The organism is Serratia sp. ME47, assembly GCF_903970925.1.
Taxonomy (GTDB): Bacteria; Pseudomonadota; Gammaproteobacteria; order Enterobacterales; family Enterobacteriaceae; genus Serratia; species Serratia ureilytica.
Map to the genome: position 1 here is coordinate 1 of NZ_CAJCKE010000023.1, position 56,244 is coordinate 56,244.

At 60.6% G+C, this 56,244-nt stretch carries 55 protein-coding genes and 1 pseudogene (1 of these 56 only partly in view); 21 read left to right on the plus strand and 35 right to left on the minus strand.

The window, feature by feature from the left end; all coding sequences use genetic code 11:
* Both moaE and H7A77_RS19370 read left to right on the plus strand, forming a co-directional pair.
* A pseudogene (gene moaE, locus H7A77_RS25650) lies at positions 1–148 on the plus strand (molybdopterin synthase catalytic subunit MoaE); the annotation flags it as partial.
* 130 nt (positions 149–278) lie between these two features.
* Complete coding sequence (locus tag H7A77_RS19370) at positions 279–989, plus strand: Bax inhibitor-1/YccA family protein (RefSeq protein WP_004939761.1); 711 nt, start codon at positions 279–281, stop codon at positions 987–989.
* A gap of 70 nt (positions 990–1,059) precedes the next feature.
* Here H7A77_RS19370 and H7A77_RS19375 read toward each other — a convergent pair whose 3' ends face one another.
* From H7A77_RS19375 to cecR, 5 genes are read right to left on the minus strand one after another with little or no spacing between them, the layout of a single operon-like run.
* Positions 1,060–2,166 carry an ABC transporter permease gene (locus tag H7A77_RS19375; protein ID WP_047025671.1) on the minus strand — a complete coding sequence of 369 codons (1,107 nt, stop codon included), beginning with the start codon at positions 2,164–2,166 and terminating at the stop codon, positions 1,060–1,062.
* 12 nt (positions 2,167–2,178) lie between these two features.
* Positions 2,179–3,333 (minus strand): ABC transporter permease, encoded by a 1,155-nt coding sequence (locus H7A77_RS19380; RefSeq protein WP_047025670.1) that lies wholly within the window; start codon positions 3,331–3,333, stop codon positions 2,179–2,181.
* On the minus strand, positions 3,330–5,066 hold the full coding sequence (locus H7A77_RS19385) for an ATP-binding cassette domain-containing protein (protein ID WP_182074525.1): 1,737 nt from the start codon (positions 5,064–5,066) through the stop codon (positions 3,330–3,332). Before H7A77_RS19385 ends, H7A77_RS19380 begins: the two co-directional genes overlap by 4 nt.
* A gap of 8 nt (positions 5,067–5,074) precedes the next feature.
* Positions 5,075–6,061, minus strand: coding sequence for a secretion protein HlyD (gene hlyD, locus H7A77_RS19390; RefSeq protein WP_164057429.1), 987 nt, complete (start codon positions 6,059–6,061; stop codon positions 5,075–5,077).
* Between the two features lie 18 nt (positions 6,062–6,079).
* A complete protein-coding gene (cecR, locus tag H7A77_RS19395) occupies positions 6,080–6,778 on the minus strand; it encodes a transcriptional regulator CecR (RefSeq protein ID WP_182074526.1) in 699 nt (232 codons plus the stop codon).
* A 297-nt stretch (positions 6,779–7,075) separates the two neighbouring features.
* Here cecR and rhlE point away from each other — a divergent pair, with 297 nt between their 5' ends.
* The 3 genes from rhlE to dusC all read left to right on the plus strand — a co-directional run bounded on the left by rhlE (position 7,076) and on the right by dusC (position 10,546).
* Positions 7,076–8,455 carry an ATP-dependent RNA helicase RhlE gene (rhlE, locus tag H7A77_RS19400; RefSeq protein ID WP_046686602.1) on the plus strand — a complete coding sequence of 460 codons (1,380 nt, stop codon included), beginning with the start codon at positions 7,076–7,078 and terminating at the stop codon, positions 8,453–8,455.
* Positions 8,456–8,568: 113 nt separating this feature from the next.
* Positions 8,569–9,528, plus strand: a complete 960-nt coding sequence (locus H7A77_RS19405; protein ID WP_108680300.1) for a D-2-hydroxyacid dehydrogenase family protein — start codon at positions 8,569–8,571, stop codon at positions 9,526–9,528.
* An 85-nt stretch (positions 9,529–9,613) separates the two neighbouring features.
* Positions 9,614–10,546 carry a tRNA dihydrouridine(16) synthase DusC gene (dusC, locus tag H7A77_RS19410; RefSeq protein WP_182074527.1) on the plus strand — a complete coding sequence of 311 codons (933 nt, stop codon included), beginning with the start codon at positions 9,614–9,616 and terminating at the stop codon, positions 10,544–10,546.
* 41 nt (positions 10,547–10,587) lie between these two features.
* On the opposite strand, the gene H7A77_RS19415 is transcribed toward dusC, so the two are convergent.
* From H7A77_RS19415 to H7A77_RS19455, 9 genes are all read right to left on the minus strand, one after another.
* Positions 10,588–10,854 carry a hypothetical protein gene (locus H7A77_RS19415; RefSeq protein ID WP_033642249.1) on the minus strand — a complete coding sequence of 89 codons (267 nt, stop codon included), beginning with the start codon at positions 10,852–10,854 and terminating at the stop codon, positions 10,588–10,590.
* A 246-nt stretch (positions 10,855–11,100) separates the two neighbouring features.
* Positions 11,101–12,147 carry a ferric ABC transporter ATP-binding protein gene (fbpC, locus tag H7A77_RS19420; protein WP_147880381.1) on the minus strand — a complete coding sequence of 349 codons (1,047 nt, stop codon included), beginning with the start codon at positions 12,145–12,147 and terminating at the stop codon, positions 11,101–11,103.
* An 11-nt stretch (positions 12,148–12,158) separates the two neighbouring features.
* A complete protein-coding gene (locus H7A77_RS19425; protein WP_182074528.1) occupies positions 12,159–14,237 on the minus strand; it encodes an iron ABC transporter permease in 2,079 nt (692 codons plus the stop codon).
* Between the two features lie 67 nt (positions 14,238–14,304).
* Positions 14,305–15,336, minus strand: a complete 1,032-nt coding sequence (locus H7A77_RS19430; RefSeq protein WP_033652370.1) for an ABC transporter substrate-binding protein — start codon at positions 15,334–15,336, stop codon at positions 14,305–14,307.
* Entirely contained in the window at positions 15,333–16,661 is a 1,329-nt protein-coding gene (uhpC, locus tag H7A77_RS19435) for an MFS transporter family glucose-6-phosphate receptor UhpC (RefSeq protein ID WP_255352674.1), read from the minus strand. Before uhpC ends, H7A77_RS19430 begins: the two co-directional genes overlap by 4 nt.
* Positions 16,662–16,721: 60 nt before the next feature.
* Positions 16,722–18,263, minus strand: coding sequence for an MASE1 domain-containing protein (locus tag H7A77_RS19440; protein ID WP_182074529.1), 1,542 nt, complete (start codon positions 18,261–18,263; stop codon positions 16,722–16,724).
* Complete coding sequence (locus H7A77_RS19445) at positions 18,263–18,892, minus strand: response regulator transcription factor (protein WP_033642255.1); 630 nt, start codon at positions 18,890–18,892, stop codon at positions 18,263–18,265. The genes H7A77_RS19440 and H7A77_RS19445 overlap by 1 nt, the downstream gene beginning before the upstream one ends.
* Positions 18,893–19,015: 123 nt before the next feature.
* Positions 19,016–19,780: an arylamine N-acetyltransferase gene (locus tag H7A77_RS19450; protein WP_182074530.1), complete on the minus strand. Its 765-nt coding sequence runs from the start codon at positions 19,778–19,780 to the stop codon at positions 19,016–19,018.
* An 89-nt stretch (positions 19,781–19,869) separates the two neighbouring features.
* Entirely contained in the window at positions 19,870–21,159 is a 1,290-nt protein-coding gene (locus H7A77_RS19455; protein WP_147837728.1) for an oligosaccharide flippase family protein, read from the minus strand.
* Between the two features lie 155 nt (positions 21,160–21,314).
* Here H7A77_RS19455 and H7A77_RS19460 point away from each other — a divergent pair, with 155 nt between their 5' ends.
* The gene (locus H7A77_RS19460; protein WP_089191320.1) at positions 21,315–22,166 is read left to right on the plus strand and encodes an ATP-grasp fold amidoligase family protein; all 852 of its coding nucleotides are present in this window, start codon (positions 21,315–21,317) and stop codon (positions 22,164–22,166) included.
* A gap of 3 nt (positions 22,167–22,169) precedes the next feature.
* Here the strand turns inward: H7A77_RS19460 and H7A77_RS19465 are convergent, their stop codons facing one another.
* Entirely contained in the window at positions 22,170–23,066 is an 897-nt protein-coding gene (locus H7A77_RS19465; protein WP_182074531.1) for a LysR substrate-binding domain-containing protein, read from the minus strand.
* Between the two features lie 117 nt (positions 23,067–23,183).
* Here H7A77_RS19465 and H7A77_RS19470 point away from each other — a divergent pair, with 117 nt between their 5' ends.
* Positions 23,184–23,963, plus strand: a complete 780-nt coding sequence (locus H7A77_RS19470; protein ID WP_046686611.1) for a 2OG-Fe(II) oxygenase — start codon at positions 23,184–23,186, stop codon at positions 23,961–23,963.
* A gap of 38 nt (positions 23,964–24,001) precedes the next feature.
* Here the strand turns inward: H7A77_RS19470 and ansP are convergent, their stop codons facing one another.
* Both ansP and H7A77_RS19480 read right to left on the minus strand, forming a co-directional pair.
* Positions 24,002–25,468, minus strand: coding sequence for an L-asparagine permease (gene ansP, locus H7A77_RS19475; RefSeq protein WP_033642262.1), 1,467 nt, complete (start codon positions 25,466–25,468; stop codon positions 24,002–24,004).
* Between the two features lie 432 nt (positions 25,469–25,900).
* Complete coding sequence (locus H7A77_RS19480) at positions 25,901–26,338, minus strand: PACE efflux transporter (protein ID WP_033652378.1); 438 nt, start codon at positions 26,336–26,338, stop codon at positions 25,901–25,903.
* Between the two features lie 112 nt (positions 26,339–26,450).
* On the opposite strand from H7A77_RS19480, the gene H7A77_RS19485 reads away from it, so the two are divergent.
* Positions 26,451–27,344: a LysR family transcriptional regulator gene (locus tag H7A77_RS19485; RefSeq protein ID WP_033642264.1), complete on the plus strand. Its 894-nt coding sequence runs from the start codon at positions 26,451–26,453 to the stop codon at positions 27,342–27,344.
* 16 nt (positions 27,345–27,360) lie between these two features.
* On the opposite strand, the gene H7A77_RS19490 is transcribed toward H7A77_RS19485, so the two are convergent.
* Complete coding sequence (locus H7A77_RS19490) at positions 27,361–27,924, minus strand: DedA family protein (RefSeq protein WP_164107165.1); 564 nt, start codon at positions 27,922–27,924, stop codon at positions 27,361–27,363.
* A 50-nt stretch (positions 27,925–27,974) separates the two neighbouring features.
* A complete protein-coding gene (locus H7A77_RS19495) occupies positions 27,975–28,652 on the minus strand; it encodes a DJ-1/PfpI family protein (protein ID WP_182074532.1) in 678 nt (225 codons plus the stop codon).
* A 91-nt stretch (positions 28,653–28,743) separates the two neighbouring features.
* Between H7A77_RS19495 and H7A77_RS19500 the strand changes: the two genes are divergently transcribed.
* From H7A77_RS19500 to pbpG, 3 genes are all read left to right on the plus strand, one after another.
* Positions 28,744–29,688 (plus strand): GlxA family transcriptional regulator, encoded by a 945-nt coding sequence (locus H7A77_RS19500; RefSeq protein WP_033642266.1) that lies wholly within the window; start codon positions 28,744–28,746, stop codon positions 29,686–29,688.
* 45 nt (positions 29,689–29,733) lie between these two features.
* Complete coding sequence (locus H7A77_RS19505) at positions 29,734–30,837, plus strand: adenosylhomocysteinase (RefSeq protein WP_182074533.1); 1,104 nt, start codon at positions 29,734–29,736, stop codon at positions 30,835–30,837.
* Positions 30,838–30,988: 151 nt separating this feature from the next.
* On the plus strand, positions 30,989–31,918 hold the full coding sequence (gene pbpG / locus H7A77_RS19510; RefSeq protein ID WP_047572272.1) for a D-alanyl-D-alanine endopeptidase: 930 nt from the start codon (positions 30,989–30,991) through the stop codon (positions 31,916–31,918).
* A 34-nt stretch (positions 31,919–31,952) separates the two neighbouring features.
* Here the strand turns inward: pbpG and H7A77_RS19515 are convergent, their stop codons facing one another.
* Positions 31,953–32,408, minus strand: a complete 456-nt coding sequence (locus H7A77_RS19515) for a GNAT family N-acetyltransferase (RefSeq protein ID WP_182074534.1) — start codon at positions 32,406–32,408, stop codon at positions 31,953–31,955.
* Positions 32,409–32,484: 76 nt separating this feature from the next.
* Here H7A77_RS19515 and H7A77_RS19520 point away from each other — a divergent pair, with 76 nt between their 5' ends.
* The 3 genes from H7A77_RS19520 (at position 32,485) to H7A77_RS19530 (ending at position 34,979) form a co-directional block, all read left to right on the plus strand.
* Positions 32,485–32,889, plus strand: a complete 405-nt coding sequence (locus H7A77_RS19520) for a VOC family protein (protein WP_033652382.1) — start codon at positions 32,485–32,487, stop codon at positions 32,887–32,889.
* A 119-nt stretch (positions 32,890–33,008) separates the two neighbouring features.
* Positions 33,009–33,938 (plus strand): alpha/beta fold hydrolase, encoded by a 930-nt coding sequence (locus H7A77_RS19525; RefSeq protein ID WP_255443890.1) that lies wholly within the window; start codon positions 33,009–33,011, stop codon positions 33,936–33,938.
* Positions 33,939–34,058: 120 nt separating this feature from the next.
* Complete coding sequence (locus H7A77_RS19530) at positions 34,059–34,979, plus strand: DUF808 domain-containing protein (RefSeq protein WP_033642270.1); 921 nt, start codon at positions 34,059–34,061, stop codon at positions 34,977–34,979.
* Between the two features lie 229 nt (positions 34,980–35,208).
* Here H7A77_RS19530 and H7A77_RS19535 read toward each other — a convergent pair whose 3' ends face one another.
* From H7A77_RS19535 to H7A77_RS19565, 7 genes are all read right to left on the minus strand, one after another.
* Complete coding sequence (locus H7A77_RS19535) at positions 35,209–35,751, minus strand: GNAT family N-acetyltransferase (protein WP_182074535.1); 543 nt, start codon at positions 35,749–35,751, stop codon at positions 35,209–35,211.
* Positions 35,752–36,152: 401 nt separating this feature from the next.
* Entirely contained in the window at positions 36,153–36,554 is a 402-nt protein-coding gene (locus H7A77_RS19540) for a hypothetical protein (RefSeq protein ID WP_182074536.1), read from the minus strand.
* A 2-nt stretch (positions 36,555–36,556) separates the two neighbouring features.
* Positions 36,557–37,720, minus strand: coding sequence for a hypothetical protein (locus tag H7A77_RS19545; protein WP_182074537.1), 1,164 nt, complete (start codon positions 37,718–37,720; stop codon positions 36,557–36,559).
* A gap of 485 nt (positions 37,721–38,205) precedes the next feature.
* Positions 38,206–39,018 carry a MetQ/NlpA family lipoprotein gene (locus H7A77_RS19550; protein ID WP_072628126.1) on the minus strand — a complete coding sequence of 271 codons (813 nt, stop codon included), beginning with the start codon at positions 39,016–39,018 and terminating at the stop codon, positions 38,206–38,208.
* 130 nt (positions 39,019–39,148) lie between these two features.
* A complete protein-coding gene (locus H7A77_RS19555) occupies positions 39,149–40,000 on the minus strand; it encodes a DUF1460 domain-containing protein (protein ID WP_033642273.1) in 852 nt (283 codons plus the stop codon).
* 104 nt (positions 40,001–40,104) lie between these two features.
* Positions 40,105–40,647 carry a GNAT family N-acetyltransferase gene (locus tag H7A77_RS19560; RefSeq protein WP_033652386.1) on the minus strand — a complete coding sequence of 181 codons (543 nt, stop codon included), beginning with the start codon at positions 40,645–40,647 and terminating at the stop codon, positions 40,105–40,107.
* On the minus strand, positions 40,647–41,114 hold the full coding sequence (locus H7A77_RS19565) for an acyltransferase (protein WP_069100124.1): 468 nt from the start codon (positions 41,112–41,114) through the stop codon (positions 40,647–40,649). Before H7A77_RS19565 ends, H7A77_RS19560 begins: the two co-directional genes overlap by 1 nt.
* Before the next feature lie 204 nt (positions 41,115–41,318).
* Here H7A77_RS19565 and H7A77_RS19570 point away from each other — a divergent pair, with 204 nt between their 5' ends.
* Complete coding sequence (locus H7A77_RS19570; RefSeq protein ID WP_019453944.1) at positions 41,319–41,909, plus strand: Yip1 family protein; 591 nt, start codon at positions 41,319–41,321, stop codon at positions 41,907–41,909.
* A gap of 62 nt (positions 41,910–41,971) precedes the next feature.
* Here the strand turns inward: H7A77_RS19570 and H7A77_RS19575 are convergent, their stop codons facing one another.
* Positions 41,972–42,823 (minus strand): DMT family transporter, encoded by an 852-nt coding sequence (locus H7A77_RS19575; protein ID WP_072628124.1) that lies wholly within the window; start codon positions 42,821–42,823, stop codon positions 41,972–41,974.
* A gap of 549 nt (positions 42,824–43,372) precedes the next feature.
* Here H7A77_RS19575 and H7A77_RS19580 point away from each other — a divergent pair.
* Genes H7A77_RS19580 through H7A77_RS19590 form a run of 3 tightly spaced genes read left to right on the plus strand, consistent with a single transcriptional unit; the run spans position 43,373 to position 46,129 of the window.
* Entirely contained in the window at positions 43,373–44,152 is a 780-nt protein-coding gene (locus tag H7A77_RS19580; RefSeq protein ID WP_232096733.1) for an ABC transporter ATP-binding protein, read from the plus strand.
* Positions 44,153–44,168: 16 nt separating this feature from the next.
* The gene (locus H7A77_RS19585) at positions 44,169–45,125 is read left to right on the plus strand and encodes an ABC transporter substrate-binding protein (protein WP_182074538.1); all 957 of its coding nucleotides are present in this window, start codon (positions 44,169–44,171) and stop codon (positions 45,123–45,125) included.
* On the plus strand, positions 45,122–46,129 hold the full coding sequence (locus tag H7A77_RS19590; protein WP_147837735.1) for an iron ABC transporter permease: 1,008 nt from the start codon (positions 45,122–45,124) through the stop codon (positions 46,127–46,129). The genes H7A77_RS19585 and H7A77_RS19590 overlap by 4 nt, the downstream gene beginning before the upstream one ends.
* A gap of 13 nt (positions 46,130–46,142) precedes the next feature.
* Here the strand turns inward: H7A77_RS19590 and H7A77_RS19595 are convergent, their stop codons facing one another.
* The 5 genes from H7A77_RS19595 to H7A77_RS19615 form a co-directional block, all read right to left on the minus strand.
* Positions 46,143–47,666 carry a sulfite reductase flavoprotein subunit alpha gene (locus H7A77_RS19595; RefSeq protein ID WP_182074539.1) on the minus strand — a complete coding sequence of 508 codons (1,524 nt, stop codon included), beginning with the start codon at positions 47,664–47,666 and terminating at the stop codon, positions 46,143–46,145.
* Positions 47,667–47,671: 5 nt separating this feature from the next.
* Complete coding sequence (locus tag H7A77_RS19600; RefSeq protein WP_023447580.1) at positions 47,672–48,097, minus strand: PAS domain-containing protein; 426 nt, start codon at positions 48,095–48,097, stop codon at positions 47,672–47,674.
* A gap of 217 nt (positions 48,098–48,314) precedes the next feature.
* Positions 48,315–50,021, minus strand: a complete 1,707-nt coding sequence (gene dld, locus H7A77_RS19605) for a D-lactate dehydrogenase (protein ID WP_033652392.1) — start codon at positions 50,019–50,021, stop codon at positions 48,315–48,317.
* Positions 50,022–50,147: 126 nt separating this feature from the next.
* Positions 50,148–50,942, minus strand: coding sequence for a type I methionyl aminopeptidase (map, locus tag H7A77_RS19610; protein WP_033642282.1), 795 nt, complete (start codon positions 50,940–50,942; stop codon positions 50,148–50,150).
* Entirely contained in the window at positions 50,939–51,142 is a 204-nt protein-coding gene (locus H7A77_RS19615; protein ID WP_006324220.1) for a ParD-like family protein, read from the minus strand. The genes map and H7A77_RS19615 overlap by 4 nt, the downstream gene beginning before the upstream one ends.
* A gap of 168 nt (positions 51,143–51,310) precedes the next feature.
* Between H7A77_RS19615 and ddlA the strand changes: the two genes are divergently transcribed.
* Positions 51,311–52,414: a D-alanine--D-alanine ligase gene (gene ddlA, locus H7A77_RS19620; protein WP_015377061.1), complete on the plus strand. Its 1,104-nt coding sequence runs from the start codon at positions 51,311–51,313 to the stop codon at positions 52,412–52,414.
* A 34-nt stretch (positions 52,415–52,448) separates the two neighbouring features.
* Here the strand turns inward: ddlA and H7A77_RS19625 are convergent, their stop codons facing one another.
* Together H7A77_RS19625 and H7A77_RS19630 are read right to left on the minus strand one after the other, a co-directional pair.
* Positions 52,449–53,228 (minus strand): ABC transporter substrate-binding protein, encoded by a 780-nt coding sequence (locus tag H7A77_RS19625; RefSeq protein WP_147837737.1) that lies wholly within the window; start codon positions 53,226–53,228, stop codon positions 52,449–52,451.
* A gap of 34 nt (positions 53,229–53,262) precedes the next feature.
* Positions 53,263–54,417, minus strand: coding sequence for a methionine aminotransferase (locus tag H7A77_RS19630; protein WP_021503974.1), 1,155 nt, complete (start codon positions 54,415–54,417; stop codon positions 53,263–53,265).
* A gap of 118 nt (positions 54,418–54,535) precedes the next feature.
* Here H7A77_RS19630 and H7A77_RS19635 point away from each other — a divergent pair, with 118 nt between their 5' ends.
* Both H7A77_RS19635 and bglX read left to right on the plus strand, forming a co-directional pair.
* On the plus strand, positions 54,536–55,456 hold the full coding sequence (locus H7A77_RS19635; RefSeq protein ID WP_046686621.1) for a LysR substrate-binding domain-containing protein: 921 nt from the start codon (positions 54,536–54,538) through the stop codon (positions 55,454–55,456).
* Positions 55,457–55,568: 112 nt separating this feature from the next.
* Positions 55,569–56,244: the 5' portion of a beta-glucosidase BglX gene (bglX, locus tag H7A77_RS19640; RefSeq protein ID WP_094142458.1), read on the plus strand. Its footprint extends 1,622 nt past the window's final position; the window shows 676 of its 2,298 coding nt (coding positions 1–676); it begins with the start codon at positions 55,569–55,571; the stop codon falls past the right edge of the window.

Sequence of the window (56,244 nt, forward strand, 5' to 3'; positions counted from 1 at the left end):
GTTCGCCGCCAGCGAGTTCATCATGGACTACCTGAAGACCCGCGCGCCGTTCTGGAAGCGCGAAGCGACCGGCCAGGGCGATCGTTGGGTGGACGCTCGCGACAGCGATCGCGAGGCCGCGCAGCGCTGGCATGACGCGGCTAAATAACGCCTCAACAGCGGAAACAAATCAAGACCTTTGCCGCTTTCGCGCGGCCTATTCTGTGGTACGCTTATAGCAGGCGAAGCCCCGTTTACGGGGCTTCGGAATCTTGTTTACAACGCAAAAGGTAACCGTCATGGACCGATATCCACGCTCTAATGGTTCAATCGTCGAACGTGCCAACAGCGGCATTCAGGCCTACATGGCGCAGGTTTACGGCTGGATGACCTGCGGTCTGCTGCTGACGGCGTTCGTTTCCTGGTATGCGGCCAATACGCCCGCGATCCTCAACTTCATCTTCTCCAGCCAGATCACCTTCTTCGGTCTGATCATCGCCCAGTTGGCGCTGGTGTTCGTGATTTCCGGCATGGTCAACCGCCTGAGCGGCGCGGTGGCCACCTCGCTGTTCATGCTGTACTCGGCGCTGACCGGGCTGACGCTGTCGAGCATCTTCATCGCGTACACCTACAGCTCGATCGCCAGCACTTTCGTAGTCACCGCCGGCATGTTCGGCGCGATGAGCCTGTACGGCTACACCACCAAGCGCGATCTGAGCGGCTTCGGCAGCATGTTGTTCATGGCGCTGATCGGCATCGTGCTGGCTTCGCTGGTGAACATCTGGCTGAAAAGCACCGCGCTGATGTGGGCGATTACCTACATCGGGGTGGTGGTGTTCGTCGGCCTGACCGCGTACGACACGCAGAAACTCAAGGCGATGGGCGAGCAGCTGAACGCCGATGATAAAGACGGCTTCCGCAAGTACGCCATCGTTGGCGCGCTGACGCTGTATCTCGACTTCATCAACCTGTTCCTGATGTTGCTGCGCATTTTCGGCAACCGCCGCTAAATCCGTCGTCTTTCATGCCTTAGGGTATTTGGCGATCAAAAAGCTCTGCATGTGACATGCAGAGCTTTTTTTATGCGATCTTGCGGCGGAACAGCGCGTAGGCGGCGCTGCCGGTGGTGGCGGTGATCACCAGCAGCGGCCACAGGCTGCGCCAGATAATGCTGAAGCTGGCGTCCTTCAGGTAGATCTGCTTGGTGATGTCGGTGAAGTGGCGTATCGGATTCACCCAGGTCAGATCCTGCAGCCACACCGGCATATTCTCCACCGGCGAGACATACCCCGAGAGCAGGATCGCCGGCATCATGAACACGAACACGCCGATAAACGCCTGCTGCTGAGTGGCGCACAGCGACGAGATCAGCAGGCCGAAACCGACCAGCGACAGCCCGTAGATCAACATGGTGGCGTAGAACAGCAGCAGCGATCCGGCGAACGGGATCTGATACAGGAATATGCCGATCAACAGCACGATGCTGGCCTGGAAGCTGGCGACGATCAGCGCCGGCACCGCCTTGCCGATAAAGATCTGCCAGGTGGTGAGCGGCGAGACCAGCAGCTGTTCCAGCGTGCCCTGTTCACGTTCGCGCGCCACCGACAGCGAGGTGACGATCAGCACGCCGATGGTGGTGATCATGGCGATCAGCGACGGCACCACGAACCATTTGTAGTCCAGATTCGGGTTATACCAGTTGCGCACCACCAGTTCGCTGTTGTTGGGTTTCGCGCGCTTGCCGAGCAGCTCGTTCTGATATTCCTGCACGATCTGCTGTACGTAGTTGGCGGCGATCTGCGCGCTGTTGGAGTTGCGCCCGTCGAGCAGCAGCTGCAGCGGCGCGGTGTTGCCGGTGGCGATATCGCGCGAGAACTGCGCCGGGAAGCGGATCAGCAGCAGCGCCCGCTGGTTGTCGATGGTGGTCTTTATCTCCTGCGGATTGCGCAGCAGCAGGACATGGGAGAAGGCTTTGGCCTTGGCGAAGCGTTGGGTCAGCTCTACCGAGGCCTGGCCGCTGTCCTCGCTGTAGACCGCGATGGTGGCGTTGGTGACTTCCAGCGTCGCGGCGAACGGGAACAGCAGCACCTGCAGGATCACTGGCATGATTAAAATGGCGCGGGTTTGCGGATCGCGCAGCAGCGCCTGCATTTCCTTGATGATGAGCGTCAACAGACGATGAAACATCGCTCTTTCTCCTCAATCCAGCCGGCGCTGGGTTTTCCAGGCCGTCAGGCCGATGAACACCACGGCGGAAGCGATCAGGAACAACAGATTGATTAGCAGCACGGTGCCGACGTTGCCCGCCAGGAACAGCGTTTGCAGCGTGCTGACGAAGTAGCGCGCCGGAATGATGTAGGTCACCGCGCGTACGATGGCCGGCATGCTGTCGATCTGGAAGATGAAGCCGGACAGCATGATCGACGGCAGGAAGGCGGCGTTCAGCGCCACCATCGCCGCGTTGAACTGGTTGCGGGTGAGGGTGGAGATCAGCAGGCCCATGCCGAGGGTGCTGGCGAGGAACAGGCTGCTGATCAGCAGCAGGATCGGCAGCGAACCGCGATAGGGCACGCCGAGCACCCAGACCGCCACCGCCATGCACAGCGCCATGGCGATCATGCCGAGGAAGTAATACGGGATCAGCTTGGAGAGCAGCAGCTCGCTGCGCGTCACCTGGGTGGAGAGCAGGGCTTCCATGGTGCCGCGCTCCCATTCGCGGGCGATCACCAGCGAGGTGAGAATGGCGCCGATCACCGTCATGATGATGGTGATGGCGCCGGGAATGATGTAGTGCCGGCTGATGGCCGCCGGATTGAACCAGTAGCGCATCTGCACGTCAATCAGCGGCTTGTCGTTGCTCCCCCGATCGGCGGCGCGCTGCTGCTGCCAAACTTGCCATACGCCCTGGGCATAGCCCTGCACGAAGTTGGCGGTGTTCGGCTCGCTGCCGTCGGTGATCACCTGGATGGGGGCGCTGTCGTGCGGGCGCGCCATGCGCTGGTCGAAATCCACCGGGATCACCACCAGGCCGCGGATTGTGCCGGCCTGCATCTGCTGGATCAGCTGCTGGCGGTTGTCGCTGATGGTCGGTTCGATATAGGGCGAACCGGCGAACGCCTGGGCCAGATCGCGCGCGTCTTCGCTCTGTTGCTCCATCAGAATGCCCAGATGCAGCTTGCTGGAGTCCAGGTTGATGCCGTAGCCGAAGATAAACAGCAGCATCAGCGGGATAACGAAGGCGATCAGGCCGCTGCTGGGATCGCGCAGTATTTGCCGCGTCTCCTTCAGGCACAGCGCGCGCAGTCGGCGCCAGGAGAAGCCGCCGTCGTCGATTGGGGCTCGGTTGTCGCTCACCGCGGTTCCTCCTCGTCGTAGCCCTGCACCAGTTCGATAAACGCCTGTTCCATCGAGGGGTTGGGGTTGTCGTCGCGCGCTACCTGTTGTTTGAGATCGTCCGGCGTGCCGGCGGCGATGATCTTGCCGCGATACACCAGGCCGATGCGGTCGCAGTATTCCGCCTCGTCCATAAAGTGGGTGGTCACCATCACCGTGACGCCCTTGTCGACCATGCCGTTGATGTGCAGCCAGAACTCGCGCCGCGTCAGCGGATCGACGCCGGAGGTCGGTTCGTCGAGGAACAGAATATCCGGTTCATGCATCAGCGCGCAGGCCAGCGCCAGGCGTTGCTTGAAGCCGAGCGGCAGGGCATCCGGCGTCTGATCGAGGATCGGCGCGAAGTTGAAGGCGCGGGACATCTCGTCGATTTTGTCGCGCTGCGCCTTGCCGCTCAGGCCGTAGACCCCGGAGAAGAACTTCAGGTTCTGCGCCACCGTCAGGTTGCCGTACAGCGAGAATTTTTGCGCCATGTAGCCGAGGCGTTGGCGCGCCTTGCCGGAACTGGTCTTCAGATCCATCCCCAGCACCAGCGCCTTGCCGCCGGACGGCACCAGCAGGCCGCACATCATTTTGAAGGTGGTGGACTTGCCGGCGCCGTTCGGGCCGAGCAGGCCGAAGATTTCGCCGCGCCGTACCTGAAAATCGACGTGATCGGTGGCGGCGAAATCGCCGAATTTCTTGGTCAGCTGCACCGCTTCGATCACCGTTTCACCGCTTTCTCCGTCAACGGTCGGCATGATCTCCGCCAGCGCCGAGCGATGGTTGGGGCCGCCGCCGAGCAGATCGATAAACGCATCCTCGAAGCGCGGATCCGCTTCGTCCAGTTCGGCGTCCGGCAGATCCAGCGTCTGCAGCAGCTGCCGATGATCTTCGCCTTCTTTCAGGATCAGGCGCAGGTACTTGCCCTGGATCACGCCGTCGGTGACAGCCGGCAGGCAGATCGCCCGCTGCAGCAACGATCGATGGCTGCCGGGCGGCGCGGCGATCAATACCGTGCGTCCGGCCATGCGCTGGGTCAGATCCTGCGGCGCGCCGCTGAACAGCAGCTCGCCCTCGTTGAGCAGCAGCACTTCGCGACACTGCTCGGCCTCGTCGAGATAAGAGGTGCTCCACAGGATCAACATGCCGTCATTGGCCAGCTCGTGCACCATGCGCCACAGCTCGCGGCGCGAGATCGGATCGACGCCGACGCCCGGTTCGTCCAGCAGCAGCACCTGGGGTTCGCCCACCAGCGTGCAGGCCAGTCCCAGTTTTTGCTTCATGCCGCCGGACAGCTTGCCCGCCAGACGCCCGGTGAAGCGGGTCAGATCGGTGAATTTCAGCAGCCGTTCGAAGGTCTGGCGGCGAAGATCGCCGGTGACGCCGCGCAGATCGGCGTACAGCGTCAGGTTCTCCATCACCGTCAGATCCTCATACAGCCCGAATTTCTGCGGCATGTAGCCGAGGATCGCATGCAGTTGGCGATCCTGGCCGATCGGATCCAGCCCGGCGACCCGCAGTTTGCCGCTGCTTGGCTTCAGCAGCCCGGCCAGCATGCGCAGCAGGGTGGTTTTGCCGGCGCCGTCCGGGCCGACCAGCCCGATGACCGCGCCGCTGTGCAGGGTGGTGGTCAGGCTGGCGACCGCCGGTTTCTCAAGCGACGGGAAGCGCTTTTCCAGCCCTTCCAACTCGATGGTGTGCGCCTGTTCCATGGCCGGCCTCAGGGTTTGGCGAAGCGCAGGGTGACCGGCATGCCCTGACGCAGCGCATCGTCGGCGTCGGTGACGATCACCCGCAGGCGATACACCAGATCGGTGCGCAGATCCGGCGTTTCAACGCTTTTCGGCGTGAATTCCGCGGTCGGCGAGACGAAACCGATCTTGCCGTGGTAAGGCTTGTCGGGGCGGCCGTCGGTGTAGATCTCCAGCTCGGTGCCGGGTACCGCCTGGTTCAGGCTGGTTTCGTTGACGTAGGCGCGCACCCACACCGGCCGGGTCAACGACAGGGTGAACACCGTGCCGCCGGCGCCGAGCATGGTGCCCGGCTCTACCGCACGGGTCAGCACCGTGCCGGCGGAAGGGGAGAGCAGCGTGGCGTCTTGCAGGTTTAATTGCGCCTGCGCCAACGCCGCTTCGCTTTGCGCCACCTCGGCCTTGGCCTGTTCAATTTCTTGCGGGCGGTTGCCGCTGCGATATTGCGACAGTTTGTCTTTCGCCGCTTGCAGGTTGGCCTGCGCCTGGTTGCGGGCGGTGCGCGCATCCTCCAGCGCGTCGGCGGAGGTGGCGTTTTTCGCCCACAGCCCTTGCTGGCGCTTCAGGAAACTGTCGGCGTAGGCGAAAGCGGACTGGCGCTGCGCCATTTCTGACTGCACCTGGGCTATCTCTTCGCTGCGATAGCCGGCCTGCAGCAGCGACAGTTTGGCGCGCGCGCTGCCGACGTTGGCTTCGGCCTGTTGCAGCGCGTTGCGGTAGGGAGCATCGTCCAGTTTGCCGAGCAGCTGGCCCGGCTGAACGGTATCGCCTTCATCCACCGTCAGCGACGCCAGGCGGCCGTCGACGCGAAAGCCGAGGTTGACCGTGCGGATATCGACGTTGCCGTACAGCGTCAGCGGCCGCTCCTGCTGCTGTTGGTAATGCCATACCCCGTAAGCGACGGCCGCGATCAGCAGAATCAACAACACGATCAAGGCACTGCGTTTTTTGTTCATAACACTCCCTGCCTGAATTTACGCGCCGTGACGTTGGCGCAGCCCAATAACTAAAATCTCGATATGCTCGCTCAGCACCGCCGCGATTTGCGCCGCTTCGCCTTCACCAATCTCTTGCCAGCCGGCCTGACGGCGGATGGTCTCCCGCGCTACGCGGAACGACAGCACCTCGCCGATCAGCGCATGGGTATGCAACACGAGGCGGGCGGCGCGTTCGTCGATGCCGGTGGCGGCCGACAGCAGGCGGCACAGCCGTTCGTGCATCGGCGCGATCACCTGGCGGTGGATCAGCGGGTAGGCGTCGGTTGGGGCAAGCTGTTCGCGCGACATGATTTTGCTCAGATTCAACGTGTGCGGCTGGGTCATCAGCTCGCTGAAGGCCAGCAGGCCACGCTGCAGCAAACGCAGCGCCGCGTCGGGCGATCGCTGTGCGGCAGGCTGCTGCCCAAAGCGATCGACCTCTTCGGCCAGCGGGGCGAACGCCTGCTGGATGAAATCGGCGAGCGACTGCACCACGGCCAGATACAGCCCCTCTTTGGAGCTGAAGTAGTAGGTGATGGCGGCGATATTCTGGCCGGCGCGCTGGGCGATATCGCGGGTGGTGGCGCCCTGCAGGCCATATTCACCGAACAGGTCGGTCGCCGCGGCGAGCAGTTGCCGACGCGTTTGCTCGCCGCGCGCCCGGCCGGCGGCCTGATGAGGGACGGAAGCTGGCATAGGTCACGCTCAAAGTTAATCAATCATATGATTAACTTTATGCCAGATTGTTTAAAACGCAACCGCTAACCACAATGAGTTATGTGACCGACTTCAGATAATGCTGAATTTACGGCAGATTGTGCTCTCTGCACGTAAAAGTGCTTTTTATTGCGCGACTTCTGTTACAATCGCCGCCTGGTGCACTGCAGTTTGTGCCAATCCCTCGTGGTCATGCTTAATGCCCCGTCTGATCATCCTCCCAGGAAACTGCACCGAACACTGTTAGGTTAGGGGGGATCTGGAGTTTTTCTCTTTATGTCATTTGAAACCCTCGGCTTAAGTGCTGAAATTGTGCGCGCTGTTGAAGAACAGGGCTATCGCGAACCGACGCCAATTCAGCGTCAGGCTATCCCTGTCGTGCTGGAAGGTCGTGACCTGATGGCCAGCGCCCAGACCGGCACCGGTAAAACCGCCGGTTTTACCCTGCCGCTGTTGCAGCTGCTGAGCAAGCATGACCATCCGGTCAAAGGCCGTCGCCCGGTGCGCGCGCTGATCCTGACGCCAACCCGTGAGCTGGCGGCGCAGATCGGCGAAAACGTCGATGCCTACAGCAAACACCTGCGCCTGCGTTCGCTGGTGGTGTTTGGCGGCGTGAGCATCAACCCGCAGATGATGAAGCTGCGCGGCGGCGTCGATATCCTGGTGGCGACGCCGGGTCGTCTGCTGGATCTGGAACATCAGAACGCGGTTGACCTGTCCAAAATCGAAATTCTGGTGCTGGATGAAGCGGACCGCATGTTGGACATGGGCTTTATCCACGACATCCGCCGCGTGCTGGCCAAGCTGCCGGCCAAGCGCCAGAACCTGCTGTTCTCCGCCACCTTCTCCGACGACATCAAGGCGCTGGCCAACAAACTGCTGCATAACCCGGCCTCGGTGGAAGTGGCTCGCCGCAATACCGCGTCCGAGCAGATCGAGCAGAGCGTGCACTTCGTCGACAAGAAGCGTAAGCGGGAACTGCTGTCGCAAATGATCGGCGAAGGCGACTGGAAACAGGTGCTGGTCTTTACCCGCACCAAGCACGGTGCCAACCACCTGGCGGAACAGCTGAACAAAGACGGCATCACCGCTGCGGCGATCCACGGCAACAAGAGCCAGGGCGCCCGTACCCGTGCGCTGGCCGATTTTAAAGACGGCCGCATCCGCGTGCTGGTGGCGACCGACATTGCGGCGCGCGGTCTGGATATCGACCAGTTGCCGCACGTGGTGAACTACGAGCTGCCTAACGTGCCGGAAGACTACGTGCACCGCATCGGCCGCACCGGCCGCGCGGAGCGTACCGGCGAAGCCATCTCGCTGGTGTGCGTGGATGAACACAAGCTGCTGCGCGACATCGAGCGTCTGCTGAAGCGTGAAATTCCGCGCATTGCGCTGCCGGGCTACGAGCCGGATCCGACCATCAAGGCTGAGCCGATCATCAACGGCCGCCAGGGTGGCGGACGCGGCGCGCCGCGCGGCAACGGCGGTGGCCAGCGTTCCGGTAACGGCGGCGGTCAGCGCAGCGGTAACGCCAACGGCGGCCAGCGTGAAAACCGTGGCAACGGTAACGGCAACGCTCGCCCGCAGGGTGACGGCCAGCGCCGTTCCGGCGCGCCGGCCTCGCGTCGCCCGCGCAGTCGCAAACCGGCCGAATAAGCCCGATTGCGCAAAAGCAAGCCGCCTGTATGGGCGGCTTTTTTTTTGCCTGGCGGAACGGCATTTTCGTACTAGGCTGGACGGTGGCTACCCCTACATTCCAGGAGACGGAGATGAAATTGAAGTGCGCAATTCTCGATGATTACCAGCAGGTGGCGCTCAACATGGCGGACTGGTCGGCGCTGGCCGATCGGGTGGAGGTGTCCGCCATCAGCGCGCACTTTACCGATGAGGCGGAGCTGGCGGTGCATCTGCAGGAATGCGACATTCTGGTCATCATGCGCGAGCGCACGCCGATAACCGCCTCGCTGCTGGCGCGGTTGCCGCAGCTGAAGCTGCTGATCACCTCCGGCATGCGCAATGCCGCTATCGATTTGGCCGCCGCCGCCGAGCGCGGCGTGGTGGTGTGCGGCACCCGCAGCGGGTCGGCGGCGCCGATGGAGTTGACCTGGGCGCTGCTGCTCGGGCTGGCTAAGCATATCGTGCCGGAAAGCGCCGGGCTGCGGAACAACGGCCCGTGGCAGCTGGGCTTGGGCGTCACGCTGCAGGGGAAGACGCTGGGGCTGCTGGGGCTGGGCAAGATCGGCGGCCAAATGGCCAGGGTGGCACAGGCGTTCGGCATGCGGGTGCTGGCCTGGAGCCAGAACCTGACGGCGGAACGGGCAGCGCAGGAGGGCGCCCTGCTGGCGCCGTCCAAACGGGCGCTGTTCGAGCAGAGCGATTTTGTCTCCATTCACCTGGTGCTGAGCGATCGCAGCCGCGGGCTGGTAGGGCGGGACGAATTGACGGCGATGAAACCCACCGCTTACCTGATCAACACCTCGCGCGCGGGGATCGTCGATCGGGCGGCGCTGGTGGACGTGCTGCAACAGCGGAAGATTGCCGGCGCCGGGCTGGACGTGTTCGAGACGGAGCCGCTGCCGGCCGACGATGTGTTTCGTCAACTGCCCAACGTGCTGGCGACGCCGCATGTGGGTTACGTGGCGGACGACAACTACCGCGCCTACTTCACCGAGGCGGTCGAGGACATTGCGGCGTTTCTCGCCGGTCAACCGATCCGTCGGCTGGGCTGATGGCGTTTTTTAATGCCCGCAGAGGCTTGTCTGGCGCGGGCATTCACCCGTATCATTGCGGGTCTTTTTTTAGCTGGGATTGGTCATGCGCGTATTATTGGCTCCGATGGAGGGCGTTCTCGACTCTTTGGTGCGTGAGTTACTCACCGAAGTGAACGACTACGATCTGTGCATCACCGAATTTTTGCGCGTGGTCGATCAGCTGCTGCCGGCCAAGTCGTTCTATCGGCTGTGCCCGGAGCTGCGTCACGCCAGCCGCACGCCGTCGGGCACGCTGGTGCGGGTACAGCTGCTGGGGCAGTGCCCGCAGTGGCTGGCGGAGAACGCCGTGCGCGCGGTGGAATTGGGCTCTTACGGCGTCGATCTCAACTGCGGCTGCCCGTCCAAGCTGGTGAACGGTAGCGGCGGCGGGGCGACGCTGCTCAAAGATCCGGAATTGATCTACCAGGGGGCCAAAGCGATGCGCGCGGCGGTGCCGGCCCATCTGCCGGTCACGGTGAAGGTGCGCCTGGGCTGGGACTCTTCCAATCGCAGCTTTGAAATCGCCGATGCGGTGCAGCAGGCGGGCGCCAGCGAACTGACGGTGCACGGTCGCACCAAAGAGGACGGCTATAAGGCGGATCGCATCAACTGGGCGGCGATCGGCGAGATCCGTCAGCGGCTGAGCATCCCGGTTGTCGCCAACGGCGAGATCTGGGATTACCAGAGCGCGCAGGATTGCCTGCAGACGACCGGCTGCGACGCCATCATGCTGGGGCGCGGCGCGCTCAACGTGCCGAACCTGAGCCGGGTGGTGAAATATAACGAACCGCGCATGCCCTGGCCGCAGGTGGTTGAGCTGCTGCAAAAATACGTCCATCTGGAAAAGCAGGGCGACACCGGCCTGTATCACGTGGCGCGCATTAAACAGTGGCTGGGTTATTTGCGTAAAGAATATGATGAAGCAACTGAACTGTTCAGCGAAATACGCGCGCTGACGACGTCCGGAGATATTGCGCGCGTCATCTGCCGCAGCTGAAAATAAACCCGCGCGTGGCGGGTTTATTTAAATCGGCATTATCAGGCGGCTTTATCAAGACGGTTTAATTCTATCTCGATATCCTGAATGGTTTTTTCCAGTCCTTCCAGACAGGCGCCCTGTTTATTCAATAGGTCGTTAATGGCTTCGGCGAATGCCTTATTTTTGCATTCCCCCTGATCGAAGGCCAGCCAGTGTGCGGAGAGCGTCTCGATATTCGACTGCGCGTAGTGGCGCATTTCCTTCAGCTGGGAAGCGACATTGCGTAAATTATCCAGCTGCGCCTGTGCATTTGCATTGTTGCTCATGAATTTCTCCTTGAGTTGGCCGTTAAATAATTTCGACTGCGGGAACAAGCTTACCCTATTTAAATAAAAATATCACCCTGAGTGGTCTGGGTGGTTATTTTTGAGTGGGTGTGGCTATATTTATTGTTCGGCTGAACAAGGACTTGGGTGGAATTGTAAAAATAGATAAATACGGTGTTTTTGGCGATTATTTTCGGCCATCCCGCTCGGGATGGCCGTTATTCTACCCCTTAAGCGTGAGGCCGACTATGCCGCGTCCGCCAGCATAAACATGCCGTAGGGGTGAATTTCCAGATAATACTGCTCGCCGACGTTCGGTTGCAGGCGGGTGGCGTTAACCTGCAGCAAAATCTGTTGCCCGTGCCACGCCACCGTCACCTCATACTGCGGCCCCATGTAGGCGACATGCTGGATCTCGCAGCGCTGGCTTTCATCGCCATGCTCGCTCAGCGTGATCGCTTCCGGCCGCACGCCCACCGTGCCGGCGCCCTGGGCGGCAAAATGCGCCAGGCGCGGCAAGCGATAGCCGCTGATATCGACATGATCGGCGCTGAAGCTGGCCGGGAACAGGTTGGCGTCCCCCATAAAGCTCGCCATAAAGCGCGAGGCGGGCTGCCGATAGAGATCCTGCGGCGAGCCCATCTGCATGATATGCCCCTTGTTCATCACCAGTACGGTGTCGGAGACTGCAAAAGCCTCGCTCTGATCGTGGGTGACGTACAGCGACGTGATATCAAACTGCTTTTGCAGCTCGCGGATCTTTTCGCGCATGCTGCGGCGCAGGTTGGCGTCGAGGTTGCTCAACGGCTCGTCGAACAGCAGCACTTTCGGCTTGAGGATCAGCGCGCGCGCCAGCGCCACGCGCTGCTGTTGGCCGCCGGAGATCTGATCGACATAGCGATCGTCGAACCCCGCCAAGTCCACCATCGCCAGCGCTTCCTGCACGCGCGCTTTCACTTCGGCGCGCGGAATGCCGAGCATCTTCAGGCCATAGCCGACGTTCTCCCCCAGCGACATGTGCGGGAACAGGGCATAAGACTGGAATACCATGCAGATGTCACGCTGCTGGATGGAACGATGGGTGACGTCTTCACCATCAATGAATATCTGCCCGTCGCTCGGTTTTTCCAGCCCGGCGACCAGGCGCAAAATGGTGGTCTTGCCGCAGCCGGAAGGGCCGAGCAGCGTCACCATTTGCCCCCGTGGGATGGTGAGCGTGATGTTATCGATTACCGTGTTGCTGCCGAACCGTTTGGAGACGTTACGCAATTCAACGAAATTTTTCTGGCTCATCATGGGCTCCATTACGCCTGGTTTTTGGCTTTTGAACGGGAGATGCGTGCCTCGCCGATCAGCCAGTCAAAGAGGAAAATAATCGCCAGCATCACCACGATCAGAATTGAACCGTAGGCGATCGCCACGCCGTATTCGCCGTCTTCCACGCGGTTGAGGATGTAGGCGGTGGCCACGCGGGTATCGGGGGTGACCAGGAAGACGATGGCGCTGACGGTGGTGATGGCGCGCACGAAGCTGTAGATCAGCGCCGACAGGATAGCCGGGCGCAGCAGCGGCAGCAGGATGTGCGTGATGGTGCGCAGCGAGCCGGCGCGCAGGCTGAGCGAGGCTTCGTCCAGCGATTTGTCTATCTGGCCCAGCCCGGCGATCCCGGCGCGAATGCCCACCGGCACGTTGCGCATCACCATCGAAATAATCACGATGGCGGCCGTCCCGGTGAGGTACACCGGCGCGCCGTTAAAGGCGAGAATGTAAGAGACGCCGGCCACGGTACCCGGCACCGCAAAGCACAGCATGGTGGTGAACTCGATGGTCTTTTTGCCCTTGAACTGCTGGCGCACCACGATCCAGGCGATCAGCAGGCCGAACGCGGCGGTGATCGGCGCGGCGATCCCGGCGTACAGCAGCGTGTCGAGCAGCGAAGGCCACGCGCCGTCGCTCATGCCCTGGCCGAACAGTTTGATGAAGTTATCCAGCGTCAGCGTGTAATCCACTCCCCAGTTGACAGTGAAGCTGCCGTAGAAAATGCTGCCGTATAGCAGGGCGTTAAAGGCTACCCACACCGCCAGCAGCGCGATCACGCCCCACACCAGCGTGACCGGCAGCGGCTGCACGTCGCCGCGATACGATTTGCCGGACACGGTGACGTAGGAACGTTTGCCGATCCACATATACTGGATGCAGAACACCAGCAGTGAGAACAGCAGCAGGAAGGCGCCGAGGGTGCTGGCGGCCTGATAATCGAGCTGCGAACCGGTGATGTAAAAATAGATTTGCGTCGCCAGCACGTCGAAGTTGCCGCCGAGCACCAGCGGGTTGCTGAAATCAGCCAGCGATTGCACCACCACGATCAAAAACGCGTTGGCCAGCGCCGGTTTCAGCAGCGGCACGAACACGCCGTTAAAGGTTTGCCAGCGGCTGGCGCGCAGGGTGTAGGAGGCCTCTTCCAGCGAAGGATGAATGGTCTTGATCGCGCCGTCGAGGATCATGAACGCCATCGGGGTGAACGCCAGCACCTGCGCCAGCCAGATGCCGGTAAAGCCGTACAGCCAGTTGGTGTTGGTCAAACCGAACCAGGCCACCATCCACTCGGTGACGTAGCCGGAGCGCCCCATCATCAGCGTGACGCCCAGCCCGACGACGAACGGCGGCGTGACGATGGGCAAGATGCAGAAGATGCGGCCGATAATGGCGCTGCGCCTGGCGATGCGGGTAGTGTAAATCGCCAGCACCAGGCCGAAAAAGGTGCAGCCGGCGCCCACCGCGATCGACAGGGCGATGGAGTTGAGGATCACCTGAATGATATGCGCCTGCGACAGCACGTTCATAAAGGCCAGCGGCGCGAACGCGCCCGTCTGGTCGGTGAACATCGGAATGAAAATCGCGATGCTCGGCCAGACGATGAAGACGCCGATCAGCGCCACGATGGTGACCAGCGCGCCGATAACGAAACGGTCGCCGCCCAGCCAGTCGAGGCGGGTCAGCGCCAGCGTCATGATGGCGCCCAGCGCGGTCAACTGCACCAGGGTGGCGTAGCCTAAACCGCGTCCCGCCACTGTGGCGCTGACAACGATAAAGGCCATGCACAGCAGCGCCCAGCCGGCATCGAACGCGTGGCGGCGCCGCTGCTCACGGCCCGCCGCAGCGTAAGGGCGCAACAGCAGCAGGCTTGGCAGCAGGCACCAAAGCCAGCTGATATTGCGGTGTGACCAGCCGTAGGCCGCGAGGATCTCTTCGCCGGTGGACTCCAGCAGGCCGTAATCCAGGCTCCAGCTCGGCAGCAGGGCGAACGCCAGCCAGCCAAGCAAAACCCAAAGGGATATCGCATCTCGTTTTTTCACGAGATGGAGTGCATGTGTATGTGACATAAGTTTCCCGGATGTTCAGGCCGGGCAAGCCGTGAGGCTTACCCGGCAACAGGCGCAGAATGTGGGCTTATTTACCCATCTTGACTTCGCTGACCCATTTATTGATCAGCGCCTTGCGGACGTCGGTCGAACCGTACTTGTCCATGTCGTAGTTGATCAGCTTCAGGTCGTCGAGCTTCAGCGAGTTCGGCGAGGTATCGGCGGTGGTGTTGGTCAGGATCTGATAGGACTTGCCTTGCTTCCACGCCAGCTCCTGCGCCTCTTTCGACAGCACCCAATCCACGAACAGCTTGGCGTTGTCGAGGTTGCGCGCGCCTTTGAGGATGCTGACGCCGCCGATTTCGTAGCCGGTGCCTTCACACGGCGAGATCAGCTCAAGCGGCGCGCCCTGTTCCTTTTCGAGCGAGTAATCATGCAGGAAACCGATGCCGATCGCCGTTTCGCCGCGGGCGGCGTTGCGCGCCGGGGCAATGCCGGACTTGGTGTACTGCGAGACGTTGGCGTTCAGCTGTTTGAGGTAAGCGAACGCCTGATCGTCTCCCCACAGCTGGGCAAAGGTCGCCAGCGCGGTGTAGGCGGTGCCGGAGCTTTGCGGATCGGCGATTTGAATTTCGCCTTTGTATTCCGGCTTGGTCAGGTCTTTCCAGCACTTGGGCACCGGCAGGTTTTTCTCTTTCAGGCGCTGGGTATTGACGCCAAAGCCGAGAATGCCGACGTAGACCGCCGAGGAGTAGTTGCCTTTCAGCTTGGCCGGATCGCGGAATTGCGTCATGACCTGGTCGAGATTCGGCGATTTGTACGGCTGCAGCAGCCCCATTTCACCGGCCTGGGATTGCGGATCGAGCGTACCGCCGTACCAGACGTCCGCCTGCGGGTTCTTCTTCTCGGCGTCCACTTTCGCCAGCGTACTGCCGGATCCGTTGCGGATGAACGCGGTTTTCACGTCATATTTCTCGCCGAAGGCTTTGGTTTCCGCTTCGCACATTTCATTGGTGGCGCTGCAGTAGACCACCAGGCGGCCCTTGGCGTGCGCGGCGCTGCTCAGGGTCGCCAGCGCGATGCCGGACGCTATCAGGGTAGTGACCCACGTTTTTTTCATTGTTTTATCCTTCTCTCGGTAGAGGTGGTAACGCTCGCCATCAGCAGCGGCATCAGCAATAAACCCATAAGAACAGCGGCGATCGACAGCAAACTGAACATGCCTGACCAGCCGTAGCCTTCGATGACCCGCGACAGCGGCCAGCCCGCCAGCGCCGCCCCCAGATAGGCGAACAGGCCGAGAAAGCCGGTGATGGAGCCCGCGGCGCCTTTGTGCCCGCATTCCACGGCGGCGAGGCCAATCAGCATCTGTGGGCCGAAGACAAAAAAGCCCACCGTAAAGAAACAGCCCGCCAGCAGCGCGTAGTGATGCACCGGCGCCAGCCACAGCGCGGCGACGGAAACCATCAGCCCGAGCGTGAACAGCAGAATCATCGGCGCGCGCTGCCCGCCGAACAGCACATCCGAGCCCCAGCCGGCGAACAGCGCGCCGAGCAGGCCGCCTATCTCGAACAACATCACCGTCGCATTGGCGCTGAGCAGGTTGACGCCGTGGCTTTCCGTCAGCCACAGGTTGCCCCAGTCGTTCAACGCAATGCGGATCAGGTAGACCAGCACGTAAGAGACGCCGAGCAACCAGATCATCGGGTTCTTCAGCATCGTGGTGCGCAACATTCGCCACAGCCCCATCGGCGGGCTTTGCTGTTCCTGGCGCAGCTCCAGCGGATCGTGGCGCCACTGGCCGACCGACGGCAGGCCTTCTTCCTGCGGCGTGCCTGTCAGCTGCCGCGTGAGCCAGATGCCCAGCACCATGCTGACGGCCCCCGGGATCAACATCGCCGCCTGCCAGCCCCAGCGCTGGGCGGCGAAGGCGCTGATCAGCGGCACAATCGCGCCGCCGAGGTTGATCGACATATTCCAGCAGCCCCACCAGAAGCCGCGCTCGTTGCGCGAATACCAGTGGGTCAGCAGCCGCGCGCAGGGCGGCCAGCCCCAGCCCTGAAAGAAGCCGTTCAGCGCCCAGACCGCCAGCAGCAGCGTCAGCGATTCGCCGAAGGCGAACGCCACGTTCAGCAAACCGGTGGCGAACAGGCCGATCCCCATAAACCCGCGCTGCCCATGGCCGTCGTGCCACAACCCGGCAGCGAATTTCGACAGGCCGTAGCTCAGATAAAACAGCGAGCCGAGCAGGCCGATGTCTCCTTTATCCAGCCCCAAATCCGTTTGCAGCGCCGGCAGCACGTAATTCACGCTTTTGCGCGTCAGGTAAAAGGCGGCGTACCCGATGACCATGTACAGCAGCAGCCGCGGGCGCAGCGCGCGGTAACGATGATCGATTTCAGATGCTGAGCGTGCTTGCATAGCCGCCTCCCTGGTGCTGACTATAAGAAGGTGAAAAGGAAAGGGGATGAGATAAAGTCCGGAGTGGCTAAGACTTTTTCCTAGTTAGTCGGCGGTTTGTTGCAAATTTGTGGGCAGGTTAACAATTACCCGGGTGCCGCGCTGCGTTTCCAGCGTCAGTTCGCCGCCGAGCGCGCTGACCCGTTCGCGCATTCCCTGAATGCCGAAGCCCGGCGCGTTGCCCGCATGGATGCCGACGCCGTTGTCCCGTACCTCGAGGTGCAACATGGCGCCTTGCTGATACAAAACGATGGCGACTTCGCTGGCCTCGGCGTGTTTGCACACGTTGTTGAGCAGCTCTTGCAGCAGCCGGTAGAGGGTGAAGCGCACCGTCTCGCCGGCGGGCGTGTCGGTCAGGCGGTAGTCGAAACGGCAACGGATGCCCCGTTCGCTAAAGGCGAATTCGCTCAGCAGGTGGTGAAGCGCGTCTTTGAACGCCAGCTCGTCCAGCGCGGGCGGGCGAAGTTGGCGCAGCAGCTGGCGCGTGGAGTGATGAATGCGCCGGGCGAGATCGCCTATCTGGTTCGCGGCGGCCTGGGTTTGCGCCGGATCGCGCGCCCGCTTGACCAGCTGCGACTGAATTTGAATGGCGGTGATGTTCTGGCCGATTTCATCGTGCAGCTCGCGCGCCAGGTTCTTTCGCGTGTCTTCTTCGGTGTGGATCAGTTTTTCGGTTAATGCCCGCCGCGCCGCCAACTCTTCTTCCAGGCGTCGGCGATAGTGGTGCAGGTTTTGCGCCAGGTGCTGCTGACGGCTGATGGCGATGCCCAGACCGATGCCGAGCAGCGCCTGGGTCGCCAGAAAGATTTCCAGCTCGACCAGATTGCCGAACCCCACGCCGACCTGCCGCGCGATGGTGATCATCATGCTGCCGAGCAGGCCGGACAGCACGCCACCCTGCCAACCGAACTTCCACGCCATCACCACGTTCGGCAAAAACACCACGATCAGCAGCAGGCGCTCGATTTCCGGCGACAGCACCATCTGCGTACCGATGCCGATAACGAAAAACAGGCTGCACCAGATGATTAAGGACGCGCGCAGCGGCGGGTTGGCGGTGTCCAGCCCCAGCAGATGGTAGCGGTGCTGCTGGCGCAGAAATTCAAAGATCAGGTAGACGAACGGGGTCAACAAAACACCGCCGGTAAACGACGCCAGACCGAGCAGCATCGCCGGGCTCTGCGCGAAAGGTGACAGCAGGGCGGTATTGAGCAGCGAGGCGGCGGTCACTGCGGCCAGCAGCAGCGTCAGCCGTTGCCAGTAGAGCGGAAAACGGCGCCAGACCCGTTGCGCGAGAAGAGCCGGGATCAGGGTGATGAACGGGGCGGCCAGCAGGCCGTAGCCGCTCAGCAGGCGTTCGCCGTGCAGCCAGAACAGCAGCAGCACCGGCGGCGCTATCAGGGCGGGCCAATAGCGCCGCCCCAGCAAGATCAGCAGCGCGAGATAGACGCCGTGGGGCAGAAACAGCGCCGCCTGATTGCCGTTGTGGGTCAGATAGAAACCGAGCGTCCACAGCATCAGCCAGCCGCTGCCCCAGGCCAACAGGATAAACAGCGAGATAACCCAGCGCCGTGAGCGGAGTGACATCAATGCCCCGCCAGCAGCTGATGATCGAGGGCGAAATGCACCAGCTCGATGGTGCTGTTGCACTGCAGCTTGCCCAGGACGTTGGCGCGATGTACGTGTACCGTTTTATGGCTGAGATCGAGCTTGAAAGCGATCTCCTTTACGCTGTCGCCTTTGACCAGCAGCTCGAAGATTTCGCGCTCGCGCGGGGTCAGCACTTCCAGCGCCGTGGCCGGCTGCTCGCCGCCGCGCAGCGCCCGCAGCGCGTCGGCGCACAGGTAATGGCCGCCCATATCGACGGAGCGCACCGCCTGCACCAGCTCTTCCGGCCCGCAGCGTTTGGTCAGATAACCGCTGGCGCCGGCATCCAGCGCGCTCTGCACGAAGGTGGGGGAGTCATAAATGCTGAGTATGATCGCGCGAAACTGCGGCTTCTGCGCCCGCAGGCGTTTCAACAGGCTCAGGCCGTTTTCATCCGGCATGGCGATGTCCATCACCGCGACGCTGACGTCGTCGCGCAGCAGCGCCGGCCAGGCCGCCGCCGCGCTGCTGTATTGCCCCGCCACGTCGATGTCTGCTTCGAGGCTGAGCAATTGCGCAAACCCGGAGCGCACCACCACATGGTCATCGACCAGTATCACACGGATCATTTTTCGCACTCTGTTGCCGAATCATGATCCTATGATGCCTGCCGCCGCGATGCTGGCAATCAGCCAAGCGCGGTTATGCAATCGATGTAACAGAATCGTAATAAAAGGGCGCCGCCCGCGCCGTCAACGATCCACATCGATGGCGAAATGCCGCCACAGCGCGGCTCGCCGTTCCTCTTCCGAATGCAGCGTCGTTTCGTGGCGTTGGTGATCTTCGGTCACGATCAGCTTCATGTCGCTGAGGGTCACTCGGCCCAGTTCGGTCGGCTGTGAACACACCAGACGCTGGGTGAAGTGCGACTGCGGCGAGGTGCTGTGGAAGTGGCACATCTCGTCGAATTCATGCGGTTCGCGCGGCTGAACGGTAAAGCGATACAGGGTTTTGGCATGCGAGCGCTGGTCGCCGTTGCGGCGTTCCAGCAGGTAATATTCGCCTTCCCGCTCCAGGTGGAAGGTGCCGCTGGCCTGCGGTTGCGGCTCGGCAACGACGATTTTGAGCGGCGTCAGGAAGGAATCGCCGAAACCGACGTCCACCAGCCAGGCCTGGCCCGCCAGATCCACCCGCAGCGCCAGATGGTCGTAGGGCGGGCCGAAATGGCCGTCGCGCGCGCGGATCTCGCCGGAGATAAAGCTCACCCTGAAACCGATCTCCCGCAGCAGCAGGGCGAACAGCGTATTCAGCTCATAACAGAAACCGCCGCGGTTACGCTCGACCACTTTGTTGAACAGCGCTTCGGGCGCCAGCTGAATACCCTGATGATAAATAATGCTCAGGTTCTCGAACGGCACGCTCAGCATGTGGCGATGGTGCAGCTGTTGCAACGTGGGGAGATCGGGGCGGGCGACGCCGGTAAAGCCGATATGCTGCAGGTAGCGTTGGGTGTCCACAGGGTGTCTCGCATGAGAAAAAGTAGGCTTAAAATAGCGGGCTTTGTGGCGTTTGTGAGCGCATTACGTGCTGCGCCTCGGCAGCCGGATTACTTTCCCGACGGGCGTCTTAGGTAAAGCGCCGGGTTCAGTGAGCGCAGATGCATTTTCAGTACGGTACCCCGTTGAAAGAGATAGTTGAGTACGGTCAATGACAGCAGTTCGGTCAGCAAGGTGCTGTAAGCGGCGCCCATCATGCCGTATTGCCGAATCAGGCCGTATGACAGGGGAATGTTAATGATAAACACCAACAACATTTTGCGGGAAAGGAAGCCGTAACCGGAAAACAGCACGATGTATTTATAGGCCACGGTCCCCAGGGCGGAGAGCAGGGTGGCGACGGCCAACACCCCCATGGCGGCATAGGCCGCCAGGTATTGCTCGCCGTACAACAGTGCGATGACCGGTTTGCCCAGCCAAACGATCCCGGCGACGATGGCTAAGGCGATAGCCAGCACCAACCCATTCAGTTTGGCCGCGGCGCGCATCGCGTCTTCGCGCCGATAGGCGAATATTTTCGCGAAGAACGAGGTGATGACGGCATCGGTAACGAACATCCAGGCGGTCGCCAGGGTAATGGCGACCGAGTAAATGCCCAGCACCGCGGCGGAAACGAACCACATCAAAAACAGCTGCGCCAGCCGGGTATAGATGGCGATGGAAACATTGGATACCGCCAACGGCAGGCCGCTGGCGAGCAGATAGCGCACATATTTGCGCCGAATACGGTCGGGGGCCGAAAAGCCCGGATGGCGGCGATGATAAAGATGATGACGGATCAGATAGGGGATGAGGTACACCATCACGATAGGGATGGCCAGAAAGTACAGGTGCAGATCAAAAAACACGATCAGCCAGCGAGCCAACAATGCGCTGGCTAAGCCGGCCACGTTGGCCAGGGTATTGAAACGCGATTCCAGCCGGGCGTCATGGTAAATGGCGAAGACGTCTTTGAGTGAAAAAAACGAGGCCAGGAATGTGGCGGCGCAAAAGTAAAAGGTCGTGAAGTCTTCCCGCAGCCCGGTATAAAGCAAGATGATCGCAGAAAAGGCCAGGAAACAGGCTTGCCTCAGCCGGTTGGTGGAGAACATCAGCGCTGCGCCGGAGCGCGGATTACGGCTAATGCGTTTGAAGAGGATGGTGTCCGACCCCAGCAGCGCCAACGTTTGGGTAATGGCGAAAATCGCCGTGGCAAAGGTAATCTTTCCGAAGCTTTCCGGCCCAATATATTTGGCCATGTAGGCGGTGATGAATATAACGCCGAGGATTGATACCGTCTTTTCCGCTATCATCCAGGAAGCGTTTCTTATTATGCTGAAGTCTATGATCTTTAGTTTCACTGACGCTTCCCTGAATACCTTATGATATAGGATTATTCCGTTTTTTATCCTTTAATAATCACCAAGGCTTTTTTTATATTTTACAATTGAAGTCAATTGCATTTAAACTTTAGCTGGGTCTTTTGTTATGTTGGATTAATGGATGAATCAACGGAATGAGAAAATTCGTAAAATACCTCTATAAGGTTTCGCCTGACTTTATTTATTATCAGCTGTCGCATTATTTTGCTCACGGAAGCTTTGTCAACTTTTTGAATCCTAAAAGTTTTTCCGAAAGGATTTACCACAGAATGCGCTACCCGCGCGAAGAGTTCAGCCTGTTGGCGGACAAGGTGGCGGTGAGGGATTATATATCCAGTCGCGTTTCGGAAAAATACCTAACGCCGGTCATCATGACAACGGAGAACTTCACTGAGCAAGACTATTTGTCGTTGCCTCAATCTTTTGTTATCAAAACAAATAATGCCTCGCAGCAAGTTAAGATTGTCAGAGATAAAGCGCGAGTGAGTTATGATGAGATTGCAAGCACTCTCAAGAAATGGTCAAAAATAACGTATTGGAAGCGCTTTCGTGAGAAGCACTATGCGAAGATCCCACTGCAAATTGTGGTTGAAAACCTGTTGGACATCGAACGCGACGGTGAATTGATCGACTATAAAGTGCATGTTTTTAACGGCAGCCAGCCTTATCTGTTCGTGGAGTTGCTGCGGGGCGGCCCGGAGCCGACGTCGCTGGAGTTTTTGGACCGCCATGCGCATCACTGCTTTTTTACCCAGAAAGATATTCCCCAGATCAACACGTTGCACGCGAAGCCTGACTTTTGGGATGAGATGATTGAGGTCGCCCAAGCCGTTGCCGCCGATCTGGACTACTGCCGGGTCGATTTCTACCTGACGCAAGACAGGCTCTATATCGGCGAGCTGACGCTCACCCCCGGTGCAGGCAATGAAGTGTACCAACCGCGCGCCACCAACCTGCTGCTGGGCGAGCTGATGGCCAAAACCTGAACGCTATGCCGAGCGTTGAGCCAGCTCCCGCAGCCAGCCCAAAAACGCCGCGGCGCCGGGTTTTTCCAGCGTGCGCGGCGGGTAAACCACGTAGTAGGGCTTGCTAAGCGGCAGCGCCGGTTCGGCCAGGGTGACCAGCCGGCCCTCCGCCAGTTCACGGGCGATCAGCCGCCGCTGGCCGAGCAGCACCCCGCGTCCTTGCACGGCGGCGTCGATGGCCAGCGAAGTCAGGTTATAGGTCAGCCCGCGGCGCGGCGGCGGCGAACGGTCGGCGGCGGTGAACCATTCGTGCCAGCCCGGCAGAAACTGGCTCTCCTTGCCCCAATCGACGTGGAGCAGCGGCAGCTGCGTCCAGTCGCCGCGATCGCGCAGCGCCGGGCTGCATACCGGCTGCACCCGATCCTGAAACAGCTGCACCTTTTCCAGCAGCGGGTAATCCTGATCGCCGAAGCACAGCGCGAAATCCGCCGCCGAATGGGCGAAATCGACCGCCGCATGGGTCGCGTGCAGCCGCAGATCGCCGTCGGGGCACTGCGCCAGCCAGTCGCCCAGCGCTGGATTCAGCCATTTAGAGGCCAGCGCCGGCAGGGCGAACACCGTCAGCGCCTGTTTGCCGCGCTGGCGTTCGACGTGTTGCTGCGCCACGCGCAGCGTTTCAAACGCCTCCTGCACGTAGGCCAGGTAGTCCGCGCCCTGTTCGGTCAGCGTGACGCCGCTTTTAGCGCGAATGAACAGCGTGATGCCCAGATGTTGTTCGAGCTGGCGGATCTGTTGGCTGACGGCGGCGGCGGTCAGCGCCAGCGCATCCGCCGCACGGGCCAGGCTGCCGGTGCGAGCGGCGGTTTCGAACGCCAGAATGGCGCTCAGCTTGGGCAAGCGCACACGGGACGGTGAGTGCATGAGCAGGGCTTATCGCTAAGAATTCGTTAGCTTATCCATAACGTATTTTTGTTATGGCGGCAATGCGGCATTCGCTACAGTGGGAGGCATCCGGCTTTCGCACAAGAGGGGAACGTCATGCCGCAACTTGCCGATATTATCGATCTGTCCGCCCACCCCATCGACGACGCCGCGTTCCGCGTCCGCTGCCGGCAAACGCTGGCGCGCGCCGGCGCGCTGGTGCTGCCGGGATTTCTGCGCGAAGCCGCGCTGGCGACGGTGCGGCTGGAAGGCGCCGAACAGCACCATGCGGCGTTTTACGCCACCAGCAAACACAACGTGTATCTACGGCCGCAGGACGACGCGCTGCCGGCCGACCATGCGCGCAACCGGCTGGTGGTGTCGTCCAAGGGCTGCATTACTGACGAGGATATTCCGCCGCAGTCGCCGCTGCGCGCGTTGTACGACGCTCCGGCGTTTCGCGCGTTCCTCTGTGCGGTGCTGGATGAGGCGCAGCTGTATCCCTACGCCGATCGGCTGTCGTCGATCAACCTGCATTACGCCCACACCGGTCAGGAGCTGGGCTGGCATTTTGACAACTCCTCGTTCGCCATCACGCTCCTGATCCAGAAACCGCAGGCGGGCGGGCGCTTCGAATACGTGGAGAACCTGCGCGACGCCGATCGCGGCGAGATGAACTATGCCGGGGTCACGCAGGTGCTGGACGGCGAGCGGGCGGTCAAACAGCTGGCGATGGAGGAGGGGGATTTGGTGCTGTTTCGCGGGCGCAACGCCATGCACCGGGTGACGCCGACCGAAGGCGACACCACGCGCATGCTGGTGGTGCTGGCCTACAATGCGCAGCCGGACGTGATGCTGTCGGAAAGCGCCAGAATGACGTTCTACGGGCGGTTATAGCGGATAAAAAAAACCGCCCCGGAGGGCGGTTTGTCGATTCAGTGCGGGTTCTGCTCTTCGTGAGCCTGCTGTTCCAGCTTCACTTCCTGCGCGCGTTTGCGCAGGCCGAACCAGCCCAGCGTCAGCAGCACCGCCAACACCGGAATGGTGGCGATGGTCCAGGTGCCGTTCGGGTAGTCGAAGGCCATCATTACCACCACGATCAGCAGGAACGCCAGCGTCAGCCACGAAGTGAACGGCGCGCCCGGCATTCTGAACGACACCGGCTGAGCGCGGCCTTCGCGCACGGCTTTGCGCAGGCGCATCTGGCAAACGATGATAAACGCCCAGGAGGCGATGATGCCCAGCGAGGCGATGTTCAGCACGATCTCGAACACCTGCGACGGCACCAGGTAGTTGAGCACCACGCCGATCACGTAGATGCCGCAGGTGACCAGGATGCCGGCGTAAGGCACCTGCTGGCTGCTCATTTTGGCCATCAGCTTCGGCGCGGAGCCGCCCATCGCCAGCGAACGCAGGATGCGGCCGGTGGAGTAGAGGCCGGAGTTGAGGCTGGACAGCGCGGCGGTCAATACCACGATGTTCATGATGGTGCCGATGTAAGGCACGCCCAGCTTGCTGAAGAAGGTGACGAACGGGCTTTGGCCGGCCTGATAGGCGTTCCACGGCAGCAGCAGCACCAGCAGCACCACGGAGCCGACGTAGAACAGACCGATACGCCAGATCACGCTATTGATCGCTTTAGGCATCATTTTGGCCGGATCTTTACACTCGCCGGCGGCGGTGCCGATAAGCTCGATGCCGGCGAAGGCGAAGATCACCCCTTGCACCAGCACCAGCGCCGGCAGCAGGCCGTGCGGGAACATGCCGCCGTTTTCGGTGATCAGGTGCATGCCGGTGGTGTGGCCGGCCACCGGCGTGCCGGTACCGAGGAAGACGACGCCGACAATCAGGAACAGCGCGATGGCGGCGACCTTGATCAGCGCGAACCAGAACTCCATCTCGGCGAACCACTTCACGCCGATCATGTTCATGGTGGCGACGATGCCGAGCGCGCCGAGGGCGAACAGCCACTGCGGCACGTCGGCGAAGGTGCCCCAATAGTGCATGTACAGCGCAACGGCGGTGATGTCGACGATGCCGGTCATCGCCCAGTTGAGGAAATACATCCAACCGGCGACGTAAGAGGCTTTTTCACCGAGGAACTCGCGAGCGTAAGAAACGAAGCTGCCGCTGGAAGGGCGATGCAGCACCAGTTCGCCCAGCGCGCGCAGGATGAAGAAAGAGAAGATCCCGCACACCAGATAGACCAGCGCCAGCGCCGGCCCGGCCAGTTCGAGACGGCCGCCGGTACCGAGGAACAAGCCGGTGCCGATGGAGCCGCCGATGGCGATCATTTGGATTTGCCGGTTGCCCATGCTTTTGTGATAACCGGATTCATGAGAGTCTAGCCAGCGTCTTCTGGCGGCGTGTTTTTCATCCGCAGACTGTTTTTGTGAGTGCATTATCTGTCCTGTTTACCTGTCTATGTTAACCCTGCTCTTACCGAGAGCAAACGATTGCTATGACCAATCGTCATGAGAATGAGGTCGTGGCATCATTCCGCTGTTTATTGTGTATACAGCCATCATTAAAATAACGGCGAAGCATGCTACCTTTTCTCCGTAATGGTGGCAAAAAATACTGCGCATAAAACGTGAACAAGTGTGTTTATTTTTTAATCCAAATATAAAAGGATATATTATTCAAAAAGATGTGATGTTTTATCAAGACGGAAATATCGAGGAATAAAAAGTGATTAAAATCACAAAATAATAATTACCGTGCAAATTACAGGGTGTTGTTCTTATATTTCGCGGTGAGAAATAAGGGGAAAGGAAATGGCGACCCGCGCAGAAAATGGCATCAGCAGCGGGTCGGTTGGCGCGTAACGAGTCTTAGGCCGATTCACCGGCCGGCAGGGCCGATGCGGGCAGGCCGAACAGCTTGTCGAATGCCCAATTGAACACGAAGGTATAACAAGGAATGATGACGATCAACGCCATATCCAGCAGCAGCGCCTGCCACAGCGTGATGCCCATCCACCAGGCGATCAGCGGGATCAGATACACTACCAGCGTCAACTGAAAGCCGACGGCGTGCAAAATGCGGCGTTTGAGCGTGCGGGCGCGCGACGCCTGGCGGCTTTCCCACCACTCGAATACATAGTTGTAAATAAAGTTCCAGCTTACCGCGATGGTGGTGATCACCACCGCCAGCGGCCCGGTGGTGCTTGGCGCGTGGCCCGACAGCAGCGCCAGCCCCAACGCCGAGATCGCCATGCCGATGATTTCATAAGCGGTGACATACACCAGTTTGCGTTTGACGCCTTGCATCGTTTTCTTCCGATCTGTTTTTAGTTGCCTCTGTGGCGACGGCGGCTAAGATAACCTCAATCACATTGATAGAAAAAGTCAGGAGTTGTCAGTTAATCTGACAGGTTGAACAATGAATTTTTCCAGCGACAACATCGAACTGTTTTTGGCGGTGCTCGATCGCGGCTCGTTTTCCGCCGCCGCCCGCGCGCTGCGGCGCGTGCCCTCCGCCGTCAGCATGGCCATCGCCAACATGGAGGCGGAGCTCGGTTTCGCCTTGTTCGACCGTTCTCACCGTGAACCGACGCCGACCGCGCTGGCGTTGGCTCTGGCGCCGCACGCCCGCCTGATCGCCGGGCAGCTCAAGCAGCTGCAGGTGCACGCCATCGAACTGTCCCAGGGGCTGGAGAGCCGGCTTTCGATCGGCGTGGCGTCGGATATCAACGGCGCCGGCCTGCTGGCGGCGGTGAAAACGCTGTCGCAGCGTTATCCGCTGCTGAACATCGAAGTGCTCAGCGCGCCGCAGGACGACGTGTTGCACATGCTGCACGAGGGGCGCATCGGCGTTTGTCTGGCGTTCGGCGGGCTGAACGTCAACAGCGCGGAACAGTTCCACTTCGTGGGCGCGGAGTCACTGGTGGCGATGCTGTCACCGCAGCACCCGGCGCTGGACGGCGCGGCGGGCGAGCTGTTTCTCGAGGATCTGGTCAACGTGCGGCAGATCATGGTAGCCAGCCGCGATCTGCCGATCGGCGATCTGCGTCCCCAGGTGGCGGAGGCTTACTGGCGCACCGACAGCCTGCCGATGGCGCTGAACATGGTGGAAGCGGGTCTGGGGTGGGGCAATTTTCCGCTGTCGTTGGCCGAGCCGCTGCTGGCGCAGGGGCGGTTGGTGCGGCTGAAGTTCAAAAACACCAAGAACGAGCTGCGCTTGCCGATGCATTTGATCTGGCTTAAGAATCGCCCGTTGGACAAAGCGGCGCGCGAACTGGTCGCGCTGATGCGCGAGGCGCCGCAGGAAAGCTGACGCCCGCTGCGTTTGCTTACTCCGGGTGGCGTTTACGCCACCAGAAACGCACCAGCAGGATGGCGACGATCGCCAGCGCGACAAACAGCAGGCTGGAGAGCTTTTTGTCGAAGCCGGTAACGAAGCGTTCGATCGCCTGGCCGCCAAAATAACCGAGCATGACGAAGATCGTCGCCCATAACATGGCGCCGAGGATGTTCAACGGCACGAAGCGCGACGGCGGCAGGCGGCTGGCGCCGATCAACACCGGGCCGATGATGCGGAAACCGTACATGAAACGCACCCCGATAACGAACAGCATCGGGTGGCGGGCGATCAGCCTTCTGGCGCGCGCGATGCGTTTTTCCTGTCCCTTGAGCCGCGAGATGACGCGGCCTTCAAACCGGCGGCCGGCGAAGTACAGCAGCTGGTCTCCCATCATGCCGCCCAGCGCCACCACTGCGATCACCCACGGCCAGTGCAACAGCCCTTCATGAGCGGCGATGCCGCCCAGCAGCGTGATGGTTTCCCCTTCCGCCAGGCAGCCGATAAACAACGCCCAGTAACCGTAGTCCGTAATATAGTGGGCTAAATCGGTCATTCCTTACTCCTTATGTGGCTGACGCATAAGGGCAAGTATACGCCCGATTGCTAACCTTGGGCGATCTGGGCCACCAACGCTCTGCGCCGCTGCAGGCTCTCCGCCATCTGCGCCTGTACCCTGGCGTAAATGTGCGGCGGGGCCAATTCCGGCGTGCCGCCCTCGAACGGCGGCGCCGGGGCGTATTCCAGATAGAGCTGGATCATTTGGGCGGTCTCTTCGCCGTGCAGTTCGGCGATCAGCGCCAGTGCGAAATCGATGCCGGCGGTGACGCCGCCGCCGCTGATCACATTGCCGTCGCGCTCCACGCGCGCTGAGCTCGGCACGGCGCCGAACAGCTTCAGGCTGTCGCGCATCGACCAGTGGCAGGCGGCGCTTTTGCCTTGCAGCAGACCGGTGGCGGCCAGGATCAGCGAACCGGTGCACACCGAGGTCAGGTAGCGGGCATCGGCGCCCAGCCGACGGATCTGCTGCATGAAGGCCTCATCTTGCAGCGCCTGGGTGCAGCCGCTGCCGCCCGGTACGCACAGCACGTCGCAGCGCGCGATCTCCGGCAGCGGGCGCAGCTGGGTGAAGTGCAAGCCTTCCGACTCGACATCCGCGCCGTCTACCGAGGCGACGACGATTTCCGCGCCCGGCATGCGGCGCAGGAACTGCAAGGGGCCCGTGAAGTCGAGCTGGGTGACGCCTTGATAGATGGGAAATACAATCACGAGTGATTCAGACATGATATTCGCCTCATTTTTATCGTTGGACCTGGGTCATAATAGCCGCCCTGTTTTTGGCTGATATGACAGATAACCCTCAAAAAGCGCCATCATGAAAACGATCGGTTTTGTGGTTTTTCCCGGTTTTAACCTGCTGGACTTTGCCGGGCCGCTGGCGGCGTTCGATAACGTCAGCCAGTTCACCGACCCGCCGGCCTACCGTTGTGTGGCGATCTCGCCGCAGGGCGGCATGGTCGCCAGCTCGGCCGGGGTGGAAATCGCCACGCAGCCGTGCGGCGACGAGCGTTTCGATACGTTGGTGGTGGCCGGCGGCAGCGGCAACGTGATGGCGGCGCAATCACCGGCGCTGGCGGCGTTCCTGGCCAACCAAAGCCGACGAGCGCGGCGCATCGCCAGCGTATGTACCGGCGCGTTTATTCTGGCGGCCTGCGGGCTGCTGGACGGCAAGCGCGCCACCACTCACTGGTATCACGCGGCGCGGCTGCAGCAGAACTACCCGCGCATTCGCGTCGACAGCAACCGCATCTTCATTCGCGACGGGGATATCTGGACCTCGGCCGGCATCAGCGCCGGCATCGATCTGGCGTTGGCGCTGATCGAAGACGACCTGGGCGCCACCCTGGCGGCGGCCGTGGCGCGGCAGCTGGTGGTCTATCACCGCCGCCCCGGCGGGCAGTCGCAGTACTCGCTGCTGCTGGCGCTGAATCCGTCGTCGGATCGCATGCGCACCGCGCTGTCGTACGCGCGCGAGCATTTGCATCTGCCGCTGTCGGTGGCGGATCTGGCCGACGCCGCCTGCCTGAGCGAGCGGCAATTCGGCCGGCTGTTCCGCGCCGAAACCGGGCAGACGCCGGCCAAGGTGATCGAGCAGCTGCGGGTAGAGGCGGCCAGAGGGCGTATTGAAGAGAGCGCCGAACCGCTGGAGGCGATCGCCCGCTCGGTGGGGTTCAGCGATCCGGAGCGTATGAGGCGGGCGTTTATCCGCGTATTTGGCCTGTCTCCGCAGGCGATCCGCCGGCTTGGCCGCGCGGGATAACTTTTTTGCCACGCCTGGCGGCGGGGCGCATCAGAGGAGCAACGGATGTATCAGGATTTTGAGAGCGAATTGAGCTGGGCGATGCGCCATATGCCGCGCACCCGGGCGGCGGTGGCGGCGTTGCCGGACCTGCACGGGGTGCGGTTGGCGTGCAATATGCACCTGGATCTGAAAATGGCGCCGCTGGTGGCCGGCCTGCTGGACAAGGGCGCGGCGATCTTTCTGACCACCTGCAATCCCACCACGGTACAGAACGACGTGGTGGCCTGGCTGGAACGGCGGGGCGCGCAGGCTTACGCCTGGCGCGATATGAACGCCGGCGAATGGTCGGAATCTTTCGATCGCGCGCTGGCCTGGCGGCCGACTCACCTGTGCGAAATGGGAGCGGATCTGACCACCCGTCTGCACCAATCGTCGAACGGCCCGCAGATCGTCGCCGGGCTGGAGGCCACCGGATCAGGCATCAGCCGGTTGAACGGCGTGGCGCCGCGCTACCCGATCTTCAACTGGGACGATCTGCCGGTGAAAGAAGGGCTGCATAACCGGCACATGGTTGGGCTGACCGCCTGGCATACCTTCTTCCAGACCACCCATTTGACGCTGCACGAGAAGCGCGTGCTGGTGATCGGTTACGGCCTGGTCGGGCAGGGCACGGCGGCCGCGGCCAGAGCCTACGGCGGCCAGGTGATGGTGGCGGAAATCGATCCGGCGCGTGCGCTGCAGGCGCGTTATGACGGCTGGCAGGTGGTGGATCTGGCGAGCGCGGTCGTGCAGGCGGACGTTATCGCCACCGCGACCGGCGCGAAAAACGTGCTCTCGGCGCAGCATCTGCAACAGGCGCAGGACGGCGTATTTATCCTCAACGTCGGCCACGTGGCCGAAGAGATCGACGTCGGCTTCCTCAAGAGCCTGCCGCACCACGAGCCGATGCCTTATGTGAATGCTTACCAACTGAATGAAAAGACGGTCTATTTGCTGGCCAACGGCTCGATGTTCAACCTGACCGCCGGCTATGGCGACAGCCTTAACGCCTTCGACGTCACGCTGGCGGTGATGGCGGCCGGCATCGGCCATATCGTCGGCGCGGGAGCGCGGCAAACGCCGGGGCTGTACCTGTTGCCGCAGTCGGCGTGGCAGCCGGCACTGTAACTTTTTCCCCGCGGGCGTTCATCCCAGAGCGCCCGCGGGCTGTACCGATTTTCGGCCGACAGAATTTGTCACAAATCCGCCATACAATCCCAGTGCCAAGCGCTGAACCCTCACATATAATTCGCTGAGTTCAAGCCCCCATTTCAGAGTAATGCCTGTGAAAATACGTGTTTTGGTTCTGACTCTGCTCGCTTTACAGACGGGCGCGGGCTTTGCGCCGCGCGCGCTGGCCAGCGATAACGCCGCCGCCCTGCACGCCGCCCAGCCGGAGCTGGCTTCCGGCAGCGCGATGGTCGTCGATATGCAAACCCATAAGGTGATGTACGCGCGCAACCCGGATGAGGTGGTGCCGATCGCCTCGATCACCAAGCTGATGACCGCCATGGTCACGCTGGACGCGCACCTGCCGCTCGACGAGATGCTGTCGGTGGACATCCACCAGACGCCGGAGATGAAAGGGGTGTATTCGCGGGTGCGGCTGAACAGCGAAATCAGCCGCAAGGATATGCTGCTGCTCGCGCTGATGTCGTCGGAAAACCGCGCGGCCGCCAGCCTGGCGCACCACTATCCGGGCGGCTACAGCGCCTTCATTAAAGCGATGAACGCCAAGGCCAGGGCGCTCGGCATGACCAATACCCATTATGTGGAACCGACCGGGCTCTCTATTCATAACGTGTCGACGGCGCGCGATTTGACCAAACTGCTGATCGCCACCAAGCAATATCCGTTGATCGGCCAGCTCAGCACCACCACCGAACGCATGGCCAGCTTCAAGGATCCCAACTACACGCTGCCGTTCCGCAACACCAACCACCTGGTGTACAACCCGAAATGGAACATTCAACTGACCAAGACCGGCTTCACCAACCAGGCGGGGCACTGCCTGGCGATGCGCACCGTGATCGGCAACCGCTCGGTGTCGCTGGTGGTGCTGGACGCCTTCGGCAAATACACCCACTTTGCCGACGCCAACCGTCTGCGCAGCTGGATTGAAACCGGCAAGGTGACGCCGATCCCGGCTGCCGCGCGTGACTATCGCCGCCAAAAAGACGCCCGTCTGGCGAAGAACGACAGCGAATAACCCGCCTGGCGGTCCGCCCGTTTGCGGCGGGCCGCTATCGGCCCTCGGGCCGTCTGATGACAAATCCCCGCTCGCGATCGCCGTCGAAGCCCGCTTTCAGGTAGAGCTGGTGCGCGCCGGTGCGTTGCTGCCCCGACAACAGCATCACCTTGTAACAGCCTTTGCGCCAGGCCAGCTGCAGCGCGTATTCGATCATGGCGAGCGCCACGCCGTGGCCGCGGTAGGGCTCCGCCGTCACCACGTGTTCGATGACGCCGAACGGTTGTGCCTGATGCGCCAGCCCCGGGATCAGCGCCAGCATGCAGGTGGCGATCGGGTGATCTTCTTTCGCCGCCACCACCAGACGGATCGCCGGATCGTCCAACAGGCGTTGCAGGGTACGGCGCGCATCGTCGGCGCGCAGCGGCGCGTCCTGCGGGCGCAGCTCGTGATACAAGGCTAACAGGCCGTTGAGATCGTCCGGCTGCGCCAGGCGATGAATGATGCTCATGGTTGCTCCTTTCCGCCGCTTCAACGGTAATCCGCTATCCTCCATTAATACCACAACGTTTGCCGGAGGGGATGTTATGAGTCAGGTTTCGACCTTTGTCATGTTCCAGGGAGAGGCGCAGCGGGCGATCGATCTCTACAGCCAGGTGTTCGAGCGTTTTCGGCTCATGCAGGTGCAGCATTACGATCCGACGCCGGACGGCCGGCGGTTGATCAAGCATGCGTCCATCGATTTTGATCGGCAGAACCTGGTGTTTACCGATAGCCCGATCAGCCATGACTTCAGCTTTACCCCGGCGGTGTCGCTGTTCATCAACCTGCCTAACGAAGAAGCGTTGGAGCGGGCGTTCCATCGGCTGGCGGAGGGCGGCAAGGTGCTGATGCCGCTCGATGACTACGGCTTCAGCGCCCGTTTCGGCTGGCTCAACGATCGTTTCGGCCTTTCCTGGCAGCTCAATGTGCCGGCGGGCGATCTGCCCTGAGCTCAGCGCGCGGTGTGCAAAAGGGATGGTAGCGCCTACTGTTGTTTCATATGCTTATCGCCATGGCGGCAGGGCTCTCTGCCGTGGGCAATACCGACAACATCATGGAAAGGTGCGCTTTGATTGATTTTGACCGCTATGTTGAGCAAGCGAAGTCTTACGGAGAGTGGCCGGGCGGGCATGTGGACATGTCGTCCGGTTGCGTCGAGGGGTTGAGCTATCGTCTGTATCGGCACGCAGCCGAGAGTGAAGACGCGATCGTGGTTTATCACGGCGGCGGGGTGAACAGCGCCGCCGGGTATGACGTTCTTGCGCGCCAGCTGGCCGCCGAGCCGACGCTCGCGGTGTGTCTGGTGGATATCCGTGGACATGGCGATTCCACGGGAGAGCGGGGGACGGTTGAGCGGCCTGAGCGTATTTGGCGCGATGTCGATGTCATCCTGGCGGAAATGCGCCGCCGGTTTCCGTTGGCGCGCAGGCACCTGCTGGGCCATTCGAGCGGCGCCGGCATGTTGCTCAACTACCTGACCCGTTACCCTGGCGAACAGCAGGCGGACAGCCTGATCATGCTGGCGCCCGAGCTGGGGCCATTTTCCGGGATGGCCCGCGATCTGGCGGCGACGGCCCGTTTTGCGCAGGTGCGACAATGGCCGTTTGTCGCCAATGCGCTCAGCGGCGGGCGCTGGTTTGGGCACGTTCGGGCGGTCAGCCTGAATTTTCCCCCGGCTGTGCTGGCCGCCGCCCCCGATTTTGTCTGCCAATACAGCGTCAATATGGCTAACGCGTTGACGCCTCGCGCCCCGGCCAGGCAACTGGCGGCGCTGCGATTACCGACCTTGCTGCTGGCGGCAGCGCAGGATGAGTTGTTCAATGCGCAAGCGATGCAGCGCTTCGTCGAGCAACATGGCAACGCCCAAACCGCCTTTGGTTTGCTTGAAGGCAGCACGCATTTATCGTGCGTATTTGATGCCCATCGCCTTGTCCTTCAACATATCTCGCGTGCGGCCGCTACCGGATCCGATGAGGGGCCGGCGGGCGAGGGGGCTTAACGTCGGCGCGGGGCGGCCATTGCTGGCCTGGCGTTTTCCTCTCTCATCCTATATCCCTGCATGGCGCTTAACCGCTATGCTAAACAAATAATAAATGTGAATGTAAAAGGATGAATCATTTTGGCAGGAAGTAGCTTACTCACTCTCATCGACGACATCGCCTCATTGCTGGACGATGTCTCTTTAATGAGCAAGATGGCGGCGAAAAAAACCGCCGGGGTGCTGGGGGACGATCTGGCGCTCAACGCGCAGCAGGTCACCGGCGTTAAAGCCGACCGCGAGCTGCCGGTGGTGTGGAGCGTCGCCAAAGGCTCGCTGATCAACAAGGCGATCCTGGTGCCGTTGGCGCTGCTGATCAGCGCCTTCGCGCCCTGGGCGATTACGCCGCTGCTGATGGTGGGCGGCGCCTACCTGTGTTACGAAGGGTTCGAAAAGGTGTTCCATAGCCTGAGCCCCGGCAAGGCGGCGCAGGAGGAGACATCCGACGGGCCCGGCGCCAATGAGGACGCCGCGGCCTATGAAAAACGCAAGGTCAAGGGGGCGATACGCACCGATTTTGTGCTGTCCGCCGAGATTATCGCCATCACCTTGGGCACGGTCGCCGGCGCCACCTTCAGCCAGCAGGTGATCGTCTTGTGCGGCATCGCCGTCGTGATGACGCTCGGTGTGTACGGCATTGTCGCCGGCATCGTCCGCCTGGACGATCTGGGGCTGTATCTGAGCCGCAAACGCAGCGCGGTGGCGCGCTCCCTCGGCGGCGGCATCGTGCGCGCCGCGCCTTATTTGATGAAAACGCTGTCGATCGTCGGCACTGTCGCCATGTTTATGGTCGGTGGCGGTATTCTGACCCACGGTTTGCCGCCGGTGCATCATCTGTTCGAAGACTGGGCCTCGTACACCACTGTGGTGCCGACGTTTGGCCATCTTTTGCAGGGGGTGATCCCGGCGCTGTTGAACGTGGCGTTCGGGCTGGTGGCCGGCGGTGTCGTGCTGGCGGTGGTGTCGGCGCTGGGCGCCGTGCGCGCGCGTTTCAAGGCTTGATGAAAAGTCTCGCCCCGGGAGGGGCGGGACGTATCAGACGAATTAAAAGATCAGTTTGAGAACGCCGGTAATCGTCAACAAACCCACGATGAAGATGATGGCGACAATCCACAGAATAATTTTCATTGGCTTCTTCCTTACCGGTTAAAGGTGGGGCGCGATTGGCGCTAACTTAATGAAATCATTCTTCACTATAGACGCTATCTCTCTATCGTGCGTCGTCATGCCTTCACGGGCGCCGCTTGTCGCCCGCGCCCAGCGCGCGCTGCATAATCTGCGTGTCGCGCCATTCCCCCAGCTTGAACCCCACCGCTTTTAACGTCCCTGCACTGGTGAAGCCGAGTGACTGATGCAAGGCCAATGAGCCGCGGTTGGCGGCGGAATCGCCGACGATCGCCAGCATCTGGCGCCAGGGGCCTTGTTCGCAGCGGGCGATCAAGGCGCTTAGAAGCGCTCTGCCGATGCCTTTACCCTGTTGCCCTTCGGCGATGTACACCGAGTCTTCCACGGTAAAGCGGTAAGCCGGCCGGGGGCGATAAGGCGTGGCATAACAATAACCCACAATGACGCCTGCGCTTTTCGCCACCAGCCAGGGCAGGCCGGCCTCCCGCACCTTGCTCAGGCGCAGCTGCATTTCCGCCAGCGTCGGCGGCTGCTCTTCAAATGAGGCCGCGCCGTACAGCACGTGCTGGGTGTAAATACGCAGCACGGCGGCCATATCGTTCGGTGTGGCGTCAAGAAGGCTGAGTACGGGGGCGGAGAGCGTTGTCACGTGTCTGTTTACCTTGAAAATCAGCGGATAAACGCCATTATGCGCGCTGCTCGTCGCCGGGATAAATCGGGTTTTCTTATGGTGAGATAAGAAAACCCTATGGGGTCGTCAGCCGCGCATCAGCCGGGTGAGAAAGGCAGGGTTGCCGGCGATATCGCGTTCCCTTATCCAGCGGCTAACCAGTTAGCAAACTTGTAATAATGTACGTAACTTCTACCGTGTGTGTACGGGGATTCTAAAGCCCGATGCCATGTGAGGGGTAGAGCGGAAGTAGGCTCATTTCCATATGTTTGCCATCTGCATATGATCAACATATATGTAGACTCCGCATCTACCCAGTCTGTATTTTACCGATGGTCTATGCCTGCTCCCTTGCCAGCAAGAAGAGCAAAAAACGTAAGTCAGCGGGCAAAAGTTCCTTCGGGATCTTTGATCGTAATAGTGTAGGTTTTATCAAAGCGGCCACCTGTTGCTACATTAGTACCAAATAATCTGCCTGATACTCGTATGTTAACAACGGTAGGTTTAACCGGTATGCCCTTAATCCTGACGCAATTGTGAGCCGGAGAGTCATTGCAATATTCTAAACTTAATCCCGTATCGGAAGGAATAATTTCACCCACAAATTTCTCTTTTCCATTCTTATCCAAAGAAAACACGGCTCCGCCGTTTATATTTATCTCACTGGAATACGGCGCTCCGACTAATGCATCGCTCAGAGAGTTACCATCAGGGGTCACATCGGCATGTAAAGTGCATCCCGATAATATAAATGAAAAAGCAGCAACTGAGAATCTCTTCATGGTCATTTCAATGGTTTAAAAACCATACCCCCGAAGAACCTATTGATAAAAAATTGTAAGTCTTTTTTCTGTTTAATCCAGTTGGTTGAACGCCCCCAAGAGAATAACTTTAAATTAACATGTCCATTGGCATCCTGTGTTACGGGACTATCCCAAACAACCCAGTGCGTAGGTAGGGTTGTGTTGTCTTTACTACCTTCAAGAAGTCCATCATTTATTAATGCTATGACTTTATATCCTTGAGCAATATAATTATTAAACTCTCTAATTCCCTGGACACCAGCCTGAGTAATTCCTGCATTGCTGAATGTTTTTTCATAGCCTGCTTTTTCAAACCATTCCGTTAGTGTTTGCCACATAGTGACTCCGGCGCTAGGGGAATCAAGGGTATCAAAACTAAATATCGCATTTTCTGAATCCCTTAGCCCTGCCAGAGTCATCCAGTCAAGGCCAGAGATGTCATCATAAAAATGGCCCGCAGGATGTTTACATCCTTCTCCTGGAGATATCTTAAGCTCACCGACTTTAGTTTTTCCATATCGCCAAAGCTCCCTTGCAGCCTGAGCATACACATCAGGACGATCTTTTTGCAGGCAATAAAAAAATGCAGCGGGACCGCATACGCTGGCACTTGCCTGAGATGGATAAGACTGGTGATAAAATCGATCGTTGATATCAGAATCAACTTTATTCTTTTCAAACGGATCGTGTGGAGTTCCAATAGGATATTCTTTCGCAATAAATGGACGCTCCGGGATAGTGATTCTAATATGTCTTGTTTCGACCCCTTGGCCCTCAGACTTCGCTGTGCCTTTTGACTCAAAATAACATGGATTCTCTCTCTTAACCGGAGACCAAGCTTTGCCCGATGAAAACTCTTCAAGCGTGTACATTTTAGTGAAAGGAACCGGTGTCATACGGTGCGTATGTAGCAGGGTTTTCCGGTAGAGTATGACTTCCATAATATAAATGGTGGAGAGATAGTCATTTATATCTCCTGTCATGTGACTCTGCGTTTCATAGTTATCCTGAAAAGGCTGTTTTTTTACATCAATCAGGGAGTGTTTATTCCTGTCTGCGTCCATGCGATAAATACACAGATCATACAGCAAAAAATCAGCTGGGACATTAGAGTTAATACGAGTACTGAGGTGGTAAACAGTCATAATTAATCCATTAATATATGTAGGTTAACATTTTCAGCGGATTCAACATAATGCTATGCCGCTATCCCTTAGTTATCGGTGCTCCGTGAGAGTGTTCGGGAACAGCAAAGGCTATCATCGGCGCGCTGAAAATGGAGGGGCTGTCTGTCCCTATGGGCTGGTCTATTGGAGAACGCCGGAAATAAATATACCATACCGAACATATTTTGGGCAAAGTGGTGTTTTATCACCCACATGGCGCTTTAGCGCCATTCATTGATGAGTATTGGAGCAATACGCGTAACGAACGCGATTCCTTCACGGCTGAATGGAGACGGCATTGGCCATTGGTGGTTGATGAGTAGAAGTGGCAACTATCATCGTTTATCTGAAAAACGCATTTGAAAGGTTCCCCTAATGCTGAAATTTTCCTCGATCACGTAACAACAGCGCCATCCGTAGCCCGCTGGTATTGCGGGCACCGGATGAGCCTGAGGTGGCCGAATTTACCAGCCTTTCACCGCGCCGCCGTTGAAGATTTTTTCGGCGGCTTTGGCCACTTCGTCCGACTCATAGGCCTTGATGAAGTTCTGCACGTTCGGCGCGTCCTTGTTGTCTTCGCGAGTGACGATGATATTGGTGTACGGCGAGTCTTTATCTTCGATGAAGATGCCGTCTTTGGTCGGCGACAGGCCGGTTTGGTTGATGTAGGTGGTGCTGATGACGGCGACGGTGACCTTCGGATCGTCCAGCACATGTGGCAACTGCGCGCCTTCCAGCTCCATGATCTGGTAATGATGCGGGTTGGCGCTGATATCCAGCGCGGTAGGCAGCAACCCTTTGCCAGGCTTCAGGCTAATCAGCCCGGTTTTTTCCAGCAGCAGCAGGGCGCGTCCCAGGTTGGTCGGATCGAGCGGAATGGCGATCACCGCCCCGTCCGGCAACTCTCTCAGCGATTTTATCTTTTTGGAGTAGCCGGCCATCGGGAAGACGAAGGTATTGCCGACCGCCACCAGCTTATAGCCGTGATCTTTGTTTTGCTGTTCGAGGAACGGGCGGTGCTGGAACACATTGGCGTCCAGTTCGCCTTTGTCGGTGGCGTCGTTCGGCAGCAGCGAGCCGCTGAAACCGACCAGTTCGACGTCCAGCCCGTATTTCTCTTTCGCCACCTGCCTGGCGACTTCCGCCACGTCCTGTTCCGCGCCGTTGATGACGCCGACTTTGATATGGTTTTGGTCGGTTTTTTGATCGCAGCCCTGAAGCGCCAAGACGGCGGCGAAGGCCGCCGCCAGAGGGGTGATACGCCAGCGTAAGGTCATCGAACTCTCCCTGAAAAGAACAATAAAATCAGTTGGTTTTTGTTCTTACAGCTAAGCCTGAACCGCCGATGAAGTCAAACGCTCGTTCAGCATAAACGGCTATAGCTTATAGCCGTTATGCGATGGGGGATTATCGGCTGAGCGAACGCAGCACCACGATGCCCGGCGTGGCCATCACGTAATCCATAAAGGGTGAATCGACGACCTGCATGTTGGCCTTGCGCGATGAGGCGTTGCGCAGCACCGGGCCGTTGTCGGTCATGACGAAGATGCCGGTATGGGTCACGTCCAGCCCGGCGAGGTTGGTGTAAATGCCGATGTAGTCGCCGGTGCGCAGCTGGGCCAGCACCTTGTCGTCGACGCGGTCGCTGGGAATGTAGGTCACGCTGCGCTGCACGACGGGCAAGCCGGGCAGGTAGCTGCCGCCGTCGGCTTTCTGATTGAGGTTTTTCACCAGGCTGACGGCGTGTGGGCTGAGCTGGGCGGTGATGTCTTCGGCCACTTTTTTCGGCCGCTGCGCCCAGTCGGTGAAGAAGTGTTTGCGCTGCGGGAAGGCGATTTTGCCGTCGACATAGCGGATGTCCACCAGGCGCTGAACGAACTCGGCTTCGCTGCGGGCGGTGCTGAGCGCTTCGACATAATCGATGTAGGTGAAGCAATCCAGCCCGCGGAAGTCGATCACCAACTGCTCGGGCGTGCTCTGCGAACCGATCAGGCGGTTGGCGAGATAGGGCGTGCCGAGGAATTCGCGCGAAATCAAATCGACGGTGCGGCCATGCGGCTGCGCGGCGGGCCAACCGGCGCGCAGTGCGAGGATCTCACGCAGCTTGCTGCGGGTGCTGTCATCCATCTGCGGTTGCAGGTTCGGCGGCGAAACGGCGGCGTCGGTCGGCGGCGTTGCGGGGGTGACGGCGGTGGGGCGATCGGCGCATCCGCTCATGGCGATAGCTAACATCAGTAAAACAGCCTTGTTCTTGTTCATACGGCCCTCCATGGGTGTCGCTGGTTTATCAGAGTAAGTGATAACAGTTCTCATCCGATGGTAGGGGTTAAAAAGTAAACATAACCTCAATGGCAATCGATAAATCAGTAACCGATTTCGCTATTGAACGGCAAATACCAGAACAGCGCGATTTCGTGATCGGCGATCTCCGGTTCGGCGCGGTACAGCAAGCGATCGATGCCGCCGAGGATAAACCCATAGTGCTGGTAGCAGCGGCAGGCCGCCAGGTTGTTGTTCTGCGTTTCGAGCATCATACCTGAGGTTTCCTGCTGCCGCGCCCACTGTTTGGCGCAGTCCAGCAGCGCCCCGGCGATGCCTTGGCGGCGCGCGTCAGCGCTGACGGCTATCTCGTCGATCAGGGTGTAGCCGTTCCAGTTTTTGCTCAGCGTGATGTGGCCAACGGCGTCGTTCTGGCGATAAGCCAGGAAGGTCACGCTGTCTTCGTTGGCGAACGGCGCCAGGGGATAGCGTTTGCGAAACGGCGCCACCGGGCGGGTTGGCCAGCTGTCCACCGGGCTGTCGAACTGCGGCAGGGCGTAACAGGCGATGGTGAAGCTGAAATCGCCGCGGGCCAGATAATCGTCGGGCAACGTCTCAATGGCCGCGATGCGGATGGCCGGGTTCATTACGGCAGCTCCCGCAGCAGACGCGCCGGGTTGCCGGCGTAGATCCCCTTGCGGGTGATGTCGCGGGTCACGACCGCCCCGGCGCCGATCACCGCGTCGCTACAGATCGTCACCGCCAGGATCGTGGCGCCGGAACCGATGGACACCCGATCGCCGATGCAGGTGCGCCCCCAGCTGGCCGGATCGGCGTTGGGCGCGCCGTCCCGGAACAGATCGTTGGCGAAGGTGACGCCGTGGCCGACAAAGCACGCTTCGCCGAGGGTAACGTATTCGCAGATAAAGCTGTGCGACTGAATTTTACTGCGCGCGCCGATGCTGACGTGGCGCTGGATCTCGACGAACGGGCCGACGAAGACATCGTCGCCGAGCCGGCAGCCGTAAAGATTGCAGGGTTCTACCACGGTGACGTTGCGCCCGGCGTCGACGTCGACGATCCCCGCCTGGCGGGTGATGATAGCGGATGACATAACCTTCCTCACAGCCTGGGTTTAATGGGGGGAGTATAAGACAAAGCGCCGCGCCTTTCGCTTTCCGCACGTTTTTTCGCCAAAAGACTATAATTAGTACAGGGGAGAGAGCCCCGTGGCCGCAATCCTCGCACGGGTAGCTGTCCGTCAGAGGTGTGAAATTCGTTCGCCGATCGCGGCCTACGGCGAGATAGGAGGTGTCTCATGGTCAGTCATGTTTGGGGACTTCTGGCGCATCCCAGCGCCGAGTTCGAACAGATCAAAAGCGAGAATGAAAGCGTCTCGCACCTATACACCCATCACGTGTTGCTCTTGGCAGCAATCCCGGTGGTCTGCGCCTTTATCGGCACCACCCAGTTGGGCTGGCTCTCCGGCGAGGGACATGCCATCAGGCTCGACATGTTTACCGCGTTTTATACCGCCGTGGCGTTCTACCTGCTGATGCTGGCAGGCGTAGCGGCCATGGGGAAAGTCATTCACTGGATGGCGCGGCGTTATGAATCGCGCCCAAGCCTGCACCGCTGCATGGTGTTCGCCGGCTACGTGGCGACCCCGATGTTCCTCAGCGGGGTAGTGGCGCTTTATCCGGTCGTCTGGCTGTGTCTGTTTGTCGGCATTATCGGCCTGTGCTATTCGGGCTATCTGCTGAATCTGGGGATCCCGCACTTCCTGAATATCGACAGTAAGGAAGGGTTCATCTTCTCCAGCTCGACCTTCGCCATCGGCATTCTGTTGCTCGAGCTGCTGCTTGGGGTGACGGTGCTGCTGTGGGGGTACGGTTCCTGGTTGTTCTGAGTTAACGGTTGTTGTTATCGCCCCCGCGCCGGTGGAACGGCGCGGGGGCTTTTGTTTTTAGGCTATGCGCGGCGGAAAACCAGCATCACGCCGAGCACGATGCCCACCATGCCCAGCAGGCTCAGCGCGGCCAGCGCGTGGCCGAGCAGCAGATAATCCAGCAGGGCGGTGACCGCCGGGATCAGATAGAACAGGCTGGTCACCTGCACCAGGTTGCCGCGCTGGATCAGCCGATACAGCAAGAACGTCGCCAGCACCGAGATCACCACCGCCATCCACAGCAGCGGCAGCACGAACTCAGGCTTCCATTCGACCCGCAGCGGCTCAAACGGCAGCGCCAACGCACACATCAACAGCCCGACGGCATACTGCAGCGGCAACACCGCCAGCGGCGGCTGCGTCATGCCCTTTTGCAGCAGGGTGCCGGCGGTCATGCAGCCCAAGGCGATAAAGGCGAACAGCATGCCGCTCAGCGAGAAATGGGCCACCATCAGGCTTTGGTACACCACCAGCGTCAGCCCCGCCAACGCCAGCGCCAACCCGAGCGCGCGCAGCCCGGCGCAGCGCCGTTCGGTAATGAACTGGGTCAGGATCGGCTGTACGCCAAGCAGCGTGGCCAGCACGCCGGGGGTAATGCCCCGTTCGAGGGCCAGCAGATAGCAGATCTGATAGCTGCCGATCATCAGCACGCCGATCAACGCTACGCGCCGGCGGGTGCCGGCGGCGGGCAGGCACTGGCGCTGCCACAGGCCGATGGCCAACAGCACCGCCAGCGCGATGGCGCAGCGGAAGAACAGAAAAGCGAAGGCGGAGGCGTGCTCCAACCCCCAACGGGAGAAGATCGCGCCGCTGCTCCAAAGCAGGACGAACAGCGTAGCCAGGCCGGCATTGGCCCAGAGAGAAGGTAATCGCATATCAATTTCACCTGTCGTGAAAATTACAGGCTCCGGCGCGCGCGGCGGTCTACGCCTGAACGCAACAAATCAACATAAGCCGGAGGTAAAAAGTCGGTGTGGCTTAGCGCACGACCACAATGCGTGGCGGGTAAGCGGCAACCGCGGAAACGACAGAGAAAACGGCGGGTGGAGCGGAGGAAGCACACAGCAAAACGACGGCCGGAACGGTCGCGTTTGTCGGATCTGTGCTGTGCGCCAGGTAGGTCATGTGAGTTCCTGAAAACCGTGAATGAAACCAATCGCTTCAAACATAGCCAAGTTCAGCGGGGCGCGCAACCGAAAATCACAGAAGCGTAAATGATAATGAAAACCATTATCATTAAATTGAAGGTGTGCTATGTTGCTGCAAAAACGCAGTTTTAACGCCAGCGCGAAGCGCAAGGGGGTAGGCTCCCCGCCGCCGTTTCCCGTCATGCGTGCGGCAAGAGACTTTACGATTCGTTTTTGCAGAGGGCGCGCAATCGTGATAAAAATACTGATATGTTATAATATAACAATTAACGCATAATGAATTCAGCTCACGACATCCTCCATGTTGATGGGGTTAGCCTGACCGGCCACGGCGGGGCCGCGATACTCGACAACATCCATTTCACGCTGCGCGCCGGTGAGAAGCTGGCGGTGATCGGCCCTAACGGCAGCGGCAAATCCAGCCTGTTGCGCACGCTGATCGGCGAAACGCGGCCGGACAGCGGCGAGATTTACTGGCGAGGGCGCGCCTTGTCCGCGTGGTCGGCGGCGGAACGCGCCAGAAGCATCGCCTTTCTGGCGCAAAACGATCTGCCGGATTTGCGGCTGTCGCTGGAGGACTATGTGGCGTTAGGGCGTTTGCCGCATGGCGAACGGCCCGCGGCGGGAAAACGCATCGTTGACGAGATCATCGGGGAAACCGGCCTGGCGCCGCTCAGGCACCACCCCTTGGGGCGGCTCTCGGGCGGCCAGCGTCAGCGCGCTGCGTTGGCCCGGGCGTTGGCGCAGACTCCCGACCTGTTGTTGTTGGATGAGCCGACCAATCACCTCGATCCCCCCGGGCGTTCGGCGCTGCTGTCGTTAGTAAAACATAAAGCTATCGCCGTGATTGCGGTGCTGCATGACCTGCCCGTGGCGGAGGCGTTCGCCGATCGGATCCTGGTGCTCAACGAAAGCCGCCAGGTGGCCTGCGGCTCGCCCGCGGCGGTGTTGCAAACCCCGGTAATTCTGCCGGTGTTCGGCATGCACAGTTTCAGCGTGGCGCATCCCGTCAGCGGGAAAACGCTGCGTATTTTTGAAGTTCCCCATTGCGCTTGATAAACCAGAGAGAAACATGAACATACGCGTATTCCCCTTGCTCCTGCTGTTGGCCGGCGGAGCGGCAGCGGCTGAAAAATTTCCCGTCATCGTAGAAAGCTGCGGTACGCCGATCACCTTCAATCAGGCGCCGCAGCGCGCCGTCATCAACGACATCAATATGGCCGAGATGGCCTTTGCGCTTCATCTGCAGGATCGGATCGTCGGGCTGACCGGCATCACCGGCTGGTACAAATTGACGCCTGATTTCAAGGCGGCGATGGGCGCCATTCCCGAACTGGCGCCGAAGTATCCCGCTCTGGAAACGTTGCTGGCGGCGCAGCCGGACTTTTTCTTCGCCGGCTGGAATTACGGCATGAAGATCGGCGGCGACGTCACGCCGGAGACGCTCGCGCCGTTCGGCATCAAAACGCTGGTGCTGAGCGAGAGCTGCGTACAGGCCGGCGGCCGGCCGCAGAAGGCCGATATGAACCTGCTGTATGACGATGAGCTGAAGCTCGGCAAGATTTTCGGTAAGCAGCGAGAGGCCGCCGCGCTGGTTGAGGGCTGGCGCCGCCGGTTAGCCGCGCTGCCCGCCAGACCGGCGGGTCAGGCGCCGCTCAAGGTGTTCGTGTATGACTCGGGAGAAGAGAAGCCTTTTACCAGCGGTAAATACGCCATGCCGACGGCGATTGTCGAAGCGGCGGGCGGCCGCAACGTGATGGACGGTTTGGCGGCGAGCTGGACGACGGCATCCTGGGAGGCGGTGGCGGCGGCGGAACCCGACTTCATCATTCTGCTGGATTACCAGACCGGGTCAGGCGCCGAGGCGCTGCGGCGTTTCCTCGAGTCTCATCCGTTGATGAAGTTGACGCCTGCGGTACGGCACCATCGTTATCTGAAACTGCAGTATGCGGAGCTGACGCCGGGGCCGGCCAATATCGGTGCGGTGGAAAAGCTGGCGCGGGCGCTGTACGCGCCGGAGGCTGAATGAACTCGCTGACACGGCGGTTTATGGTGCTCGCGCCGCTGGCGATGTTGACGTTGTGCGGATTAATGGTCTGGAGCCTGCAATTGGGCAGCGTCGCGCTGTCATGGCGGCAGGCGTTGGCGGCGTTAGGGATAGGTTCGGCGCCGCTTTCCGGCATGCTGGACACTATCGTCGTGCAACTGCGCGTGCCTCGGGCCTTGTTGGCGGCGTTGACCGGCGCCGGGCTGGCGATGACCGGCGCGCTGCTGCAGACCACCACCCGCAATGAGCTGGCCGATCCTTTTTTGTTTGGGCTCTCCTCCGGCGCCGCCGCCGGCGCGGTGCTGGTCATCACGCGCTTCGGCGATGCGCTGGGGGCGCTGACGTTGCCGCTGTCCGCTTTCGTCGGCGGCATTCTGTCCGCGTTGGCGGTGATGATCCTGTTTCGCGTCAGCCGGGTCAGGCGCGCCGAGCAGCTTATCGTCTGCGGCCTGGCGGTCTCATTTTTGTTCAGCGCGCTCACCAGCTATCTGGTTTTTTCCGGCGATCAGCGGGCGGCCGGTTCAGTGTTGTTCTGGTCGCTGGGCGGCTTGGGGTTGGCGCGTTGGGATAATCTGTTCATTCCGCTGGTAAGTTTCGCGCTGCTGGCCGGGTTTACGGCGCTGCGTTGGCGGGCGCTGGACGCGCTGCTGGCGGGTGAGCAAACCGCCCATTCGATGGGCGTCAACGTGGCGCGCCTGCGCACCGAGACCTTTCTGTGCTGCGCATTGTCTACAGCGTTTCTCGTTTCGCTGACGGGCGTGATCGGTTTTGTCGGGCTGATGGTGCCTTATCTGGCCCGGCGCCTGGTAGGTGTGCGCCACCGCTTGTCCGTGCCGATGTGCGGCCTGCTGGGGGCGATGCTGCTGACCGGCGGCGACATGCTCAGCCGCAGCCTGATCCCCAATCAGGAGCTGCCCATCGGCATCATTACGGCGGGGCTGGGGGGCGCGTTCATCGTCTCCTTGCTGCTGCGCGCGGAGCGGTGAACGCCGCCCTGTCTCAATAGAGTTCCAGGTGCAGCCGCTGCTGTTCAATCAGCGTCTGCCACAGGTTTTCCGCCCCGCAGGCTTGCTCCAGCGCCGTCGCCACGGCATGTTCCAGATACTGACGATTGCCGCACAGGTAGACATGCGCGCCCCGTTGCAGCAGGCCGCTGACGGCATCGGCGTGATCGTCGATGGCGTGTTGCACGTAATACTTGTCGGCGGCGTCGCGCGAGAATGCCGTGATGAGCCGTGTGAGTACGCCCGTCGCGTTCAGCGTGACCAACTCCTCGCCATACAGGAAGTCTTCATCGCGCCTTTTCTCACCGAAGATCAGGACGGTTTCACGCCGTTCGCCCTGGGCGGCCATTTCGCGCAGTAAGCCAATCAACGGTGCGATGCCGGTACCGGTACCGATAAGCAGCACCGGCAAGGCGGTGTCGCGCGGCAGGTAAAAGCCGGGGTTGGCGCGGCAGAAGAGGCGGAAAGGGCCGGGGTGCTTGAGCAGCCAGCCGGTCGCCGTGCCGCGCCGCGTGCGGCCGCCGCGTTCATAACGCACGTCGCGCACGCACAGATCAAGGCTCTCTTCCCGCGTTGCCGAAGCGATGGAGTAGGCGCGCGGCAGGCAAATGGGCAGCAGCGCCAACAGGTTCTCCAGCGTGATCTCGTGCGGCGGGCAAAAATCGTGCAGCACGTCCAGCAGATCGGCGCCGTACAGATAACTCTCCAGGGATTTGCGCTGGCGGATCTTGAGCAGGCTTTTGAGCTCTTCGCTGTCGGCCAACTGCGCCAGTTCGCGCAGCGTCGTTTTGCTGATCTGGCGCAACTCCCGGCGCCGCAGCGCGTCGATGGCCTCCGGCCTGCCGAGCCACTCTGCCAGCCGGATCAATAATCCTTCGTCGTTCTCCGGCAACAGATAGACGGTATCCCCCGCCCGGTAAACGATGCCGCTGCCGGCGATATTCAGCCGCAGATGCCAGGCTTGCGGCGTGCGTGCGCTAAGCGGCCGCCGTTCGAGGAGGGCGGCGTTGAACGCATGGTCTTCACCGTAGGCGGTCACGCGCAGATGCAAATCGCGGCCCGCCTGGGCATCGCCGGCCAGCACCTTATCCAGCGTCGTTAGCCAAGTGGTGAAGAACCGTTCGACGTTAACGTCGGCGTCAACGCGATTGATGATGGCACGGGCGCCGTATTGCGTCAGGCGCGCATCCAGCGCCTGGGTAAACCCGCAGAAATGCGGGTAAGCGGTGTCGCCGAGACCGAAGATGGCGTAGCGCAACCGGTGGCGATCCGGCCATTGCGCCAGCGCGTCGGGAAAACGTTCGGCGTTGGCGGGCGGTTCGCCGTCGCCAAATGAGCTCGAGACAATCAACAGGGCGTCGCGTTCGCCCACATCGGCGGGCTGGATGGCGTTGAGTTCTTTAACGACGGGGCGGTAGGGTTGCAGGCTGCTTTGCTCGCCCAGACGCATCGCCAGCGCCCGGGCGTTGCCCGACTCCGAACCGTAACCAATCAGGATGCGTTCGATAATGTCGGCCATAGCGGTTACTTGTCGTAGTGGTTGTCGAACTGTTCTTTGGCGAATTCCACCGATTCGAAGTCGGTCATCAGATCGTTAATTACGCGGCGGATGCTGATATAAGCCTCGATATTGCCTTGGGCGTCATACAGCGGTTGCACCGTGGTGTCGACCACGTACAGCACGCCGCCCTTGCCGACGTTCGGGATGATGCCGGTCCAGATGCCGCCCGCCTTGATGGTGTCCCACATTGCTTTGTAAACGGCTTTCGGCACGGAAGGGTGACGCACGATGCTGTGGGGCTGGCCCACCAGCTCTTCCCGGGAAAAGCCGGTCAGTTGGCAGAACAGGTCGTTGACGTAGGTGATGGTGCCCTGCAGATCGGTGGTGGAGATCACCATCACTTTATCGAGCGCGGCCAACAGCTGGGCGGAATCGAGGGTCTGACTCATGGTAGGTTCCTTCTCATTAAGTTCGCGGTGAATGCCACGGCGGATGTCATGTATCCGTCACGACAGCTTTGTAATTAATTCTCATTTGCGATGAATGGTAATCGGGAATTTTATAAGTTGCAATAAGAATGCATCTTTATGGGCGCAAAGATCTCGACGAGGCGGGCAGGGGCGGTGAGGCCCGCGCCGGGTGGGCGGCGGGCCAATCGTGCGGCGTTTAGCGGGGGGCTTCGGCCCAGCCTTTGCGTTTGCTGGTTTTGCCGATGCCGGGGTTGAAGCTGTTGGTCGGATCGGCGGTGCGGTAGAACGCTTGCAGATCCGGTTTGGCGTGGTACAGGTGGCCGACGTTATGCTCCGCCGGGTACTCGGCGCCGCGCCGGTTGAGGATCTCGAGCATCTTTTCTTTCAGTGCATGGCTGTCCACGCCTTTTTTCACCACGTAGTCCTGGTGGAAGACGTGGCACATAAAGTGGCCGTAATACAGCTTATGCACCAACTGACTGTCGATTTCCGGCGGCAGCGTTTCGAACCAGTCGGTGTCGTTGCGGCGCAGGGCGATGTCCAGCGCCAGAATATCCTCCACCTTGTCGGCGTGCACCGCGTGGTAGCGCACGGCGGCGCCGGCGGCGGCGAAGCGGTGCAGGAAAGCCTTTTTGCCCTCGTCAGGCGTGCAGGCGAAGAAGGCACCTTCGGCCTGGGCGAAATAGTCGGTCAGGTAGCGCTGGGCCTCTTCCACGCCGGGGCCGGCCATCTTCAGCAGCAGATGGTGTTCGAAACGTTCGCGGTATTCCTTCATGCGTTTCGGCAGGTGGCTCGGCGCCAGATGGCTCAGGCCCTGCATCAGCCGATCGGTCAGGTTGTGCGGCAGCAGCGGCAGCTTGTTGAGGCTGGCGTCCATTCGGCCCTTCAGGGTGAAGAAGCGCGGCATCTGATCGGTGCCGAGCTTGTCGATCATCATGAAGGTGTCTTTGCCGTACACCTCGGCGATGTCGAAGATATCGCGGTGCATGTATTCACCGGCCACCGGCAGGTTTTCGAACTGGCTCAGCATGTGGCGGCGCAGTTCGGTCAGCACCGCGGTGTCGTTGGTGCCGATATAGAACACCTGCTCTTTGCCCTCTTTCTCGAAGGTGTCGAGCCGCACCGCGAACACCGCCAGTTTGCCGGCGCAGCCGGAGGCTTCGTACAGGCGGCGTTTGTCGGCGTTGAAGCGGGAAGGGGTGTCGGCGTCGACGTCGCGCACCCGGCTGGCGTACTCGTTATCCGAGGCGCGCAGCTCGCCGTATTCGACGTCGCTCGGGCGATAGTCGCCTTTTTCCAGCCGGGTGAGGATCTCTTCCGGCGTGTCGCCAAGCCGGATGCCCAGATGGTTCACCAGGCGCAGCTGGCCGTCTTCCCCTAACTGGGCGTACAGCGCCATTTCGGTATAGGCCGGGCCGCGTTTCACCAGCGAGCCGCCGGAGTTGTTGCACACGCCGCCGATAACAGAGGCGCCGATGCAGGAAGAGCCGATCACCGAATGCGGTTCACGGCCGTAGGGCTTGAGCAATTTCTCGAGGTGGTGCAGGGTGCTGCCGGGGAAGCCGACCACCTGCTTGCCGTTGTCCAGCACCTGAATATGGTCGAGGCGCAGGGTGCTGACGATGACGATATCGCGATCATAGTCGTTGCCGCTGGGGGTTGAGCCCTCGGTCAGGCCGGTGTTGGCGGCCTGCATGATGACGATTTTATCGGCGGCCACGCAGGCCTGCAGAATGCGCCACAGCTGCAGCAGGCTAGTGGGAAACACCACCGCCAGCGCCTGGCCTTCGCCGGAGCGGAACCCTTTGCGATACCGTTCGGTGTTGCGATCGCCGGTCAACAACTGCGGGCCGCCGACGATGTCCTTAAGCTGGTTGAGAAACGCCTGATTGCCTGACTGCATGCTGCCTGTCTCCCTGTCATCCCCGTCGCTTTAACCGCGGCGCCGGAGTGCCGCGTAGTCAGCTAAGAGGCTATCAATTAAATAACTTATCAAGCCATTAGCTTATTAAGCTAATGGCTTGCGGATTTAGTAGCGTTCGGCGTAACCGGCCCGACGCTCTTCGTCGCGCAGCGTCAGGATTTCCACGCCGTCGGCGGTGACCGCTACGGTGTGTTCCCACTGCGCCGACAGTTTTTTGTCGCGCGTCACCACCGTCCAGCCGTCTTTCTTCTGCTTGATGCGGCGGTCACCCTGATTGATCATCGGCTCGATGGTGAACACCATGCCTTCCTGCAGCGCCATGCCGCTGCCGGGTTGGCCGTAGTGCAGCACCGCCGGCTCTTCGTGCATGTCGCGGCCGATGCCGTGGCCGCAATACTCCCGCACGATGCTGTAGCCGGCCTGCTCGGCGTGGCGCTGGATGGCGTGGCCGATATCCCCCAGGGTCGCGCCCGGTTTCACCGCGCGAATGCCCTGCCACATCGATTCATAGACGTTGTTCACCAGCCGTTTAGCCAGCGGCGTCACCTGGCCGATGCAGTACATCTTGCTGGAGTCGGCGATGTAGCCGCCGTTTTCCAGCGTGATGTCCACGTTGACAATCATGCCGGAACGCAGGATTTTGCTGGCCGACGGCACCCCGTGGCACACCACGTCGTCTACGGAGGTGTTGAGCACATAGGGGAAATCATACTGCCCCTTGCTGGCCGGGCGCGACTTCAGTTCTTCGACGATAAACGCCTCGGCGCGGTCGTTAATCTCCATGGTGGAGATGCCTTCGACGATGACCTCATCGAGCATAGCAAACACTTTAGCCAGCAGAGCGCCGGAATGGCGCATTTTGGCAATCTCTTCCGGCGTTTTAATCACAATCTGTTTCACCCGACAATCTCCTTCAGCGTCAGCGCATTATCTTTCATCATTTTTTTTACCAGTTGCGGGTAGGTCAGTTCCGGATGGAACTCCGCCAGCATGCCGATCTTGATCCAGTACTCGGCCTGCGCGTTGATCGAACGCGTCATGGTCAGGCTGGCGAGGCGCAGATCGTCATGCAGCGCGTCCGAAATTTTTACGATGCCCATCGGCGTCTCCATAAATGAACGATATACGAAGTGTATACGTTTTGGATGGTCGCGATGTGGCATTCTGTGGCGTAAGAAGATTCTGGTAACAACGATTGCCGCCGCCAGGCAATGCGTTTATTGTGATGAACGACTTTTTTGCCATGATTTTTCAGAAGGATTTAAGGCGTGACTAAACTACGTGTTGGGGTGATTTTTGGCGGTAAATCGGCAGAGCATGAGGTGTCGCTGCAGTCGGCCAAAAACATTGTGGATGCAATCGACAAAGAGAAGTTTGACGTCACGCTGCTGGGGATCGACAAACAGGGGCAGTGGCACATCAACGACGCCTCCAACTACCTGCTCAACGCCGAGAACCCGGCGCTGATCGCGCTGAACCGCTCGAACAAGAACGTGGCGCTGATCCCGGGCCAGGAAAAACAGCAGCTGATCGAAGCGGGCAGCGCCGGCGCGCTGGGCCAGCTCGACGTCATCTTCCCGATCGTGCACGGCACGTTGGGGGAAGACGGCTCGCTGCAGGGGCTGCTGCGCATGGCCAATATGCCGTTCGTCGGCGCCGGCGTGCTCGGCTCGGCGGTCAGCATGGATAAAGACGTGACCAAACGCCTGCTGCGCGACGCCGGGCTGGCGGTGGCGCCGTTCGTCACCCTGACGCGCGCCAACCGCGCCGGGTTCACGTTTGAGCAACTGAGCGAGCGCCTCGGCCTGCCGCTGTTCGTCAAGCCGGCCAACCAGGGCTCGTCGGTCGGGGTCAGCAAGGTGGAGAACCGCGCCGAGTTTGACGCGGCGGTGGCACTGGCCTTCAGCTTCGATCACAAAGTGCTGGTGGAGTCGGCGATCGTCGGCCGCGAGATCGAGTGCGCGGTGCTGGGGAACGACGATCCGCAGGCCAGCGTGTGCGGCGAGATCGTGCTGAGCGACGCTTTCTACTCCTACGACACCAAATACATCAATGAGCAGGGCGCTCAGGTGGTGGTGCCGGCGGCGATCGCGCCGGAAGTGAGCGACCACATCCGTGAGGTGGCGCTGAAGGCGTTCCGCGCGCTGGAGTGCTTCGGGTTGGCGCGGGTGGATGTGTTCCTGACGCCGGATAACCAGGTGGTGATCAACGAGATCAACACGCTGCCGGGCTTCACCAACATCAGCATGTATCCCAAGCTGTGGGCCGCCAGCGGCGTCAGCTACCAGGCGCTGATCACGCGCCTGATCGAATTGGCGCTGGAGCGCCACCAGCAGGATCGCGCGCTGAACAGTTCGGTGTTCGATCGCTAAACGCGGCAGGGGGCGGCGGTGCCGCCCCCGTCCATCACTTCAACGTCACGTCGATATCGCCGAAATACTTCTTCGACAGCGCCGTCACCGTGCCTTGTTGTTTCACTTTGGCGATGGCGGCATCCAGTTTCTTCTTCAGCGCCTCATCCCCTTTACGCAGGCCGAAGGCGATGCCTTCACCGAGGATCTTGTCGTCGCGCACCGCCTCGCCGACGAAGGCGAAGCCTTTGCCGTCCGGCTGTGACAGGAAGCCGCTTTGCCCCGAGGGCGCCATCACCAGCGTGGCGTCGAGCCGACCGGCCGCCAGATCGAGATACACCTGATTCTGATCCTGGTAAGACACCACATCCACGCCCGCCGGCGCCCAATGGGTTTTGGCGTAAATCTCCTGAATCGAGCCTTGCAGCACGCCCACGTGTTTGCCCGCCAGCGCTTTGGCGTCCGGCAGCAGGCCGCTGTCGGCCTTGGCGATCAGGCGGTTCGGCACCTGATAGATGGCGTCGGTAAAGGCGATCGCCTGGCGCCGCTGTTCGGTCACGTTCATCGCCGAGTTGATGGCGTCGAACTTGCGCGCCTGCAGCGCCGGGATCAAGCTGTCGAACGAGGTTTCCACCCAGCTGCATTGCAACTGCGCGGCGGCGCACACCGCGTCGCCCAGTTCAATGTCGAACCCTTCCAGTTTGCCGCTGGCGGATTTGGATTCGAACGGCGGATACAGCGCTTCCAGACCGAAGCGCAGGCTGTTTTCCGCCGCCAGAGAAGAGCCGGCGGCCAGCAGGCATCCGGCGGCGAACAGCGTTTTCAAAGCTTTCATAGGCAGTGCCCCTTTCCCATGGTCGGACAAAAAATTACACCTGGCTCAGGCGGCGCGCGCCTTCCAGCAGGGTCTCGTTATCTTTGGAAAAACTCAGCCGAATAAGGCCGGTATCGGTGCCGTCGCTGTAGAACGCCGACAGCGGGATCGTCGCCACCTTCGCTTCGCGGATCAAGCGCACGGCGAAATCATTGTCGCTTTCGTGACTGAAGCCGCTAAAGCGGGCCAGCATGAAGAAGCTGCCGCGGCTGGGCAGCAGCTCAAAGCGCGAATCCTGCAGGGCGCTGGCCAGCAGATCGCGCTTTTGTTGGTAAAACGCCGCCAGCCCCAGGTAGCTCTGCGGGTTGGCGAGCGCGGCGGCGAAGGCGTGCTGCATTGGCGTATCGGCGGAGAACACCATGAACTGGTGCACCTTGCGGATCTCGTCCATCAACGCCGCCGGCGCCAGGCAGTAACCGACGCGCCAGCCGGTGACGTGGTAGGTTTTACCGAACGACGACACGATCACGCTGCGTTCCGCCAACTGCGGGTAGCGCGCCATGCTGTGGTGAATATCGCCGTCGAACACCACATGCTCGTAGACCTCGTCGGACAGGATCACGATGTCGGTGTCGCGGGTCAGGGCGGTCAGGCGGTCGATATCCTGCGCGTCGAACACTGCGCCGGTCGGGTTGTGCGGCGTGTTGACGATGATCATGCGCGTTTTGCCGTTGATGGCGGCGGCCACTTCGTCCCAGTCGACGCGAAAGTCCTGCAGCGACAGTTTGATCGCCACCGGCGTGGCGCCCTGCAGGCGCACGATCGGCGCATAGCTGTCGAACGCCGGTTCGAAATAGATCACCTCGTCGCCAGGATGCACCAGCGCGCTGATCGCCGAGTACAGCCCTTCGCTGGCGCTGGCGATCACCGTGATTTCTTCGTCGGCGTCATAGCGCGCGCCATACAATCGTTCAGCTTTTTCCGCCAGAGCAGCACGTAACGCCGCCACGCCGCTCATCGGCGCGTATTGGTTATGACCTGCGCGCATGGCTTGCGCCGTTGCCTCGATCAGCTGCGGGTCACCGGCGAAGTTGGGCGCGCCCTGCGACAGGTTGAGGGCCTGATGTTCGGCGCTGAGTTGGCCAATGACGGTGAAGATGGTGGTGCCGACGTCCGGCAGCTTCGAGCGGGATGAGCAGGCGCTCTGCATGATGGGCTCCAGGCAAACAGGGAAGTGTTGAGCGATTAAGCATCAGGCGGCGTAGGCGGACAAGGGAAAGTTTGTCATACTTGCCATGCACTACGATCATACCTAATCGAGGCACGCTATGCCGATATCCCTGCCGTCGCTCGACGTATTGAAAACCTTTGTGGTGGTGGCGCAACGCCTCAACTTTACCCATGCCGCCCGGCAGCTGCACCTGACGCAGGGGGCGGTCAGCCGGCAAATTCTCGGGCTGGAACAGCGTCTGGGCTACCCGCTGTTCAGCCGTCAGGCGCGCGGTTTGGCGCTGACGCCGCAGGGCGCGCAGCTGCTGGCGCCGGTACAGCAGGCGCTGGGGCAGTTGGATGAAGCCCTGACGCGGGCCGCCGCTCCGCCGGGGGCGCTGCGCATCAAATGCCCGACCTGCGCCATGCGCTGGGTGCTGCCGCGCATCATTCGCCTGCAAAATGAACGACCGGACATGCATATCGAGCTGACCGCCTCGGTGTCGCACGGCCTGGATTTCAGTACCGAGCAGTTTGACGCCGCGGTGGTATTCGGCCGGCCGCCGGGTAAAAAGCTGACCGCGCACTTGCTGTTCGATGAAATCCTCACGCCGGTCTGCACGCCGACGTTCCTGCCGCCGGCAGCCCGGTTGACGGACTTGACGGACAAAACCCTGCTGCACCCGACGCGCGATCGGCGCGACTGGCTACGCTGGCTGAAGGCGGCGGGCGCCGATGCGTTGCCGTCCGGCAAGGCCCAGCATTTCGATACCCTCGATCTGGCGATGAGCGCGGCGCTGCAAGGGTTTGGCATCGCCATCGGCGATCTGTGCCTGCTGGAGGAGGATATTCAGGCGCAGCGCATCGTAACGCCGTTCCCGCTCTGCGTCAGCAGCGGCGCGGCCTATTATTTGGTCTATCCTGAACGCACGGTGGCGCCGCCGACGTTAACCGCGCTGATCGATTTTCTGGCGACGGAGGCCGCCGACAGCCGCGCCCGGCTGCAGAATTACCTGCCGATAACCTGTAATGCTTTGTAAACATTAGCGATGCGAATTCCCTTGGCGATGAAACAGAGTGTGGCAAACTGTTTCTTCACTCCGATTAAACTCCGCGGCGTTGGCGGCGGAAACACGCCTGAGATAAAACAAGATGAAATGGCTTTGTGTGGTGAGTATGTTGTCCGGTCTGGCCCTCAGCCCGGTTTTTGCGCAGGAAACGCCGATAACGCAGGGCATTCACGCCCAGCAGCGCGACGCCTTCGTGTCCAATTTGATGAAGCAGATGACGCTGGAAGAGAAGATTGGCCAGCTGCGGCTGATCAGCGTCGGGCCGGATAACCCGAAAGAAGCGATCCGCGAGGGGATCCGCAAAGGGCAGATCGGCGCCATCTTCAATACCGTCACCCGGCCGGATATCCGGGTGATGCAGGATCAGGCGATGCAGCTCAGCCGCCTGAAAATCCCATTGTTCTTCGCCTATGACGTGGTGCACGGCCAGCGCACCGTGTTCCCGATCAGCCTGGGGCTGGCGGCCAGCTTCGATCTGGAAGCCATCGCGCTCAGCGCCCGGGTCGCGGCACAAGAGGCCAGCGACGACGGCCTGAACATGACCTTCGCGCCGATGGTCGATATCACCCGCGATCCGCGCTGGGGCCGGGTCTCCGAAGGCTTCGGCGAAGACACCTGGCTGGTCTCGAAAATCGCCAAGGTGATGGTCGACGGTTTCCAGAACGGCGATCCGGCCAAACCCGGTTCGGTGATGGCCAGCGTTAAGCACTTTGCATTGTACGGCGCCGTCGAAGGCGGCCGCGATTACAACACCGTCG

Coding starts and splice junctions, on each gene's coding strand:
- H7A77_RS19370 (WP_004939761.1), top strand. CDS start 279: ATGGACCGATATCCACGCTCTAATGGTTCAATCGTCGAACGTGCCAAC.
- H7A77_RS19375 (WP_047025671.1), bottom strand. CDS start 2,166: ATGTTTCATCGTCTGTTGACGCTCATCATCAAGGAAATGCAGGCGCTG.
- H7A77_RS19385 (WP_182074525.1), bottom strand. CDS start 5,066: ATGGAACAGGCGCACACCATCGAGTTGGAAGGGCTGGAAAAGCGCTTC.
- hlyD (WP_164057429.1), bottom strand. CDS start 6,061: ATGAACAAAAAACGCAGTGCCTTGATCGTGTTGTTGATTCTGCTGATC.
- cecR (WP_182074526.1), bottom strand. CDS start 6,778: ATGCCAGCTTCCGTCCCTCATCAGGCCGCCGGCCGGGCGCGCGGCGAG.
- rhlE (WP_046686602.1), top strand. CDS start 7,076: ATGTCATTTGAAACCCTCGGCTTAAGTGCTGAAATTGTGCGCGCTGTT.
- H7A77_RS19405 (WP_108680300.1), top strand. CDS start 8,569: ATGAAATTGAAGTGCGCAATTCTCGATGATTACCAGCAGGTGGCGCTC.
- dusC (WP_182074527.1), top strand. CDS start 9,614: ATGCGCGTATTATTGGCTCCGATGGAGGGCGTTCTCGACTCTTTGGTG.
- H7A77_RS19415 (WP_033642249.1), bottom strand. CDS start 10,854: ATGAGCAACAATGCAAATGCACAGGCGCAGCTGGATAATTTACGCAAT.
- fbpC (WP_147880381.1), bottom strand. CDS start 12,147: ATGAGCCAGAAAAATTTCGTTGAATTGCGTAACGTCTCCAAACGGTTC.
- H7A77_RS19425 (WP_182074528.1), bottom strand. CDS start 14,237: ATGTCACATACACATGCACTCCATCTCGTGAAAAAACGAGATGCGATA.
- H7A77_RS19430 (WP_033652370.1), bottom strand. CDS start 15,336: ATGAAAAAAACGTGGGTCACTACCCTGATAGCGTCCGGCATCGCGCTG.
- H7A77_RS19440 (WP_182074529.1), bottom strand. CDS start 18,263: ATGTCACTCCGCTCACGGCGCTGGGTTATCTCGCTGTTTATCCTGTTG.
- H7A77_RS19445 (WP_033642255.1), bottom strand. CDS start 18,892: ATGATCCGTGTGATACTGGTCGATGACCATGTGGTGGTGCGCTCCGGG.
- H7A77_RS19460 (WP_089191320.1), top strand. CDS start 21,315: ATGAGAAAATTCGTAAAATACCTCTATAAGGTTTCGCCTGACTTTATT.
- H7A77_RS19465 (WP_182074531.1), bottom strand. CDS start 23,066: ATGCACTCACCGTCCCGTGTGCGCTTGCCCAAGCTGAGCGCCATTCTG.
- H7A77_RS19470 (WP_046686611.1), top strand. CDS start 23,184: ATGCCGCAACTTGCCGATATTATCGATCTGTCCGCCCACCCCATCGAC.
- ansP (WP_033642262.1), bottom strand. CDS start 25,468: ATGCACTCACAAAAACAGTCTGCGGATGAAAAACACGCCGCCAGAAGA.
- H7A77_RS19480 (WP_033652378.1), bottom strand. CDS start 26,338: ATGCAAGGCGTCAAACGCAAACTGGTGTATGTCACCGCTTATGAAATC.
- H7A77_RS19485 (WP_033642264.1), top strand. CDS start 26,451: ATGAATTTTTCCAGCGACAACATCGAACTGTTTTTGGCGGTGCTCGAT.
- H7A77_RS19490 (WP_164107165.1), bottom strand. CDS start 27,924: ATGACCGATTTAGCCCACTATATTACGGACTACGGTTACTGGGCGTTG.
- H7A77_RS19495 (WP_182074532.1), bottom strand. CDS start 28,652: ATGTCTGAATCACTCGTGATTGTATTTCCCATCTATCAAGGCGTCACC.
- H7A77_RS19500 (WP_033642266.1), top strand. CDS start 28,744: ATGAAAACGATCGGTTTTGTGGTTTTTCCCGGTTTTAACCTGCTGGAC.
- H7A77_RS19505 (WP_182074533.1), top strand. CDS start 29,734: ATGTATCAGGATTTTGAGAGCGAATTGAGCTGGGCGATGCGCCATATG.
- pbpG (WP_047572272.1), top strand. CDS start 30,989: ATGCCTGTGAAAATACGTGTTTTGGTTCTGACTCTGCTCGCTTTACAG.
- H7A77_RS19515 (WP_182074534.1), bottom strand. CDS start 32,408: ATGAGCATCATTCATCGCCTGGCGCAGCCGGACGATCTCAACGGCCTG.
- H7A77_RS19520 (WP_033652382.1), top strand. CDS start 32,485: ATGAGTCAGGTTTCGACCTTTGTCATGTTCCAGGGAGAGGCGCAGCGG.
- H7A77_RS19540 (WP_182074536.1), bottom strand. CDS start 36,554: ATGAAGAGATTCTCAGTTGCTGCTTTTTCATTTATATTATCGGGATGC.
- H7A77_RS19545 (WP_182074537.1), bottom strand. CDS start 37,720: ATGACTGTTTACCACCTCAGTACTCGTATTAACTCTAATGTCCCAGCT.
- H7A77_RS19550 (WP_072628126.1), bottom strand. CDS start 39,018: ATGACCTTACGCTGGCGTATCACCCCTCTGGCGGCGGCCTTCGCCGCC.
- H7A77_RS19555 (WP_033642273.1), bottom strand. CDS start 40,000: ATGAACAAGAACAAGGCTGTTTTACTGATGTTAGCTATCGCCATGAGC.
- H7A77_RS19560 (WP_033652386.1), bottom strand. CDS start 40,647: ATGAACCCGGCCATCCGCATCGCGGCCATTGAGACGTTGCCCGACGAT.
- H7A77_RS19565 (WP_069100124.1), bottom strand. CDS start 41,114: ATGTCATCCGCTATCATCACCCGCCAGGCGGGGATCGTCGACGTCGAC.
- H7A77_RS19570 (WP_019453944.1), top strand. CDS start 41,319: ATGGTCAGTCATGTTTGGGGACTTCTGGCGCATCCCAGCGCCGAGTTC.
- H7A77_RS19575 (WP_072628124.1), bottom strand. CDS start 42,823: ATGCGATTACCTTCTCTCTGGGCCAATGCCGGCCTGGCTACGCTGTTC.
- H7A77_RS19580 (WP_232096733.1), top strand. CDS start 43,373: ATGAATTCAGCTCACGACATCCTCCATGTTGATGGGGTTAGCCTGACC.
- H7A77_RS19585 (WP_182074538.1), top strand. CDS start 44,169: ATGAACATACGCGTATTCCCCTTGCTCCTGCTGTTGGCCGGCGGAGCG.
- H7A77_RS19590 (WP_147837735.1), top strand. CDS start 45,122: ATGAACTCGCTGACACGGCGGTTTATGGTGCTCGCGCCGCTGGCGATG.
- H7A77_RS19595 (WP_182074539.1), bottom strand. CDS start 47,666: ATGGCCGACATTATCGAACGCATCCTGATTGGTTACGGTTCGGAGTCG.
- H7A77_RS19600 (WP_023447580.1), bottom strand. CDS start 48,097: ATGAGTCAGACCCTCGATTCCGCCCAGCTGTTGGCCGCGCTCGATAAA.
- dld (WP_033652392.1), bottom strand. CDS start 50,021: ATGCAGTCAGGCAATCAGGCGTTTCTCAACCAGCTTAAGGACATCGTC.
- H7A77_RS19615 (WP_006324220.1), bottom strand. CDS start 51,142: ATGGGCATCGTAAAAATTTCGGACGCGCTGCATGACGATCTGCGCCTC.
- H7A77_RS19625 (WP_147837737.1), bottom strand. CDS start 53,228: ATGAAAGCTTTGAAAACGCTGTTCGCCGCCGGATGCCTGCTGGCCGCC.
- H7A77_RS19630 (WP_021503974.1), bottom strand. CDS start 54,417: ATGCAGAGCGCCTGCTCATCCCGCTCGAAGCTGCCGGACGTCGGCACC.
- H7A77_RS19635 (WP_046686621.1), top strand. CDS start 54,536: ATGCCGATATCCCTGCCGTCGCTCGACGTATTGAAAACCTTTGTGGTG.